The organism is Ruegeria sp. SAZD011 (assembly GCF_059612545.1).
The window spans coordinates 1-57,671 of record NZ_JBXWQU010000024.1 but is presented as its reverse complement, the minus strand read 5'-3'; the positions used below and the strand labels follow the sequence as shown (position 1 = coordinate 57,671).

The following is a 57,671-nucleotide window of genomic DNA, read 5'->3' as shown; positions in this document are numbered from 1 at the left end:
TATCGGACAAAGGGGGTCAGGATTTCTTCACCTGGTTCAGGTTGAAGCTGATGATGACCCGATTGCCGGCATCTCCGGTTTCCTTCGTCTCGTTCGGATCCACCGCATGATAGAGCCAGGCCGGGAAAATGATCATGCGCCCCGCGACAGGGGTATAGCGGACCTTGGTCCAGTTTTCGCGCGACCGCTTCTTGTTCGGCTGGAACTTGGCCTGGTTCATCAGATGCACGGTGCGCGGTTCGATGAATTCGATGCTACCACAGTTTTCCGGTGCCTGAATATAGTACACCCCACTCCACAGGCAGCCCGGATGCACATGCGCCCGGTTCACGCAACCCGGAGGGTTGATGATCGACCACATCGTTCCGATGCGGATCGTGTGGCTGTCGGCATAGCCGAGGTCCTTCGAGATCATATCGGTGGCATTGCCGATCAACCCGACCAGATCGGCATATTCCTTCGACTTGTAAAGGTCGTTATGGCTGTGCCACCCGCCAAGCGCCGGAATGTTCGAACGGCTGATGCCCTTCTTGTCTCTTTCACGCTCTGCATAAATCGACGCGAGAAGCTTCTTGTTCAGTTCTTCAGGCTCGGGCACGTCGATTTGGAAAATCATCGTTGGAAAGTAGGAACGACGGACAAAACCGAGGTCTTTTTGCGACATGGATGGTCTCTCTTGAGTGAATATTATTATCGAATGCCCGGATGCTTGCAAAATTCGCACCGCGTTGCAACGCTTAGGAAAAGGCGTATTCGGTATTAATATTTCATCAGGCACGGTTGCTGCATTGCGGCGAAGCCTGACCGACGTTGCCCCATGCCGTGGCCAGCCGCCCGCACCACACCCGGTTTGCGCGGCAAGAAGGCAAGGGTTTGCGCGGCAAGAAGGCAAGATCGCTTGTCATGATCCCGCCGTTGCGTCACCCTTTCAGCATGACACACTCTTCCCTCCCCGCCGCGCCTGACCGCCCGGCCCGACCCCGCTGGCGCCGAGCACTGCACCTCGCCGCTGCCGGGCTGTTCTGCCTCTGCGCCCTGCCGGCGGTGGCGCAGCAGCAGCCTGCGCCTTTTGGCAACACGGCGGGTACGGTGTTCGACATCATCCGCGCCGACGATCCGACGACCTTTGTCTGTCTCGACGAACTGGGCCGCGCGGAACGCCAGATATGGGACAAACGCGTCGACGGAGAACCCATTGTCCTGGCGTATCTTTTTCAGGCGCAATACGCGGATGGCGCGTCGATCGAGATCGCCATCAACCCGGAATTTGGATCGCCGGAAAACGCCAGGGAGCAGGCCGAACTCTATGCCCCGGCGCTTGGGCGCTTGCCCTCGTCGCTGCGGGCCGGGATCAAGCGGTTCAGCGTACATGACGGGCGGCGCGGGTTCCATGCGGGGACCGGTGGCATCGTCGTCTATGCGGACACGACCGCGAACCGCCTGAGCTATGACCATCTCGAAGAGTCGCTGTTTCACGAGGCGGTCCACGCCTCATGGGATCATGCGCACCGGCTGGCGCCAGCCTGGATCGCGGCCCAGCGATCGGACGGCATGTTCCTGACCGAATACGGACAGAAACGCCCCGAGCGCGAAGACCTTGCAGAAACGGCGCTTTTTGCCTTTGCCATCCTGCATCACCCGGACCGGTTTCCGCCGGTCGATACGAAAGTGACGCTTGAGGCGGTTCCCGCACGAATCGCCTATATCCGCGAATTGCTGCCACCCGGAGAACCACTGACCCGGCAGATCGGCCCGCCCCAGGGTTGCGCGGCGCAGCAGTGAGTTCCGAACCGCCACCCACCCTGGCAGGATGGCTTCAGCTACACGGGCTGAGCGCGCAAACCTGCCGGACGCTTCTGAGCCTGACACCACCGTTGTTGCCAGCGCCTGACTCGGCGCCCGATGCAGCGATCCCTGACGGTCCCGCCCTGTGGTCGCTGATCGCGGACTGTCTGGCGGCGGAATTGCCGACACTCGACAGCGACATCCGCAAGACCGCGGGGCAGACCCTGGTCAACTTTGCCCCCAACCCGGAACGCCATCCAAGACCCTTTACCCTGCACGCCCCGGTCCAAAGCCGGGTCTATGTTTCGTGCCCGCTGACCGGACAGGCGGATGACGTGCTGACGGTGGCGCATGAGTTCGGCCACGCTCTGCAACTGACCTGCTGTCCCGAAACCGCGCTGACACCTGTCCTGCGCGAGACCTGTGCCTTTCTCGCAGAGGCAATCGTCGCGAAGGCGCTGAACCAGCGCGACGTGGCCCTGTCCGGATCGGTGCGTGCGGTCTACGCGCGCCGCGCGGCCACCGATCTCGGCCCTGTCGCCCAGCGGCTGCGCGCCGCTCTCGACAGGCCTGAGACGCCATATGACGACCACTGGAACTATCCCCCGGCGCGTCAGATCGCGCGGCAGCTCATACATGGTCAAGCCCCGCCCGACCCGCGGATCCTGACAGAACTCTTCCTGGGAAAAATGCCCTTGCCAGCCCTTGTTTCGCTGCTCTGCGGCATGACACGATAGGCATGGCGACGACCTGATCGCCCCCGGTCCCGCCCGGAGTTAACCGTTGACAGGAATCCGATTCGGCGCAAACATGACTTTGAAAAACGCAGTTACGGGGTCGTGGCGCCATCTGGCATCACTTTGACCTAATTGAGCCCCGCGGGATTGTGCGGGTCGGATTACCATATTTTTAATGCGCTTATCGCGTTTGGTTTCCGAACTGCTTCCCCTGTCCCGTGTCTCTCACACCACATGTTTTTGCGGCCGCATGCCATGCGACCGTGCTCTCAAACTTTGACCCATTTTGACCGGAGACTCCGTCATGACCGCCATTATCGCACCCGTTTCGCTGAACACCGCAGACCTGACCATCGACCTGGCTGAGCTGATCGACGAGGCCCTGGCCCTGACCGGCCTGGAGGCCCCTGTCAGCTTCGCGCCCGACTACTACGACGGCGACGAGGGTAACGAGGACGACGAAACCAACGAAGGCGACGAAGGCGACGAAGACGACGAAGGCAACGAGCACGACGAAGGCAACGAGCACAACGAAGGCAACGAAGACAACGAGGGCAACGAAGGCGACGAACAGAACGAAGCCGACGGCGGCGACGAGGGCGACGAAGGCAACGAGGGCAACGAGGGCAACGAAGGCAACGAGGACGACGAAGGCAACGAGCACGACGAAGGCGACGAGGACAACGAAGCCGACGAGGGCGACGAAGACAACGAAGGCAACGAGAACGACGAAGGCGACGAAGCCGACGAAGGCGACGAGGGCAACGAAGGCGACGAAGGCAACGAGGACAACGAAGACAACGAAGGCGACGAAGGTAACGAAGGCGACGAAGGCAACGAAGGCGACGAAGACCTCGGCGACGAGGGCAACGAAGGCAACGAGGGCAACGAGGGCAACGAAGGAAACGAGGGCAACGAGGGTAACGAAGGCAACGAGGACGACGAGAACAACGAAGGCGACGAAGCCAACGAAGGTGACGAGGGCGACGAAGGCAACGAAGGCAACGAAGGCGACGAAGGCAACGAGGACGACGAAGGCAACGAGGACGACGAAGGCAACGAAGTCGACGGCGACGAAGGCGACGAAAACGACGAGCAAGACGAAAACGACGAGGGCGACGAAGGCGACGAGGCCGACGAGGGCAACGAAGGCGACGAAGACGACGAAGGCAACGAGGACAACGAAGGCAACGAGGGCGACGAGTCCGGCGACGAAGGCGACGAATACAACGAAGGCGACGAAGGCGACGAAGGCAACGAAGACAACGAAGGCAACGAAGACGACGAAGGCAACGAAGGCGACGAAGGCAACGAAGCCGGCAACGAAGGCGACGAAGACAACGAAGGCGATGAAGGCAACGAAGACAACGAAGGCGACGAAGGCGACGCCAGCGATCCCTATGACAATGAGGGCGACGAGGGCAACGAGGACGACGAAGGCGACGAGGACGACGAGAGCAATGAGGGCGACGAAGGCCCCCAGACCGACGATGAGGACGACGAAGGCAACGAAGGCGATGAAGGCAACGAAGAAATAGCCGGCCAGGAAGACGACGAGGACGACGAAGGCGACGAGGGCGACGAGGATAACGAGTGGGACGAGGATAACGAGGACGACGAAGGCGACGAGTTCGACGAAAACGACGAGGACGACGAAGGCAACGAAGGCGACGAAGGCGACGAGGACGACGAAGACAACGAAGACGACGAGAACAACGAAGGCGACGAAGCCGACGAGAACGACGAAGACAACGAATTCGACGAAGGCGACGAAGGCGACGAAAACAACGAGGGCAACGAGAGCGACGAAGACGACGAATTCGACGAGGGCGACGAAGGCGACGAAGGCGACGAAGGCGACGAAGGTAACGAGGGCGACGAGGGCCAGACCGACGGCGACGAAGACGACGAAGGCGACGAAGACGACGAAGGCGACGAAGGTGACGAAAGCGACGAAGGTGACGAAGGCAACGAAGGCGACGAAACCAATCTGAACGACGAAAACGACGAGGGTAACGAAGGCAACGAAGGCGACGAGGACGACGAGTACGACGAAGGCGACGAATACGACGAGGGTAACGAAGGCGACGAAGAGGACGAGGACGACGAGTTCGACGAAGGCGACGAGGACGACGAAGGCGACGAAAGCGACGAAAGCGACGAGCACGACGAAAACGACGAAGGCGACGAAGGCGACGAATACGACGAAGGCGACGAAGGCGACGAGGCCGAAACCGGCACCGGCGATGACGGTGACGAGGGCAACGAAGGTGACGAAGCCAATATCGACAATCGTGGCGACGAAGGCGACGAAAACGACGAAGGTGACGAATCCGACGAAGGCGACGAAGCCGACGAGCACGACGAAGGCGACGAAGCCGACGAAGGTGACGAAGCCGACGAAGGCAACGAAGACGACGAAGCCGACGAAGATGACGAAGGCGACGAAGACAACGAAGGTGACGAAGCCGACGAAGACGACGAAAACGACGAGCACGACGAATATGATGAAGGCGACGAAGCTGACGAGGAAAACGAGGGCGACGAATCTAACGAGGGTGACGAAGGCGACGAAAACGACGAGCTCGACGAAGGTGACGAAGGCAACGAAGGCGATGAAAACGATGAAAGCGACGAAGGAGATGAAGGCGGCATAAACAACGAAGGCGACGAAGGCGACGAAGACAACGAGGGCGACGAAGACGACGAGAACGACGAGAACGACGAAGGCGACGAAGACGACGAAGGCGACGAATACGACGAAGGTGACGAAGCCGACGAAGGCGACGAAAACGACGAATACGACGAGAACAACGAAGGCGACGAAAACAACGAGGACGACGAGTACGACGAAGGCGACGAAGGCGACGAAGAGAACGAAGGCTTCGAGAACGACGAGGACGACGAGTACGACGAAGGCGACGAAGACGACGAAGGCGACGAAGCCGACGAGTATGACGAAGGCGACGAAGCCGACGAAGACGACGAAGGCGACGAAGGCGACGAAGACGACGAAGGCGACGAAGAGAACGAGGTCTTCAACACCAACGACGGCGATGAAGGCGACGAGGGTGACGAAGGCAACGAAGGCGACGAAGGAGACGAAGGCAACGAAGGCAACGAGGGCGACAGCCAGGCCGATGCCAACGAAGGAGATGAGGGAGACGAAGACGACGAAGGCAACGAAGGTGACGAAGGCGACGAAGACGACGAAGGCAATGAAAACGACGAAGGCGACGAAGGCGACGAAGGCGACGAGCCTATCTAAGCCGGCCATTGCCGAACCGTCCGCAGGGGTCTCCTGCGGACGGGATCACCCTCACTCCCGGGCGATGCGTTGCATCGCCCGTTCCTTTTTCGAGAAAGACACTAGAAAAAACATGCGAACGGCTCCCTCGATAGCCGAGCGACTCGATCCGTTCGCTCGGATTGCCGGGTGATCACGCCATCGCGCACCGGGCCCTGCCGCGGGTGTTGGCTGTGGGGGACGGGGCGTCAGGGCGCCAGGGCTTCGAAGCCCGCTCTGCTTCTGATCCGACCGGAGACGCTCTGACCCAATGCCAATTGGCACAGGTCCTCTGGCGTGTCGAAACCTCCGACCCGCCTGAGGCGCGCAATTGCGGGGGCTTGGTGTCCGATGGTCGCGGCGTTTACGCCCGGTGGGGCGCCTTGGTCAGAGACCTTTTGCGGCGGTGACGATGAACTCCACCCGATAGTCGGGCGTCGCCAGCCTTGCCTCGCCGCAGGCGCGCGCCGGGGCATGGCCCTTGAGCACCCAGGCATCCCAGACCGCGTTCATCTCGTCGAAATCCGCCATATCCGCCAGCCAGATCGTCACTTGCAGAAGCCGGGTCCGGTCGCTGCCGGCCTCGTGCAAAAGCGCGTCGATCCGGTCCAGACAGTCCCGCGTCTGTTGCGCGACGCTGGCGCCCGGCGTGCCGACCTGCCCCGCCAGATAGACGGTCTCGCCATGCAGGACGATCTGGCTCATGCGGGTGCCGGTATGAAGGCGGGTGATCTCGGTCATGACAGGGTCCTTGTTTGTCAGGAAATGAAGCGTGCCGGGTCAAGTGCCGCGACGGTTTCCGGGCTCAGCTCGGGCGGATGCCCGGCGAAAAGGGCGGCGGTCAGGCGGGACAGGCCGGGCGCGGTCTGGATGCCATAGCCCCCCTGCCCGGCCAGCCAGAACAGCCCCTCGACCTCCGGGTCGAAACCCACGACCGGACTGCGGTCGGGGGCAAAGGTGCGCAGACCGGCCCAGCTTGCCTCGACCCGCCGCACCGGTTCGCACACCGCCTGTTCATAGCGGTGCAGCCCCTCGGCCAGAACCATGTCGTCGGGCCAGGCATCATGCGGCGCCACCGGGTCCTCGTCGGCGGGGCTGACCATCAGCCGGCCCGCCTCGGGCTTGGCGTACCAGTGTTCCGCGGCGCTGGCGAAAAGCGGCCAGTTGCGAATGTCATACCCGCCGGGGGGCGGCAGCAGCGCCGCGCTCCGGCGCATCGGTTGTAGCGCCAGCATGTGCGCCCCGGCCATGCGGGCCACCTCGTCGGCCCAGGCCCCGGCGGCGTTGACCAGCAGCGGTGCCTGATAGCTGCCATCCCTTGTGGTCAGGGTCCAGACGCCCGCCGCGCGGGTGATGCCGGTCACCGGGGCGGCGGTGACAACCTGCCCGCCGCGCGCCTTGAGCAGGCGCACATAGCCGCCCAGCATGCGGTCGACGTCGATGTCCTGCGCCTCCCATTCTATGATGGCACCGGCGATCCGGTCCTGCCGCAGGATCGGTACCAGCTCCACCGCCTGCGCGGGTGTCAGCGCCTCAAGCCCGCTGGCGCCGCTGGCATATTCGTCAAGCGCTGGCAACTCCTCTTCGGTGGCCACCAGCATCTCGCCCCTGGGCGACAGCAGGCTGTGCTCGCTGACCCCCTCGGGCGCGACCAGGAACGGGGCCGAGGCCGCGTTCAGTGCGCGCAGGGTGGCATTGCCGTAATTGCGGATAAAGATCGCGGCAGAGCGACCGGTGGCATGGTATCCCGGCGCGGTCTCGGCCTCGAGCACAAGCACCGACATATGCGCGGCCAGTTCCGCCGCCGCGCTGATTCCGGCGATGCCGCCGCCGATCACAAGGAGATCCGCCGTCTTCACAACGCCTCCTGAAACCCGGTCAGAACCCGGGTCAGATTGTCGCCCAGACTGTCGGAGAGATATCCGCCCTCCTGCACGAACAGCACCGGCAGCCCGGTTCGCGCCAGGGCCGCGCCGATCCGGGCAAACCCGTCGCCGGTGATGGCCAACCCCTGGAACGGATCGTCGATCGAGGCATCGAGGCCAAGCGCCACCACCAGCACCTCGGTCCCAAAGCTTGCCACCTGCCGCAACGCGACCGCCAACGTGTCCAGATAGTCATCGTCCCCTGTCCCCCGCGCCAGCGGCAGGTTCAGGTTGGCCCCCAATCCCCGACCGGCGCCGCGTTCCTGCGCATGGCCCCAGAAGAACGGATAGAACCGTGCCGGGTCGGCATGGATCGACAGGGTCAGAACGTCGTCACGGTCATAAAAGATGCCCTGGGTCCCGTTGCCGTGATGCACGTCGATATCGAGGATCGTCGGGCGCAGACCGGCGTCAAGCAACCGTTGCGCGGCGATGCCGGAATTGTTCAGGAAACAGAACCCGCCCGCCAGATCGCCAAAGGCGTGATGACCCGGCGGGCGCGACAGGACATAGGCGCCCCGTTCGCCGCCGCCGATCAGGTCGGCCCCGGCAATGGCCGACTGGGCCGACCAATAGGCCGCCTCCCAGGTGCCCTCGGCGATGGGACAGGCGGTATCGGCCTGATGATACCCCGCCTGCCCGACCGCGGATTTCGGATAACCGTCGGTCCGCGCCGCCGGGTGGATATTGGGGATCACCTCGGCCCCGGCGCCGGGAATCCGGCGCCAGCGGGCATGGATGTTCTGAAGAAAGGTCAGATATTCGGCCGAATGCAGCGCCGCGATCGGCGCCAGCCCGGCATCCTCGGGCGCCGCGAACACGCAGCCTGCCGCCTCGGCCCCGGCCTTGAGCACTTCGATGCGGCGGGGCTGTTCGGGATTGGGCAGAATGGCGCCGTTGGCCATGAAGTGTTTCGGATCGTGCAGCCATTGCCGCCTGTCGAATACCGCTTTCATTCCTCTCCTTTCAGGGCCGCACAACCGGCCTCGTCCAGTATCAGCTCGCTCTGCCCCCCGGCCGAGACGAATCCCAGATGATCATAGAACCGCCGCGCCCGGGTGCTGGTGTCATAAACGCTGAGCTTGACAAAACCCGCCCCCCAGAGATGGCGGCCATCCGCCAGCGCCGCCCCCAGCAGGCGCGAGGCGATCCGCTGGCCGCGCAGCTGCGGTGCAGTCCACAGATCCGACACATAAAGCCCGGCCCCACCCCGCGTCGTCGAGAAGAGAGGTGAATAGAGCGCAACACCCACGATCTCGCCCGCCCGCTCGGCCAGAACCGCCCGAAAGGCCGGCGCCGCGCCCCAGCCGGCGCGTTCCAGATCGGCGGGCCGCGCCCGGTGGCGGTCGCCCAGATCGTCCGACAGGCGTTGCAGCGCCCGGTTCAGAGCAGCGGCATCCGCCTGTTCCGCAATGCGAAAAACCAGGTCCATCAGAACGCCACCCTGTCCGCGCCTTTCAGCCCCAGCATCGCGCGCGCCTCGGCGGGGCTTGCCACCTCCCGGCCCAGCTCCTCGACGATCCGGCGGATCTTGTGCACCTGCTCGGCATTGGACCGGGCCAGCACCCCGCGCGAGATCATCAGACTGTCCTCGAGCCCCACGCGCACATGCCCCCCCATCGCCGCCGCCATGGTCACCAGCGGAATCTGGTGGCGCCCGGCGGCCAGGACAGAAAACAGATAGTCCTGACCGAACAGTTTGTCCGCAATCGTCTTCATGTGCATGAGGTTCTCGGGGTCGGGACCGATCCCGCCCAGCACGCCGAACACGAACTGGATGAACAGCGGCCCCCGCACCAGACCGCGATCCACGAAATGACGCAGCATATAGAGATGCCCGACGTCGTAACATTCGAACTCGAACCTTGCGCCTCGGTCAGTGCCCATCTCGGTCAGAATGCGCGCCATGTCGCGCGGCGTGTTCTTGAACACCAGATCGTCGGAATTGCGCAGGAACGGCTCTTCCCAGTCGTGTTTCCAGTCGCGAATCCGGTCCGCCGCCGGATAGAGGGCGAAATTCATCGTGCCCATGTTCAGGCTGCACATTTCGGGCGCGGCCTGTCTGGGCGCGGCCAGCCGGTCGTCCAGCGTCATCACCGCACTGCCCCCGGTCGTCAGGTTCAGCACCGCCTCGCTGGCCTGTTTGATACGCGGCAGAAAGCCCATGAAATCCGCGGCCCGCGACGAGGGTTGCCCGGTCTCGGGGTCGCGCGCGTGCAGATGCAGGATGGCCGCCCCCGCCTCTGCCGCCGCGACGGCCTGACCCGCGATCTCGTCGGCGGTGACCGGCAGATAGGGCGACATCGACGGCGTATGAATCGAGCCGGTGATGGCGCAGGTGATCAGGATCCGCGACATCTCAGCCGACCTTTCCGGCGATCTCGTCGGCGAATTGCGACAGCGATCCGTCCAGCCCCTCGATGATCTCGTCCAGATGCGCGTCGGTCACGATCAGCGGCGGACAAACCAGGATGTGATCGCCCTCGACCCCGTCGCGGGTGCGGCGGGAATAGACGATCAGCCCCTTGCCATACGCGATATCGACCAGCCGCTGATAGGCGTTCAAGCCTTTGGGAAGCGGCGTCTTGCGGTCCCGGTCGGCCATCAGTTCAAAGGCGGTCAGCAATCCCTTGCCGCGCACGTCACCGATGATCGCGTGTTTCTGCATCAGCCCGTGCAGCCGGGCCTGCAACCGCGCGCCCATCCGGGCGGCGTTGGCACAAAGATCCTGGGCCTCGATCTCTTCGACAACGGCGAGGCCCGCGGCACAGGCCAGCGGGTTGCCGGCATAGGTATAGCCATGCGCGAACCCGCCCGCGTCCAGCACCGGTTCGACCAGCCGGTCGTCGACGATCATCGCGCCCAGCGGCACATAACCCGCGCCAAGCCCCTTGGACATCACGATGATATCGGGACGGGCATTCCAATGATCCGATCCCAGGAACCGACCCGTCCGCCCGGCCCCGGTCATCACCTCGTCGGCGATCATCAGGATACCGTAGCGATCACAGATCTCGCGGATGCGCTCCATATAGCCAACGGGCGGCACCAGCGCCCCGGTCGAGGCCCCGCCCACCGGCTCGACGATAAAGGCGGCCACTGTCTCGGGGCCTTCGGCCTCGATCTTTGCGGCCAGCATGTCGGCATAGTGATGGCCGGTCTCGGCAACCTCCGGGTCGAGCCCATCCAGATAGGCGCGCGGCGCGGGGATCTTGGGCATCTGCCGCAGCATCGGCTCGAACGGCGCGCTGAGCGGCGTATATCCGGTCACCGCCAGCGCCCCAAGCGTGCTGCCGTGATACGAGGGCCGGCGCGAGATCACCTTCCACCGGCTGCCCTGCCCGGTCGCGTTCATGTATTGCCGGGCCAGTTTCAGCGCGCTTTCCACCGCCTCTGACCCGCCCGAGACAAAGAACACCTTGTTAAGCCCCTCGGGCGCCAGCCCCGCCAGTTTTGAGGCCAGTTTCTCCGAGGCCTCGGTCTCGAAATGCAGCCGGTAGCCAAAGGTGGATTTCTCCATCTGGCGCTGCATCGCGGCCAGCACGTTCGGATTGGAATGGCCGATATTGCAGACCATCGCGCCCGACGAGCCATCCAGATAGCGGTTGCCGTCCTGGTCCCACATATAGACGCCGCGCGCCTGGTCCAGCACCGGCTTGCGGCCGCGCCCCTGATAGAAAAGATGCGACATCTCACGCCCCTCGCAGCGCCGCGCAATCCTGCGGGCGGAAACCGACGGTCACCGTGCTGCCCTCGGCAAAGGGGCGCTCGTCGATCATGTTGATTGCCTGTAACTGCGTCTCGCCCAGCCGCACGAAATACCGCACGGTCTGGCCCTGATAATCGACCGTCTCGACCGTGGCCGGTGCCGTGATCAGCCCCGACAGATCCGCCCTTTCATCATAAAGCGTCAGACGTTCGGCCCTGAGCACCAGCTTGGCCGGGCCCGGTTCGACCCCAACCGCACGGGACGTTGGAACCGGAACTTTGCCGAACAGCGGCACCTCCAGCGTGACACCCGAGCCGTCGGCGCCCAGACAGCGCCCGGGCAGGATGTTGGAGGCCCCCAGAAACCGCGCCACAAATTCACTTGCAGGTGTGTTGTAGACCTCGGACGGGGTGCCAACCTGTTCGACCCTCCCCGCGCTCATCACGACGATGCGGTCCGACATCGCCAGCGCCTCGGACTGGTCATGGGTGACGAAGACCGTGGTAACCCCGATCTGATGCTGGATACGTTTCAGTTCGACCCGCATATCCTCGCGCAGATTGGCATCGAGCGCCGAGAGCGGCTCGTCAAGCAGCAGCACCTCGGGTTCGATCACGATGGCACGGGCCAGCGCGATACGCTGCTGCTGGCCGCCAGACAGCTCCTTGGGATAGCGGTTGCCGACATCGGGCAATTGCACCAGATCAAGCGCGGCCTGAACCTTGGCCGCGATGTCCGCCTTGGGCACATCGCGGTATTTCAGGCCAAACGCCACGTTGTCGGCCACGGTCTTGTGTGGGAACAGCGCATAGTTCTGGAACACGATCCCCAGATTGCGCTTGTGGATCGGCACATCGTTGATGCGCCGCCCGCCGATCAGGATCTCGCCCTCGGTCGGGTCCAGCAACCCCGCGATCATGCGCAGATTGGTTGTCTTGCCACAGCCGGAGGGACCGAGCAGCGTGACAAAGGCGCCCTCGGGTATGTCCAGATCGGTGGGATGCACCGCCGTGAATTCGCCGAAACGCTTCACGATCTTGTTGAGGGTGACGGAACTCACGGGACCATTCTCCGGATCAGGGGGGTGTTCCCCGGGATGGTTTGCCCCGGGGAACGGAATTGGCTCAATAGCCTTTCTGGACGCGACCGAAGGTCTTGGACCATTCCGCCTCGTGCCCGTTCCAATAGGCGGGATCGGCAAAGGTCAGGCCCGCCAGCGTGCCGGTCGGGTCAAAGGCCGGCAGCGTCGGGATCTTGTCGCCCAGATCGACCTTGTTCGGGTCAAGCGCGGTGGGATAGTTCTGCCCCTCGGCCACCGCGATCGAGGTTTCGGGCGCCAGCATGAAGTTCAGGAGTTCCTCGCAGGCCTCCATCGGCGAACCCTTGATCACGAACAGGCATTCCTGCCAGCCGAACCCGTTGGGCGGATCCATATAGCCGATGTCATGGCCCTGTTCCTGCAACGCATAGATGCGGCCCGACCAGCCTTCGGTCACATAGATCTCCTCCTCGGCGAGCAGGCTCATCAACTCGGCCCCCGAGGTCCAGTATTTCAGCGCCAGGTCGCGATGGGCGCGCACCGCGTCCCATGCGGCGTCTTCGTCGGTGACACCGTTCGGGTCCTGTCCGGTCTGCAACGCGGCGTACCACATGCGGGTGCGCCAGTCGCTCCAGCCGCCGATCTTGCCCTTGAGGCTGTCGTCGATGAGGATTTTCGCACCCATCTCCTGCATCCGGTCGTCGCTGATATGTTTGCGGTTATAGGCCAGGCCGGTGGTGCCATAGTCATAAGGCACACAGGACAGCTTGCCCCCGGTCACGCCGCGGAACACATCGACCAGCTTGGGGATGACGAATTCGAGGTTGGGGATATTGGCCTCGTTCAACTCCGAGGTAAGCCCCAGCCCGTGATAGCGCGCGTAATCGAACACGCCGGACAGGTGGGCGATGTTGTATTCGCCCGGCTGGCTGGCCTTGACCCGGCTCAGATATTCGTCACCGCCGCCAAATGTGCCATCGACCACCTTGATGCCGGTCTTGGCGGTATAGGGATCAAAGGCGTGTTTGCGGAACGCCTCGGACACCACGCCGCCCCAGCCATCGAACCGCACCTGCTCGGTGGCGGCATGGGCATAGCGGGCAAAGGGCGTCTGGACGCCATAGGCCAGGCCGGCGGCGCCGATCAGCCCCAGAAAGCCGCGCCGGTCGATATCGCCGTTCATATAGCGCTCGCGCAGACGCTCATAGCGGGTGGTATTGTCCATTTTCCTGGTCATGTCTCACTCCTTGTCGGTATGTCGTTGATCTGAAGCGGCTTTCAGGTGCCGCTCTTCTTGGCCAATTGCCGCGCGATGGCCGCCCCCAGCAGGGGCAGACCAACAGTCATGACAATCATCACGGTGCCAAGCGCGTTGATCTCGGGCGAGATCGAGTTGCGCAGCATGGCGAAAATCTGGGTGGGAACGGTCTCGACCCCGCCGGGCTTCCAGAACAGGGTGCCGGTGATGTCGTCGAAACTGATGGTAAAGGCAAAGAGACCACCGGCCAGCACCGCCGGCATCATCAGCGGCAGGGTGATCTGAAAGAAGGTCTGGACCGGGGTCGCGCCCAGGCTCATCGCGGCCTCTTCTACGTCGCGCTTGATCGCCATCAGCCGCGCCTGCACCACCAGGATCACGAAGGGCAGCGTAAAGATGACGTGACCGAACAGCAGCAGGCCAAAGCTCTTGTTGATGCCCAGAAAGTTGAGGAACAGCAGCAGCGCCACCGCCAGCACCACCTCGGGCACCAGGATCGGCGCGATCAGCAGGGTCGAGATCGCATTGGCGCCGGGCACCTTGTAGCGCACCAGCGCCAGGCTTGCCAGAACGCCCAGCGTGGTCGAGATCAGCGCCGTCAGCAGCCCCAGCACCACCGAGGTGCGAAAGGCGCGCAGGATGGCATCGTTGTTCCACAATTCGACGAACCAGCGCACCGACACGCCCGTCATCGGAAAACTGCCGAATTGCGAGGCGTTGAAGCTGAGCAGTACGACCACCGCCACCGGCAGGAACATGAAGATATAGACGCCGATCGACCACGCGCGGATAAGCTGCCAGCCCATCACCCCAGCCCCTTCATCAGCTGGGCCATGCCCAGGTAGCGGTTGTAGATCATCACCAGCGCCCCCAGCACCGCCAGCAGCATCAGGCTGAGCGCCGAGCCGAGCGGCCAGTTCAATTGCGTGATGATGGCCTCGAACACGAGGTTGGCGAACATCGCGTCGCGCGGTCCGCCCAGCACCAGTGGCGTGATATAGGTGCCCGCCCCCAGCACAAAACACAGCAGCCCGCCCGCCGCGAGGCCGGGCAGCGACAGCGGCAATGTCACCTGAACAAAGGACTGCCATTTCGTGGCGCCCAGCGAGTTGGCCGCATCCTCGAGATTGGTGTCGATCCCCTCGAGGCTGACATAGATGTTGAGCACCATGAAGGGCAGCAGGAAATGCACGAGCCCCAGGATCACGGTGGTCTCGTTATACAGCATCTGGATCGGTTCCCCGATCACCCCCAGCGACAGCAGCGCCGAGTTGAGCGCACCCGATACCCCCAGGATATTGATCCAGCTCATCGTGCGGATGATGTAGCTGATCCAGAAGGGCAGCATCAGCAACAACAGCAAAATCGCCTTGTTCCCGCGCGATCTGGCGATGAAATAGGCCGCCGGGTACCCCATCAACGCACAGCAGAACGTGGTGATCGCCGCAATGCGCAGGGTACTGATCAGGATATCCCGGTAAAACCGGTCGGTCAGCGCCTCTTGCCAGTTGTCGAGATAGAACCCGACCTGATCCGCGCCGGTCGCGGTGCGCAGCCAGAAGCTGTAGACCACGATGAACATCAGCGGCACCAGCAGCAGCAGGGTCACCGCCACCAGCGCGGGTGAAAGCAGGATCCAGGGCTGTCTGGCCGCGCGGGTTTCGATGGACATGGGCTTGCCTCGGATGAACACTTGCAAGCACTGTGCAAACCCGGCAACTATAGATCAAATAGATAATTGGTATTCTGACTATAGATGACTTCTATGACTCGAAAGTCGAACAGGCTCGACCCCGAACGCATCGCGCGCGAGCTTGACTGGAACCTGCTGCGTACCTTCGTTGTGCTGGCCGAGAGCCATTCGGTCACCGATGCCGCCAACCGGCTGGGCCTGCGGCAACCCTCGGTCTCGGCGGCGCTGAAAAAGCTCGAGGACCGGATCGGCCGCAAGCTGCTGGACCGGTCTCCCGGACATTTCGCGCTGACCGATGCGGGGCGACTGCTCTATCGCGAGGCGGTTGAAATCAACGGATCGGTGCTGCGCCTGTCCACCCTGATGCGCGAGTTGACCGACGAGGTGCAGGGCAATGTGCGGATCACCGTGGCCAGCCACGTGGTCTGCCCGCTGCTCGACACGGCGCTGTCCCGGTTTCACGCGGATCACCCCAGCGCCACCTTGTCGATCGAGGTCTATTCCAGCGCCGATGCCATCGCCGAGGTCGCCGCCAAACGCGCCTCGTTCGCCATCTGCCTGGTCAAGGAGCACAACCCCAAGCTGGAATACCAGAGGCTGTTTCGCGAGTTCTTTGGCTTGTTCTGCGGCCCGCCGCACCCGCTGTTCGGCAAGCGCGACCTGAGCCTTGCCGATCTGGCCGGGCACAGCTCTGTCAGTTTCGAGACCGACCGCCTTCAGGACGTTCTGAAACCAGTGACCGTGATGCGGGCCCAGGCCGAACTGGGCCAGAAGATCACCGGCGTGTCGAGCCATCTGGAAGAGGTGCGCCGGATGATCGTCGCCGGGCTGGGCATCGGCCCCCTGCCCCTGCATGTGGCCGCGCGCGACGTGCGCGACGGGCAGTTGTGGCAGGTGCCACCCTATGACGGCCTGCCTGCGATCGACGTGCACGTGGTCTGGAATCCGGCCACCGTCAAGAATCGGGCCGAGGAGCTTTTGTTGCAGCGGATCCTGACCGCCATCGAGACCACGCCGATGGATCAGCGCACCTATCGCTAGGCCCGGAACGGCGGCTTGTTGCCTATTGCCGTCACCGCCATCCGCGAAAAGACGCCCGTTGGCAAAACTGCCCGTACAAACGGAAATTTCCCCCTAGTGCCGCCTCTCGCGCCACCCCATCTAGGGCCCATCCAAGTCACGGGAGACCGCAATGAATCGCATTCTCATCCTCGTCGCTCTCGGCGCCATCGGCGCCGGGGCCTATGTCTTTTTCACACAAGGGGAACAGCAGGCCGAAGCGCCGCAAAGCACCGCAGTGACCCCGGCCGAGCCGGTCGCCGAAACGGTCGAGCAACCGGCCGCCGAACAGGCCCAGACCGCGGCCGAAACCGCGGCGGAACAGGCCCGGACCGCCGCCGAGGCCGCCGCTCAGGCGGTGGATCAGGCAGCCACTGCCGTGACCGAAACGCTCGACCAGGTGGGTGAGGCCGCCAGCCAGGCCACTGAGGACGCAACCGACACCGCCGCACAAGTGGTGGATCAGGCGACCGAAGCCGCCTCCGAGGCCGCGTCGCAAGCAGCCGAGACCGCGGGCAATGCCGTCGATACCGCTACCGAGGCCGCGACCGGCGCCGCCACCGCAGTTGGCGAACAGGTTGCCGCCGCCCAGACCGGTGCCGCCGAACTGTTCAAAAGCTGGCAGGACAACGGCCTGTTGACCCAATCGGGCTTTGATTATGACAGCATGGTCGCAGCGGTCGAGGCCAGCGAACTGAACCCGACGGTCAAGACCGGCGTTCTCAAGACCCTGTCCGGCATCAAGGCCGCACCCGAAACCATCTCGGTACAGGTGCAGGCCCTGCGCGCCCTGATGGCCAACTGAGCCCCAAGACAGCCTGACCGCGCGACGGGCGGGGCCGCAAAGGCGGCTTCGCCCGTTTTCGTTTCTGCCCGGCACCCTGCCAGGGCGCCGCACCGCATTCCCCTGTCTGCCGCCACGTCACGCAAGTGTCGGATTGATCCATACCCGCGCGTATGTATCCTGCATACCCAAGAGTATGTTTTCCGCCGCAGACAGCCAAAGGCCAAAGCCCCGTGAGCGATACCACCACCAACAGCCCCAGCCGCAGCGAGCGCTACGAGGAGTTGCTCGACGCCGCCGCCGAATGTTTCCAGAGCCGTGGTTTCGACGCCACCTCGATTGACACGGTGGCGCGGCACCTGGGCGCGACCAAGGGGCGGGTCTATCACTATTTCCCGTCCAAGATGGACCTGTTCAACGCGGTGCGCGACCGGGGCATGGATATCGTGTTCCAGGCCACCGACCCCGGCTATCAGGCCGATCTGCCGGTGCTCGACCGGCTCGAAGCGATGGCACGCGGCCATGTGCGCGCGATGCTGTTTCACCATTCCTTCATGCTGGTGCTCAAGGACGGGCTGCTGATGCGCCGCTATACCACCACGACCGAGTTCCAGAAGGAATCGCTGTCCCAGCATATCGCGCGCCGCGATGCCTATGAGGCGCGGTTCCGCGAATTGCTGGCCAAGGGTCTGGCCGAGGGCAGTCTGCGCGCCGGCCCCGACCCGGCGATCACCGTACAGACCTTCATGAGCGCGCTGAACGGGCCGGTCGCCTGGTTCCGCCCCCGCCCCGGCGATACGCCACAGAAATACGAAGCCATCGCCGAAGAGATCGTGCGCTTCGCAATGCAGGGCCTGCGGGCCCATCCCTCCTGACCCCGATCGAGGACGACAATGACAGATATCCCCACCACCATGTTCGCCGTTTTGCAGACCGGCGACGGGTATTCCGGCAAGGCCACCGGCCCGGCCATCGCGGACGCCGCCGACTGGCTGGAGCCGGGTGAGATCGCGGTGCCGCAACCCGGCCCCGGCGAGGCGCTGATCCGGATGCGCATGGCCTCGGTCAATCCCTCGGACCTGCATTTCATCAAGGGCGAATACGGCCAGCCGCGCGTCAAGGGCGCGCCGGCGGGCTTTGAAGGTTGCGGCGACGTGGTCGCGGCGGGCAAGGGCGCCGAGGGGCTGGTGGGCCAGCGCGTCGCCTTTGTCGCCGCCAGTTCGGGTGCCTGGGCCGAATATGTGCTGACCAAGGCGCAGATGTGTATTCCACTGCGCCCCGATATCAGTGACGAGGACGGATCGGCGCAGATCGTCAACCCGCTGACGGCGATGGCCATGGTCGATATCGCGCGCTCCGAGGGCGAGGCGTTCGTGGTCTCGGCGGCCACCAGCCAGCTGGGCAAGCTGATGGTGTCGCTGGGGCGCGATCTGGGTCTGAAACCCATCGCGCTGGTGCGCCGGGCCGAGGCGGTGGAGCCGCTCAAGGCATTGGGCGCGGTCGAGGTTCTGGTGACGTCCGATCCCGAACTGGTTCAGAAATTCACCGCCATCAGCCGCGCACTGAAACCGCGCGTGTTCCTGGACGCGGTGTCGGACCAGACCTCGGAACGCATCTTTACCGCCATGCCGAACGGCGCGCGCTGGGTGTCGTATGGCAAGCTCGATGCCGAATTGCCGGTACTGACCCAGATGGGTCAGCTGATCTTCATGAACAAGCGAATCGAGGGCTTCTGGCTCACCCAGTGGATGATGACCACCCCGCCCGCCGATCAGGCGCGCGTGGTGGCCGAGGTGCAGGCGCGTTTTGCCGACGGGCGCTGGAAAACCGATGTGTCGGGACACCTTCCGCTTCGTGACGTTGTGTCAGGATTGGCCAACGCTCTGAAAAAGACTGACGGAAAGGTGATGATCACGCCATAGTGAGGGCCAAGCCCCGGTCCGATGCTCGGTCCGGGGCACAGGAAAGGACGCCGGAAAACCGGCGCAGGGAGGAAAATTTGGACAACGTACAGCTGCTGATCAGCGGGCTGGCGAATGGCTGCGTCTACGGCCTGATCGCGCTTGGCTTCGTTCTGATCTACAAGGCGACCGAGGCGGTGAATTTCGCACAGGGCGATTTCATGATGCTGGGCGCCTTTGTCACCATCGGGCTGACCAATGCAGAGTATATGGGCCTGCCGTTCTGGATGGCGGTGCCGATCTCGCTGGGGATCATGGCGGGGCTGGGCTATCTGCTCGACCGGCTGGTGATCCGGCGGATGTTCGGCGAAAGCCAGACGGCGGTGGTGATCCTGACCATCGCGCTGGGTTTCGTCATCCGTTTCGTCGCCGGTCTGATCTGGGGCCACGAGCCGCAGACGCTGCAAAACCCGCTGGCGGGCAAGGAGCTGTCATTTGGCGGGCTGGTCCTGGGGCTTGAGGATGTGGCGGTGATCATCGTCACCCTGGCGCTGACCGGGTCGCTCTACCTGTTCTTCAGCCGTACCAAGCTGGGCCTGGCGATGCAGGGCGCGTCGCAGAACCAGCTGGCCGCCTATTACATGGGCATCCCGGTCAAGCGGGTGCAGGGCTTTATCTGGGCGCTGGCCGGTGCTGTGGCCGCGGTGGCGGGCATCCTCTTTGCCGCCAAGGGCTCGGTCGATCCCTCGACCGGCCTGTTGGGTATCAAGGCCTTTGCCGCCGCCGTGATCGGCGGGTTCGGCAGCCTGCCCGGCGCGCTTGCGGGCGGTCTGATCGTCGGTGTCATCGAACCCTTTGCCAGCCGCTATATCGCCGCCGGTTACAGCCAGATCGCGCCTTATGCGCTGCTTGTGGCGGTGCTGGTCTTCCGTCCCCACGGCCTGTTCAGCCAGGTCCGCGTGAAGAAGGTCTGAGATCATGCGCATCGTTTTCAAAACCGACTACATGCAGGATATCCGCCCCTGGAAGGACGGCTATCAGCTGAGCCTCTACATGATCCTGCTGGCGATCGTGATCGCCGCACCCTGGCTGCTGGACACGTTCTATCTGGGCGAGCTGACCAATGTGCTGATCTGGGCCATCGCGGGCATGGGGCTGATGGTGCTGACCGGCCATACCGGTCAGGCCAGTCTTGGCCACGCGGCCTTTCTGGCCTTTGGCTGTTATGCCAATGTGATCCTGCTCGAAGCGGGCGTGCCTTTTATCATCGCCTTTCCGCTGGCCGGGGTGATCACCGGGCTGATCGGTGCCACGGTGGCGATCCCTGCCCTGCGCCTGCACGGCATCTATCTCGCCATCTTCACGCTGGCTCTGTCGATCCTTGTCGACGACATCATCGTGCTGACCGAACCCTGGACCGGCGGCGTCGGCGGCAAATACATCGCCGGGATCGACCTCTTTGGCCTGACCATCGACCGCTGGGGCACGCCGATCCTGTTCTATTGGCTGGTGCTGGCAGTCACCGTGATCGTGACGCTGGGCTATATCAACCTGCTCCGCTCGCCGCTGGGGCGCAGCTTCATCGCGGTGCGTGACAGCGAAGTGTCGGCCCAGGCGATGGGTGTCGACATCGCGCGGACCAAGACCATCTCGTTTGGCCTCTCGTGCATGGTCACCGGTTGGGCGGGCGCTTTCATGGGCCTGTTCGCCGGCGCCTTCAATAACGAGACCTTCAGCGTCGTGATCTCGATCGAGCTGTTGATGATGATCGTGATCGGCGGGCTGGGCTCGATCCACGGCGCCTTTTTCGGCGCCATCGTGATCGGGTTCCTGCCGCAGTTCCTGTCGATCGCCAAGGAATACGTGGGCGCCGTCTTTGGCGGCAGCACCGTGGCCATTCCGGGGCTGGAATTCGGGATCTTCGGCATGATCCTGATCGCCTTCATCCTGCTCGAACCGATGGGCATCTATGGCCGCTGGCTCAAGATCCGCACCTTCTTCGAGCTGTTCCCATTCTACCGCAAGGACATGTTCAAGCGGCAGAAATCCTATCTGAAGACGGAGCGCCTGAGATGAGCCTGTTGGAGCTGGAAAACGTCACCCTGAAATTCGGCGGGCTGACGGCGGTGGACAACCTGTCCTTCTCCGTCGAAGAGGGCGAGGTCTTTGCCATCGTCGGCCCCAACGGGGCGGGCAAGTCGACGGTGTTCAACCTGATCTCGCGCTTTTACGACCCTTATGCGGGCCAGATCCGGTTCGACGGTCACAACCTGTTGGAGGTCAAGCCCTCGGGCGTGGCCGCCTATGGGGTGGCGCGCACCTTTCAGAACATCGAACTGTTCGAGCATGCCACCGTGTTGCAGAACCTGCTGGTGGGCCGCCACCGGCATCGCCGCACCAACCTGTTCTCGGAGATCCTGTTCACCTCCTCGGCGCGGCGACAAGAGATGGAGAACCGCGAGAAGGTAGAGGAGATCATCGATTTCCTCGATCTCCAGGCCTATCGCGACAAGTATATCGCCGGCCTGCCCTATGGCGTGCGCAAGGTGGTCGAGGTGGCCCGCGCGCTGGCCACCGATCCCAAGCTGTTGCTGCTGGACGAACCGGCCTCGGGCCTGTCGGTCGAGGAGACCAACGACATGCGCTGGTGGATCGACGACATCCGCCGCCAGATGGGGATTACCGTGCTGATGGTGGAACATGACATGGGGCTGGTCTCGGGCGTGAGCGACCGGGTGCTGGCCATGGCCGACGGGGCAAAACTGGCGCTGGGCACACCGGCGCAGGTGCAATCCGACCCCGCCGTGATCGAAGCCTATCTGGGGAAGGCCGCATGACCGAGCCCATTCTGAAAATCCGCAATATCGAAAGCTTTTACGGCCCGATCATGGCCATCCGTGGCGTCTCGCTCGAGGTGCGGCCAGGCCAGATCGTGTCGATCCTGGGGGCCAACGGCGCGGGCAAGACCACGCTGATGAAGACCATCTCGGGCGTGATGGATCCCGAAAAAGGCACCATCACCTTTGACGGCGAGGAAATCCAGGGGTCGGAACCGCACAAGGTGGTCCAGAAAGGCATCGTGCATGTGCCCGAGGGGCGCGAGGTGTTTCCGCTGCTGACCGTGGACGAGAACCTGAGCCTGGGCGCGTATACGGCCACCGACAAGGCACAGATCGAACGCGACCGGGAACTGGTGTTCAGCTATTTCCCGATCCTGAAAGAGCGCCGCAACCAGGAGGCGGGCACCCTGTCGGGCGGGCAACAGCAGATGCTGGCCATTGGCCGGGGCCTGATGGCCAACCCGCGCATCATGTTGCTGGACGAACCCAGCCTGGGCCTGTCGCCCCTGCTGGTGCAAGAGATCTTTGCCATCCTCAAACGGCTCAACGAAGAGCAGAACATGACCATGATGCTGGTGGAACAGAATGCCAGCGCGGCGCTGGAGCTGGCCGATCATGGCTATGTGATGGAGGTCGGGCGCATCGTCATGGACGGCTCGGCGCAGTCGCTGATGGCCTCCGAGGACATCCAGAACTTCTATCTGGGTGTGCAAGAGGAAGGCGCGCGGGAGAACCGCCGCTGGAAACGCAAGAAAACCTGGCGCTAACGAAAGAGGTGGACAAGATGGATACACGCACCCTGCCCGCCCAGACCGTGATCAACGGGGTCACGTTCAACGCCACGCCGGGCCAGCGCCCGGTGCTGGTGGACGGTACCACCACGATCTCGGCCCTGTTCCAGAAACGCTGTGCCGAGCTGGGCACCCGAACCGCGCATCGGGAAAAGGATTTCGGCATCTGGAAATCCTATTCCTGGGCCGATTACTGGCAGCATGCCAAATGGATCGGCCTTGCCTTGCGCAAGCTGGGGCTGAAACGCGGCGAGGTCGTCTCGATCCTCAGCGAGGACCGCAAGGAATGGGCCTGGTTCGACATGGGCATTCAGGCCGTCGGCGGCATCGCCTCGGGGGTCTATACGACCGACTCGGCCAGCCAGCTGAAATACCTGATCAACGACAGCGACAGCCGGTTCCTGATCGCCGAGAACGAGGAACAGCTGGACAAGTATCTACAGATCGAGGGCGAGGTTCCCGGCCTGCTCAACGTCATCATCCTCGAAGATGAGGGCCTGCATGACCTGAACCATCCCCGCTGTCTGATGATCGACAAGCTCTACGAGATCGGCCGCGAGGCGGAAAAGGAAGAGCCGGGCGCCTTCGAGGCCGAGATCGCCCTGACCCGGCCCGAGGATGTGGCGCTGCTGATCTATACCTCGGGCACCACCGGCATGCCCAAGGGCGCGATGCTGACGCACGAGAACATCATGGCCGGAATCGAGGCGGGCGCCCACAGGTTGCCGACCGAGGAGACTGACGAGCAGCTGTGTTTTCTGCCGCTCTGCCATATCCTGGAACGCGATGTGTCGATCTATTTCCCGCTCGCCTCCAAATGCACGGTGAATTTCGCCGAAAGCCCGGAGACGGTGTTTGCCAACCTGCAAGAGGTCTCGCCCGCGACCTTCACCGCGGTACCGCGGGTCTGGGAGAAGATCTATTCCCAGGTGCTGATCCTGGCGCAAGAGGCCACGCCCAGCGGGCGCGCGGCCTTTGGCATGGCGCTGCGGGCGGGAATGAAGCGCGCGCAATACCTGATTGAAAACAAACCGGTTCCCGCCGGTGTGGCCGCAAATTTCTGGCTCTGGGACAGGCTGGTACTGCGCAACCTGCGCCGCATGCTGGGCATGGACAAGATGCGCCGGGGCGGCACCGGGGCGGCGCCGATCTCGCCCGAGCTGCTGAAATGGTACTGGGCCATCGGCGTGCCGCTGGTCGAAGGCTACGGCATGACCGAAACCGCCGGGATCGCCACCATCAACACGCCCGAGGAAAACCGGATCGGCACCATCGGCAAGGTGGTTCCCGGCATCGAGGTGCGCATAGCAGAGGGCGGCGAGATCCAGGTCAAGGGCCTCAACATCTTCAAGGGCTACTGGCGCAACAACGAAAAAACCGCCGAAAGCTTTACCGACGACGGCTGGCTGCGCACCGGCGATATCGGGCGGATGGACAGTGATGGCTATGTCACCATCACCGGGCGGCTCAAGGACATTATCATCACCGCCGGGGGCAAGAACATCACCCCCGCCGAAATCGAGAGCCGGCTGAAATTCAGCCATTACATCTCGGACGCGGTGATCGTCGGCGACAAGCGCAAGTTCCTGACCTGCCTGATCATGATCGACCAGGAAAACGTCGAGAAATTCGCGCAGGATCGCAAGGTGCCGTTTTCGAACTTTGCCTCGCTCTGCGCCGCACAGGAAGTCCGCGACCTGATCGCAGCCGAGGTCGCACAGGTGAACAAGGAATTCGCGCGGGTCGAGCAGATCAAGGATTTCCGCCTGATCGACGTGTTGCTGACCGCCGAAGACGACGAGCTGACCGCGACGATGAAACTGAAACGCAGTTTTGTCGAAAAGAAACACGCACATCTCATCGAAGATATGTACAAATAACAACAGGGCCATCCAAAGGGAGGAATATGATGAAGAACATGATCAAGGGTCTGCTGGCGGCCACCGCGCTGACTGCGGCGGCGGGGCTGGCCAGCGCCGAAACCCAGGGTGTGACCGATGACGAAATCGTCATCGGCGCGGTCAACGACCTGAGCGGCATCTTCGCCGCCGTGGGCGTGCCCGCCACCAAGGGCGCCAATGTCTATTTCGACAAGATCAACGCCGCCGGCGGCGTGCATGGCCGCCAGATCCGTTATGTGGTCGAGGACCACGGCTATCAGATGCCGCGCGCGATGCAGGGCTTCAACAAGCTGCTGAACCGCGACAAGGTATTCGCGATGATGCAGAACCTCGGTACGCCGATGAACATCGCGGGCTTCAAGCTGCTCGATCCCAAGGGCATCCCGAATCTGGCCCCGCTCTCGGCCGCGCGTCAGATGCTGCAAGAGCCCGTGGGCAACAAGTTCACCTCGTTCTCGAGCTATTTCGACCAGAGCCGCGTCGGCGTGAAATATCTGGCCGCTGCGCATGGCGCCAAGAATATCTGCTCGATGTATCTGCCCACCGATTTCGGCAAGGAGATCCTCGAAGGCACCAAGGCCGGTACCGAAGAAGCAGGGCTGACCTTTGTCGCCGAAACCACCCACAAACCGGATGAAACCGATTTCGTGGGCTCGCTCTCCAAGCTCAAGGAAGCGGGCTGCGACGTGGTGACCATCGCGTTGGGTGTGCGTCAGGCGATCACCGTGGTCGGCACCGCCAAGAAGATGGGCCTGTCCGACATGCAATTCATGGGGACCTCGGCCAGCTTCCTGACCGTGGTGGCACAGGTTCCGGGCGGCGTGACCGAAGGGTTCTATGCCGCAGCCAGCTGGCAGGACCTGTGGGCGCGCGCAGACGAGCCCGCCCCGAAAGCCTTTATCGAGGAATACAAGGCCGCAACCGGTGAAGACCCGCAAGGCTTTGCCATGCTCGGCTATGCCGCAGCCCAGCAGATGGTCATGGCGCTCGAGGCCGCTGGCCCCGATCTGACCCATGAAAGCTTCATCGCCGCGATGGAAACGCTTGATTATCAGGACGATTTGGTCGGCAACCATATCAACTATGGCCCCGACGATCACCAGGGCGCGGACTCGGTCTATGTTCTCAAGGTCGAGAATGGCGGCTGGGCCAAGGTCCACGAGGAATAAGACCTGAAAATCGCGGGCGTCCGAAGGTTTCGGGCGCCCGTTTTCCGTCCAGCCCCCAGCAAGGAAGCGCCGCATGTCCGCCCCTCATACCCAGCCGCGTGTCCAGCATCGCAGCTGCAACATATGCGAGGCCATGTGCGGCCTGATCATCACACATGACGACAACGACGTTCTGTCGATCCGTCCCGATCCCGAGGATCCGCTGTCGCATGGCCATATCTGCCCCAAGGCGGTCGCCTTGCAGGATTTCCGCACCGATCCCGACCGGGTGACCAAACCCTTGCTGAAACGCGGCAGCGATTTCGAGGAAATCAGCTGGGAGGCGGCGTTTGACCATGCCGCCGAGCGTATCCGCGCCGTGCAGGCCGCCCATGACCGCGACGCGGTGGGCGTCTATCTCGGCAATCCCAACGCGCATAAATTCGGCAACCTTCTGAACCTGCCGGCACTGGTCAAGGCGATCGGCACGACCAACCGCTACAGCTCGGCCACAGCCGATCAGATCCCCCATCACGTCGCTTCGATCCACATGCTGGGCCATCCGATGCTGATGCCGATCCCCGATATCGACCGCACCGATTTCCTGCTGATCATCGGCGGCAACCCGGTGGTATCGAACGGTTCGATGATGACAGCACCGGGCTATGGCCGCCGCATCGACGCGATCAAGGCCCGCGGTGGCCGGGTCGTCGTGATCGACCCGCGCCGGACCGAGACCGCCGAGCGCGCGGGCGAGCATCACTTCATCCGCCCCGAAAGCGACGCCTGGCTGCTGATGGCGATGCTGCATGTGATCCTGTCGGACGGCCCTGCCCGCCTGCGCCACCTGGAACCACTGACGGATGGGCTGGACCGGCTGAGCGCCGCTGTCGCCCCTTTCACCCCCGAACGCGCCGCCCAGGCCACCGGGATCGGTGCCGACACCATCCGCCAGCTGGCCCGCGATTTCGCCGCCGCCCCCCGCGCCGCCTGTTACGCCCGCATGGGCGCCTCGACGCAAAGCTTTGGCACGCTCTGCCAATGGGCCACCAACGCGCTCAACATCGTGACCGGCAATTTCGACCGCGAAGGCGGCGCCATGTTCACCACCCCGGCGGTGGACTATGTCGGCATGACCTCGCGCAAGGGCAAGGCGCGCCGCTATCCCGAGCGGCGCTCGCGGGTGTCGGACCAGCCGCTCTACAATGGCGAATTTCCGGTCTCGGTGCTGGCCGAAGAGATCGAAACCCCCGGCCCCGGCCAGATCCGCGCGCTGGTGACCGTGGCGGGCAATCCGGTGCTGACCGCGCCCAATGGGCGGCGCATCGAACGCGCGCTTCAGGGGCTTGATTTCATGATGTCGCTCGACATTCATGTGAATGACACCACCAGGCACGCCGACCTGATCCTGCCCGGTACCGTGGCGCTCGAAGAGACGGTCTATGATATGGTGTTCCACACGTTTGCGGTGCGCAACACGGTGGGCTATGCGACCCCGATCTTTGCGCCGCCGCAAGGCAATCCGCCCGAATGGGAGGTCATTGCCCGACTAACCGCAAAGCTGACCGGCGCCAACCAGATCGGCCCGGCGCCCGATCAGGTGCTCGCGATGCTGCTGGCGCAGGGGTTCCATGGCGACAATGTCTCGCTCGAAACGCTGCAACAGACAGGCCGCCCGCGCGATCTGGGTCCGTTGAAGCCGAACCTGACCGACCGGCTGGAGACTCCGGAGGGACGTCTAGACCTGGCGCCCGAGGCGTTTCTGGACGACCTGCCCCGACTTCTGGCCAGCGGCGACGGCCTCAACCCCAGCCACCCCTTCACCCTGATCGGCCGGAGACAGGCACGCAGCCACAACAGCTGGACCCAGAACAGCCCGCGCCTGGTCAAGGGCCGCAACCGCTGCACGGTCGAGGTGAACCCGATTGATGCTTCCCGCCTCGGCCTTGCCGACGGCGCGCAGGCCCGCGTCACCAGCGCGGCCGGCACGGTCACCCTGCCTGTCGAAGTGACCGAGGCCATGGCGCCGGGCGTCGTCTCCATCCCTCAGGGCTGGGGCCAGCAAGGTGGCCACTTTTCGGCAGCAACGCAAAACCGGACCGTTTCGATCAACGACCTGACCGACGACCGCCGCACCGACCCGCTCAGCGGCAATGCCGCGTTCAACGGCCTGCCGGTCTCACTGCACCCGGCCTGACACGTATTTCATTTCGCCTGAAATACTCCGGGGGAGGAGACAAAATTCGTCGAATTTTGTCTCTCGGGGGCAGAGCCCCCGCGCCGTGCGCAGCACGGCGCCCGGCCCAACGGGCGGCGGGGTTTTCGCCAGAAAACCCCAACGACGGGCGGGAGCGCCCTGTTCCACGAATTGTCTCAGCCGATCTCCAGACCGTCCCGCCACACCCGGCGCAGCGCCAATTGATCGTCCAGATGCACCAGATCAGCCCGCGCGCCGGGCGCAAGCCGCCCCAGGTCCGCACGCCCGATCAGATCGGCAGGCGAACGCGTGGCCACGCCGACCGCCGCGGCCACATCCAGCCCTGCCATGGCCATTACGTTGCGTATCGCCTGCGCCAGCTCAAGATGCGCCCCGGCAAGGGTCCCATCGGCAAGTGTCAGCCGGTCGCCGCTGCGCCGGATCTCGCGCCCGTTGAGCGTGAACGCATCGATATCGGATCCCGCCGTCGCCATGGAATCACTGACCAGAAACACCCGTCCCGGACCGGCCTTGGCCCGGATCGCATTGCCCAGCGAGGCGGGATGCACGTGGATGCCATCGGCGATAATCCCCGCCGACAGCGCCCCCAGCGCCAGTGCCGCGCCCACCACGCCCGGTTCACGATTGCCCATCTGGCTTTGTGCATTGAACAGATGGGTGACACAGGCCGCCCCCGCATCTGCCGCTGCGCGGCAGTCCTCGAAACGCGCATCGGTATGACCCAGCGACACCAGCACCCCGGCCGCGGTCAACGCGCGGATCTGCTCTGGCGTCACGCTCTCGGTCGCCAGCGTGACCTTGAGCAGAGGCAGCCGCCGCGCCGCCTCCAGCAGCAGCGCCAGATCTTCCTCCTCCATCACACGGATCAGCGCCGGGTCATGGGCACCCTTGCGCGAGAGGGCCAGGTGCGGCCCTTCCAGATGCAGGCCCGCGATCCCCGGCACGCCACCGGCCACTGCCGCCTCGACCGCCGCGATGGCGGCGGTCACCACGCCCGGAGCATCGGTGATCAGCGTCGGCAGGATGGTGGTCGCCCCGATCCGGCCATGCGCCTCGGACATCCGGCGCAGAGTGTCGACAGAGGGCGCGTTGTTCAGCATTACGCCCCCGCCGCCATTGACCTGTAGATCGACGAAACCGGGGACCAGCCACCCCCCTTCGAGTCGCAGATGCCGTGCCCCGGCGGGGGTCTCTCCTTCGGATGCGATCCGCAGGATCCGGCCCGCCTCGACCAGCAGCGCTTGCCCCTCGACAACGCCTTCGGGCGTCAGGATTCGGGCTCCGGACAGGGCAAGGGTCATACCGTCTCCGTCACCTTGTTGAGATGGCGCGGCGCGTCCGGGTCGATGCCACGCTCGGCGGCAAAGGCCTCGACCATGGCATAGAAGGATACGATCAGGCTCAGCGGATCGGTCAGCGGGTGGCCGCTGCGCACATGGTCCAGCGCATGGGCGCGGCTGACCCGCCCGGTGGTGACAAACACGGTGGCGCCCTTGGCCGCGATCTGGTCGGCGATCTCGGCCAGCGGCGCCTCGGCGGCATCTGCCGCGGCAAAGCCCAGCACCGGGAACCCCTCCTCGACGATCGAGACCGGCCCGTGCAGCACCTCGGCCGAGGAATAGCTCTCGGCATGCAATTGGCAGGTCTCCTTGAACTTCAGCGCGGCCTCGTTCGAGACCGCCAGCGCGGTGCCCCGCCCCAGTGTAAAGAGCGAGGGCCGCGCGCCGATGGCCGCGCGCATCTCAGGCCAGTCGATGCGGCTGGCCGCCGCCAGTGTTTCAGGCAGGTTGCCAAGTGCGGCGCGCAGCCCCTCATCCTCGGCCCAGTCGGCCAGCAGCATCAGCCCGGCCACCGCCGAGGTGACAAAGGTCTTGGTCGCCGCCACGCTCAGCTCTGGTCCGGCATGGATGTCGATCGCATGGGCGCTGACCCCCGCAAGGGGCGAGGAAACATCATTCGTCAGCGCCACGCACAGTGCGCCGTCGCGCCCGGCATTGCGGGTCATGGCGACGATATCCGGGCTTTTGCCCGATTGCGACACTGCCAGACACAACGCCCGGTCCAGCCGCAGCCGTGCGTCATAGACCGAGGCCACCGACGGCCCGACCGAGGCCACCGGCAGGCCCAACAACAGCTCGGCAGCATAAGACAGGTAGGTGCAGACATGGTCGGACGACCCGCGTGCCACCGTGGCCACAAAGGCGGGATCGCGCATGCGCACCGCCGCCGCCACGCGGGCCACATCCGGGGCCCCTTCGTCGAGCAGCCGTTGAACGGCTTGCGGGATTTCGTCGATCTCGCGCCGCATGCGCGTGACGGGCTGGTTCATCTGTCTATCCTAACTGTTGCCCAGGCGCAGCTCGGCCACGAAATCATAGGCATCCGCGCGGTAGAGGGATCGGGTGAATTCGATGACCCGCCGGTTCGGCAGGTACGAGGTGCGGATGATGCGAAGCCCCGCCGTACCGGGTTCCACCCCCAGCAGCGCTGCGTCCTCTGCTCCCAGATTGACCGCCGAGATCCGTTGCAGCGCCCGCACCGGGCGGTTGCCGTCACGTTCAAGCACCGCATAGAGCGACGAGGAGACGACCTGCGGATCCGGCAGGATATCGGTCGGCAGCGAGGCCCGTTCGATCGCCATGGGACGCCCGTCGGCCCGGCGCAGACGGGCGACGCGCGCGACCTCCTCACCCGAGCTGAGCGCCAGCGCCATCACCTCTTCGGGGGAGGGAATGAACACGCCCCGCGTCAGCCATTCGCTGGTGACGTTCAGACCCCGCCGCTCCATATCCTCGGTGAACGAGGTCAGGTGCGACAATGATTGCTCGACCCTGGGCGCGGCATCGGCCACGAAACTGCCCGAACCCTGGCGCTGAACGATGATGCCGCGATCGACCAGCTCTTGCATCGCCCGGCGCACGGTAACACGCGACAGGCCGGTCAGGCTGGCAATCTCGCGCTCGCCCGGCAAGGGCGCGCTCTTCGCCAGCAAACCGCTGTCGATGCTCTGCTCGATCCGCTTGCGCAGCCGCACATAGAGCGGCCCCGCCGCGTCCTCGACCCACGCACCGGGGCGCAGATAGGTCTCGATGGTTTCCACGGTATCGCTGTTCATGCCGCTCCCCTCGCGCTGCGTTCCGCCAGCCGGCGGGCCAGTTCCAGCCCGCCATCCAGCGCCGTTCCCCGCGCGGGGGTGAACGCAGCGGACATGTCCGCAGGCAGGAATGGTGTATAGCGCCCGGCCAGGCCGCCAAGAGCGCAGATCGCCTCGCCCGGCTGCCAGCCAAGCGCGTGCAGGCCGCGGGACAGATAGTCGGCCCCTGCCCGCATCAGCGCCTGCCCCAGCGGATCGCTCGCCTCGGCGGCCTCGACCACCATGGGTGCCAGCGCCGCGTAATCGGCAGGCCCGGCCTCGGCCGAAAACCGCACGATGGCATTGCTGCCCGCTCCGATCCGGGCGCCCAGGGTCGCGACCAGCGGCGTGGCCGCCTCCAGACCGTCCTGCGCCCACAGGCAGCGGCGCAACAGCGCCATGCCCAGCCAGCAGCCCGAGGCCTCGTCACCCAGCGACCAGCCATAGCCGCCGATCAGGCGGATGCCATCGGCATCCTGACGCCCCAGAAAAGAGCCGGTCCCGACGCCGATCAGGCAACCGGTCCGCTCCCCCAGCGCGCCCACCACGGCAGGCAAGCGGTCATCGGCCACTTCGACATGGCGCAACGGCAGGGCGGCGGCGACCTCTTGGGCCGCAGTGTTATCGATCACGCCGGCAAGTCCTGCAAAGACTGGAATGTCGACCAGGCTATCGGTCGGCAGACCCGCCTGAACCACAAGCCGCGCCAACCCCTCGCTCAAGGTGGCCAAGGCCCCGGTACGATTGGAAAACACATTGGCGCTGCCCAGGCGCAGTTCGTGCCGAATGGCGCCCGCCTGCAAGGCAAACCGGCAGGAGGTTCCCCCGCCATCGACCGCAATCAGATATGGAAAGCCAGACTCATGCATGCAATACCTTTATAATACCTTTTAATGCCAATAAAGACCTTTGTACGATGCTTTGCATGAATTTCGCTTGATTACGGTAGAAATACGGCCTGAAACTGGAAGGAGGTAGACAAAAGGTATTAAATAGGTATTAGATATACCAACCACAGGGGAATCATATGCTGCCGCAGACCGAGACATTGCGAGACGAGGCACGGGGATTGGACACCCGCCCCGGCCCCGAGATTCTCGCCCTGCTACTTCACGGCCAGCAGAGCGCGCTCGGCGCCATCCAAACCTGTCTGCCGCAGATCGACGCGGCAGCAGCACTGGTTGCGCAGGCCCTGCAAACCGGCGGCGACATCCACTATGCAGCAGCCGGTTCGTCGGCGCTGATGGGGCTGGCAGATGGCGTTGAGTTGCCCGGCACATTCGGCATCGCGCCCGAGCGCATCCATATCCACATGGCCGGTGGCGTCCCCGTGACGGCCGCCATGCCCGGCCATACCGAGGACGATGTGCACGCGGCCGAAAAGGCTGCGCACGGGGTCAAAAACGGCGACGTTGTGATCGCGCTTTCCGCAAGTGGAACAACACCTTATCCCATCGCTTTCACCCGTATCGCAGCCGCATCCGGCGCGCGGATCGTGGCGATAGCCAACAATGCCGACACGCCCATTCTGGCGCAGGCCGATTGCGCCATCCATCTGCCCACGCCACCCGAAGTGATCGCCGGATCGACCCGGCTGGGCGCGGCAACGGCGCAAAAGGCGGTTCTGAACATGATCTCGACGCTGATGGCGATGCGGTTGGGCCATGTGCACGACGGCATGATGGTCAACCTGATCGCCGACAATGAAAAATTGCGCCAGCGCGCATTGGGCATCGTTGAACGGATCGTTCCCGGCGCCGCGCCCCGGCAGGCGCTCGACCTGGCCGGCGGTCACGTCAAGGAAGCGGTATTGATCGCCGCCGGTGCCGTTACACGGGAACAGGCAAGCGCGTTGCTGAATCGGGCCGGAGGTCATTTGCGCCCGGCATTGGCGGAACTCGAAAAAAGCACAAACCAAGGGAGAGAAAACACATGAAAACCAGAGTATTGAGCACCGTTCTTTTGGCATCGACCGCACTTGGCGGTGCGGCCTGGGCGGAAACGACCCTGACCATCGAAAGCTGGCGCAACGACGACCTGACCCTGTGGCAGGACAAGATCATTCCCGCCTTCGAGGCCAAGCACCCCGACATCAAGGTCAAGTTCACCCCCTCGGCCCCGGCGGAATACAATGCCGTGCTGAACGCCAAGCTCGATGCGGGTTCGGCCGGTGACCTGATCACCTGCCGCCCCTTCGACACCTCGCTGGGCCTTTACCAGAACGGCCACCTGGCCGATCTGAGCGATCTCGGCGGCATGGCCAATTTCTCGGATGTGGCGAAATCCGCCTGGCAGACCGATGATGGCGCCGCCACCTTCTGCGTGCCGATGGCTTCGGTCATCCATGGCTTTATCTACAACAAGGACGCCTTTGCCGAGCTGGGGCTGAACGTGCCCGAGACCGAGGCCGAGTTCTTTGACGTGCTGGAGAAGATCAAGGCGGACGGCAGCTATATCCCGATGGCGATGGGCACCAACGACCAGTGGGAAGCCGCCACCATGGGGTACAACAATATCGGCCCGAACTACTGGAAGGGCGAGGAAGGCCGCCTGGCGCTGATCAACGGCGAACAGAAGCTGACCGACGAGGCCTGGGTCGCGCCCTATCGCGCGCTGGCCAAATGGGGCGGCTATCTGGGCGACGGGTACGAGGCGCAGACCTATCCCGACAGCCAGAACCTGTTCACCCTGGGCCGCGCCGCGATCTATCCCGCCGGCAGCTGGGAGATCACCGGCTTCAACGCACAGGCCGATTTCGAGATGGGCGCCTTCAAGCCGCCGGTACAGAACGCGGGCGACAAATGCTATATCTCGGACCATACCGATATCGCCATCGGCCTGAACGCCGCCTCGCCCAATGCCGAGGCCGCGCGAACCTTCCTTGACTGGGTCGGCTCGGAAGAGTTCGCCAATATCTATGCCAACGCCCTGCCCGGCTTCTTCTCGCTGTCGAGTTTCGATGTGCCGATGCAGGACCCGCTGGCGCAGGAATTCGTCAGCTGGCGCGGCGAATGCGGCTCGACCATCCGCTCGACCTATCAGATCCTGTCGCGCGGGACACCGAACCTGGAAAACGAGACCTGGAACGCCTCGGTACAGGTGATCAAGGGCGCCGAAAGCCCCGAGGATGCGGGCAAGCGGCTGCAGGACGGTCTGGCCAGCTGGTACGACCCGCAGAAGTAACCTGAAATCGGCCGGTTCCGCCTGACGGGGCCGGCCCTGACCGGATGAGGCATACCATGGGCGCGAGCCGGATCAAATGGCATGTCGTGGTCTTTCTTGCACCTGCTGTGCTGGTCTACACCGCGATCATGATCTTCCCCCTTTTCAATACCTTGCGGCTCGCTCTTTACAGCGAGGCAGATCAGGTGCGGGCGTTTGTCGGGCTCGACAATTTCCGCCGCCTGTTTGGCGATCCGAACTGGTCGGGGGCGTTCTGGAACGCGCTGGGCAACAATTTCTGGTTCTTCTTCATCCATATGCTGGTGCAGAACCCGATCGGCATCGCGCTGGCCGCGATCCTCAGCCATCCGCGCCTGCGCTTTGCCGCCTTTTACCGCTCGGCCATCTTCATTCCGACCATCCTCAGCTTTGTCATCGTGGGGTTTGCCTGGAAACTGATCCTCAGCCCGATCTGGGGCATCGCCCCCGACATGCTGGACGCCATCGGCCTGAAATCGCTGTTCGCGCCCTGGCTGGGCAAGGAGGAATACGCGCTGACCACGTTGGCGCTGATCTCGGTGTGGCAGTTCGTGGGCATCCCGATGATGCTGATCTATGCCGCGCTGTTGTCGATCCCCGAAGAGATACTGGAGGCCGCCGAAGTCGAGGGGTTGACCGGCATGGCCGCCTTCTGGAAGATCAAGCTGCCGCTGATCCTGCCCTCGATCGGGATCATCTCGATCCTGACATTTGTGGGTAATTTCAACGCCTTCGACCTGATCTATGCAGCACAGGGTGCGCTGGCGGGACCGAATTTCGCCACCGATATCCTGGGCACCTTCATGTACCGCACCTTCTTCGGCTTTCAGCTGCAACTGGGCGATCCGCATATGGGCTCGGCGATTGCCACCGCGATGTTCGCGATCATCCTGCTGGGGGTCTGTGTCTATCTCTTTGCGATCCAGACCCGGATCCGCCGCTATCAGTTCTGAGGGGAGCAAGAGATGAACAAGGCCCGCCGCAACCCCGCCAATACCCTTGCCATGCATGGGGCGCTGATCCTCTATACCTGCATCGCGCTGTTCCCGGTTTTCGTGATCCTGATCAACAGCTTCAAGACCCGCAAGGCGATCTTTCGCGAGCCGCTGGCCCTGCCCGATGCCGACAGTTTCTCGATGATCGGCTATCAGACGGTGCTGAAACAGGGGGATTTCTTTCTCTACTTTCAGAACTCGATGATCGTGACCGTGGCCTCGCTGTTCTTTGTCCTCATGTTCGGGGCCATGGCGGCCTTTGCACTCAGCGAGTACCGGTTCCGGGGCAATACGCTGATGGGCCTCTATCTGGCGCTGGGGATCATGATCCCGATCCGCATCGGTACCGTCGCCATTCTGGAGTTGATGGTGGCCAGCGGGCTGGTCAATACGCTCTGGGCGCTGATCCTGGTCTATACCGCGCAGGGGCTGCCGCTGGCCGTGTTCATCCTCAGCGAGTTCATGCGCCAGGTCAGCGATGATCTGAAGAATGCGGGCCGGATCGACGGGCTGAGCGAATACACCATCTTCTTTCGCCTCGTGCTGCCGCTGGTGCGCCCCGCCATGGCGACGGTGGCGGTGTTCAACATGATCCCGATCTGGAACGACCTGTGGTTCCCGCTGATCCTGGCCCCGGCCGAGGAAACCAAGACCCTGACGCTGGGCAGCCAGGTCTTCATCGGTCAGTTCGTCACCGACTGGAACGCGGTCCTGTCGGCGCTCAGCATGGCGATCCTGCCGGTCATGGTCCTTTATGTCATCTTCTCGCGGCAGTTGATCCGCGGCATCACAAGTGGAGCCGTCAAATGACCCGTGTCCTGATCGCCGGTCTTGGCAATATGGGTCTCAGCCACGCGCTGGCCCATCACCACCACCCTCAGGCGCAGATCGTGGGCCTCGTGAACCGCTCGGGCGTGACCGACCATCCCGATTTGCAGGCCTATCCGGTGTTTACCGATTTCCATGCGGCGCTGGAGCAGACACGGCCCGATCTGGTGGTGATCGCCACCTATTCCGACAGCCATGCCGATTTCGCCTGCGCGGCGATGGCGGCGGGCGCGCATGTCTTTGTTGAAAAGCCGCTGGCCACCACCGTGGCCGATGCCCGCCGCGTGGTGGACTGCGCGACCAGGACCGGGCGCAAGCTGGTGGTGGGCTATATCCTGCGTCACCATCCCAGCTGGCAGCGGCTGATCGCCGAGGCGCGCGCGCTGGGCGGGCCTTATGTGTTCCGCCTGAACCTGAACCAGCAATCGGACGGCCCCACATGGGAGACCCACAAGGCGCTGATGCAGACCACCAGCCCGATCGTCGATTGCGGTGTGCATTATGTCGATGTGATGTGCCAGATCACCGATGCGCCCCCTGTGCGGGTCAACGGCATCGGTCTGCGCCTCAGCGACGAGATCGCGCCCGACATGTACAATTACGGCCAGTTCCAGGTGGTGTTCGCCGATGGCTCGGTCGGCTGGTACGAGGCGGGCTGGGGCCCGATGATGTCGGAAACCGCCTTTTTCGTAAAGGATATCATCAGCCCCAATGGCGCGGTGTCGATCACCGACGGCAACAAGGGCGCCTCGGACGATGTCGATGGTCATACCCGCGTGGGCGGGTTGCTGGTGCACCGCCCCGGCAATGATACCCTGATCGAGCTGGCGGGCGAACCCGGCCACCAGCAGCTCTGCGATACCGAACAGGCCTATATGCTGCGCGCCATCGCCGAGGATATCGACCTGACCCGACATATGAGCGATGCGGTGCAATCGCTGCGCATCTGCCTGGCCGCCGATCACAGCATTCGCACCGGCGCCCCCGTGGATTTGAGAGAGGACTGACATGACCGCCCTGACCCTGAGCAACGTGTGCAAATCCTTCGGCCCGGTCGATGTCCTCAAGAATATCGACCTCACCGTCGATGACAGCGAATTCGTCGTCTTTGTCGGCCCCTCGGGCTGTGGCAAGTCCACCCTGCTGCGGGTCATTGCGGGGCTGGAGGAAGCGACCTCGGGCAGCATCGATATCGGTGGCCAGGTGGTCAACACGGTGCCCCCGGCCAAGCGCGGCATCGCCATGGTGTTCCAGTCCTATGCGCTCTACCCGCATCTGACCGTGCACGGCAACATGGCGCTGGGTCTGAAACAGGCGGGCCATCCCAGGGACGAGATCGAGCGCAGGATTGCCGAGGCGGCGCGGATGCTGTCGCTTGAGGCCTATCTGGCGCGACGCCCGTCCGAGCTGTCGGGCGGCCAGCGGCAGCGCGTCGCCATCGGCCGCGCCATCGTGCGCAAGCCCAAGCTGTTCCTGTTCGACGAACCGCTGTCGAACCTCGACGCCGCCCTGCGCATGAACACCCGGATCGAGATCGCCAACCTGCACCGGCAACTGACTGCCTCGATGATCTATGTCACCCATGACCAGACCGAGGCGATGACGCTGGCCGACAAGATCGTCGTGCTGCGCGATGGCCGGGTCGAACAGGTGGGCAGCCCGCTTGCGCTTTACAACAACCCCGCCAACCGCTTTGTCGCCGAGTTCATCGGGTCGCCGGCCATGAATTTCGTGGCCGCTGACCGGGTGGGCGGGCCGGTGGGCGCCACGCTGGGCATCAGACCCGAACATGCCCGCATCGGCGACACCGGCCCGCTGTCGGGCCAGGTGATGCATGTCGAGAAGCTGGGCGGTGACACCAACGTGATGATCGACCTGGGCCGGGACAACCGGTTCACCGTGCGTGTCTTTGGCCAATACGACATCGACCCCGGCGCAGAGGTCAAGGTCGACTATGATAGGGGCAACACGCTGTTGTTCAGCGCCGAAGGAGAGCGCATCACGGCTTGACCCTCTGTCGCCGAAAGGTGCTGCGCCAGAGCCAGCCGCAACATCTGCTCCCGGCGACACGGCGGAACAGCTGATCGATCGCGAGACCGACCAGGGCGGCGGGTCCAGCCCCGGGGCGCCGATTTTTCTCTGGCAGTCAGATGCGCAAGGCGTCTGTCGCCACGAGAGAGACACCGGTCCACGCAGGTTGACCCGCATATCGCCGGTTCCGAAACCCGCACCTGCCGGCAAGGTTTGATTTCATGCTGTAACAGGGCCTACGTCTCATGTGCCGAACCGGTCGAGCACGTTGCGGGTGATCGCGATCACCTGCGTGTCGTTCCGGATCAGGCCTGCCACCCATTCGCAGGTCGCGGCGGTGAAGACCTCGCCCTTGCCTTTCTGCCAGTGGATGATCATGCCATTGCCCCGCGCGCAGGCGTCCAGCGTTTCGGGCGTGACCTTGCCATAAACCGCCATCGCCTTGAACGCCGCATCGGCGCTGCCGATATAGAGCGTTTCGCCCCACACCCCGGTGTCGGCCTCGATATTCGTGGCCAGACCCATGGCAAGGATGGCGACATCCGGCGCCGCCCCGTCGGTACAGGTTGGAAAGGGCAAGCCATCCTCCATCCGGTAGTCCAGCCCGTCGACCTCATACCCAAAGATACGCGAGGCGGCGCCCAGCACATCGCCATATCCCAGCCCCGCGCCGTCAAAGGCCCAATGATCGGGGCGATAGATCGTGAACCCGCCCGGTCCGTTGCCCGCGCAGCGCCCGAGGCCCGCATAGACCCCGCGCAGGGCGTTGACGCCAAATGTCAGCGCACCGGGGCGGCCCACCGGGGCCACTTCCCACGCGGCGGTGGTCAGGTGGGGAGTGGCGCTTTCGGCCATCGGGTCGCGTTCGGCCACGTATTTATAGCAGGTCTGGGTGCGACCCGCGTCGCTGATCCGCGTCTGCCACAGGAAATTGCCCGCGAACCGTGCCACGCGCCCGCCCGCATCGACGTAACCATCGACCGCATCGCGCATACGCGCACTCCAATATTCGTCATGGCCGACAAAGATCGCACAGGCATGTCCGCTCAGGCGGTCGGGGTCGGCGTCCAGATCGTGCTGCGTGCAAAAGTCCAGATCATAGCCCGCGCTTTCCGCCCAGCGGGCGAAAGGACGTTCATAGCTGGCCCACCCGGCCGAGGCATATTTCTTGGAATAGCCATAGGCATAGGCCCATTCCATGTAAGGATAACGCGTCATCTCGCCATGCCGGGGCGGATGATCCGGCAAGGTGCGGGGTGCACCTGGGGGCAGCTTGCAGAAGCCCCGTGTCCATGGGCGCTGCGTGGAAACGACAGGAGAGAACGCGTTGCCCTCGGGTCCGGTGATCCCCTCGTAGTGGTTCGATCCACCCCAGCAGTTATAGGCCAGCCACGTGCCCGTGGCGCAGACCAGCACATGACGCGCGCGCGGCAGGTGGGGCGCACGGCGGATCAGGATGAGATGGTGCTCCTCGACCCGGTCGCCATCACGCTCGGCAGTCAGCGTGATCAGATAGCCGCCGGGGCGCCAGTCATCCGGTACGGTAAAGCGGGTGCTTTCGGGCCAGTTGCATCCGGTAACGGAACAATCGGCCGGCGTGTCGTGGTGCCGGCCCGGCAGGTCATCGATGCGCAACAGCGGTTCATAGGTCGCACCGTCCCGGCCCACCTCGAATGACCAGGTTTCGGCGGTGGTCGAGACATGCAGCACAACCTCCTCTCCCGGAGCATAGGTCATGCGCGGGGTATAACCCCAGATTTCCAGCACTCGCGCGTCCCGCGCCGGGCCGATATAGTAGTGATCCAGAATATGCCGCGCGCGGGCGCGAGTGCGCGGGGTAATGGTCGGGCCAGGTCCTTCGGTTGTCATGGTGTCACTCCGGGAGGTATTTGTCGCACCATCCGTCAGCCGCGGTGCCCTCGGCAATCATGCGCGATGTCGGCTTCGGAATAACCGATCCGCAACAGGATCTGGCGCGTCTGCGCGCCTTGCTTGGGCGCATGACCGGGTATCTTGATCGCGGCACGGTTCGGGCGGACGGCATTGGGTGCCACCAGATCGACCCAGCGGCCTATCGGATGGCGGTCATGCCGGATTGCACGATAGGTGGCCTGCCGGATACCGGCGGGGCCGTCGCTTTCAAGCTGCAGGCCCGCATCTCGATTGGCCAAAAGCGAGCCCAGCGGCACCACGCTGGCCGACCCGCTGGCAAAGCGCGCCTGCCAATGGGCGACGGGATGGGCAGAAAAGCGTTGGGCCAGCGCCGCTTCCAGCCCCTCCTCGTCCTGCCCCGCCAGATCGGCCAGTTCCGGAACATGGGTCAGGGCGGCGGCGCGCCCGGTCGGGGCGGCAAAGAACAGCCAGCCATCGGCAGCAGGGAAACAGTGATAGAACGGCCCCCAGCCGAGCACCTGCCGCCCGGCGGGTTCATCAAACGGCGCGCGCCTGTCAAAGTCATACATGAACTGCGCCTGTATCATCGCGCCGCACCCGGCCAACACAGCCATCGCTCGAAATCTTCAAGCCTAAGGCGTATCGAGAATGCACGGAAAAGCATGCGGGCCAAGCCTTTCTGGTACGTCCCTCACTTCTAAACACACATTTTTGGGCATTATCAAGTTGTGCAGAGGGGGGCGGGATGGTCCCGCCCCGCACAGGAGGACGAAAGATGGAATCAAGTTCTCGCGATCATCCTCCAAATCATCACTGTGGTGGCGCTCTGCGCAAACATCGTCCACCACTGGTGATTTGGGTGGTCGCTCCCCGGAAACGGGGGGCGGCTATCCGCAAGATAGGGAGAAAATGATGAAAGCTCAAGATTTTCTAGCGTGGACGAAGGCAACGGGGCTGACCACCGCGCGCCAGGCCTATGAAGAACTCGGGGCCTCTCGCAACCTGGTGCAACAGTGGTACGCCGATGCCGAGGCGGGCAAGGATGTTACGATCAAAAGACATGTCGCGCTGGCCATGACCGCAATCGCCCAGGGCCTGAAACCCTGGGACGAATACGAAAGATAGGAGTAGACGATGTCCAGAACCCTGACACTTGTTTCGATCGCTCTGTCCGTGGTGATCATTGCGCTGATCATCGTGAACTTCTCGGTTCAGTGATCCGCTCGGATCGCGCCCACGCCAGGCGGGCGCGGACTGTTTTTTTGAGCTTGAACAGACAACAACGCCCAACTGCTGGGCGCCCTGGTCGAGTATCTGGACGAAAGGGGCTGACCATGCCCGCCGCCATTCGCCGCGCATTCGAGGCCATGCAGGCCACCAGGTTGGCGGTGGGTGCGTTGGACGTGGTGCGGGATGGCACGGTCCGAATCGTTGCCTCAGATCAGGTTCGCACCCTAACCTCTTCTAAAACGAGGAGGAGGAATGAGACGCAGCGACAGGGGCGGCGTCGTGAGGCAGACCAGGATCCGCACGGTCATCCGGCGCGGCCGGGCATATCGGTCCTTCAAAGCAAGGGCCAACCGCTCATAAGACTGCCCGATCTTCCGATGGATCACCCGGATTTCCTGCGCGCCTATGCCGAGGCGAAAAAGGCCGTACCGAAACGGGCGCCCGTGGCCGCTGGCAGCTTTGCCGCCCTGGTGCGGGCCGCGCTGAAATCGGATCACTACCTGCAATCGGAACCCGCAACCCGCGCCATGTTCCGCCGCCATTGTGACAACCTGCTTGAAGCGTTCGGCAAACTGCCCGCGCGCGGCCTGCGGTCCCGGCACATCCGCGCCAACCTGCCGACCAGCACGTTGCCGGGACATCGCCTGCGCACGTGGCGGTTCCTGTGTTCCTTTGGCGTGGCAACGGCCCTTCTGGATCGAAACGAGGCACTGGACGTGGTCATGCCCAAGGCAAAGAAAAAGGGCGGCCACCCGGCGTGGACCCAGGCAGACATCACCGCATTTCGCGCCCGCTGGCCCATGGTCAGCGCCACCCGCGCCGCGTTCGAGTTGCTGCGGTTCACCGGCGCCCGGATCAGCGACGCGGTTCTGATCGACCCCGGCATGGTGGGCGCGACGGCGTGCTGTCATATCGCCGGGTCAAGACCGGTGGCCCGGCGCATGTGCCGTGGTCCTGCCCCATGCCGGATGACGCCGCGCACCTGTCCGATGACCGGCGCATGATGATCGAGGCGCTGGATGCATTGTCGGGCCACATGACGTTTCTGGCAGCGCGCGGAAAGGCCCGTTCGGACAACCGAAGCGCGTGATGGTGTCTACGGAGACACTACGCAGAAATCGCGCCAGATCACTGAATTACAGTAGTCTCTCTGGCAGATGGCATAACCCAAGCGCCCGATAAAACGGGGAAAGAAAGGCTGTGCTGACAGAGATAGGGGTCGGTGGCGGTGCTGGGAGACCAATGCGAACCAGTCTCTACTAAACGGGCGGCACGCGAGAAGATCCCGGAAACCCCGGGCTGTCTGCTACCTTCCTGACTTTTCTTGGTTTTGATCAAGCAGAGCGATCTCGACCTGAACGTCACTCTACTCAAGAGTTTCGTGTGCCTGGCGCGAAACTCCGCCTACTTGTTTTCTCCCGCCTCCGAAGCGGAAGCTTCCAAGAGGGCGTCCAAGGCCTCGAGCACTTGCCGCAGGGTCTCGCGGGTTTGGTGAAGCCCCGCCACGACCCGAAGCTCGGAGCGTCCGGACAACGAGAGCACCGCGGCAGCCACCTCGTCCGAGTGTCGGAGAAGCTCGATCAGATGCTCCCCAGCCGGACCGTGCGACCCCGCAAACCAGTTCTTTGCTGTGCGCTCCGAAACACCTGTCCACTTCATCGCCGTCTTGATCGCCCGGTGGGAGCCACCGAGCTCTCGCTTCAGCGCGGCCGAAATCGCCGCCTGGTATTCTAATCGGTCGACCCTCCGTCCGTCTTCATCTGGAAAAGTCTTGCCCATCTTCGGAAACATTTTTCCGGCCCTCCGCGTCTAAGCTTCGGCCCAAAGGAATCACAGGCATTCCCGGCATTTAGGCGAATCCGACGAATGAAAGGCTTTGCGTTTGGGCTGGAGGGACGATCAGGACGAGAGAGCTACGGCTCGTGAGGGAGCGCCGCCCCGGCGCGCCGCGCAGTACGTCCGCATGTCGACCGAGCACCAACGCTATTCGACGGAGAACCAGTCTGACGCGATCGCGCACTATGCCGAGCAACGCGGGATCGAGATCGTTCGCACCTACTCCGACGAGGGGAAGAGCGGGTTACGCATCCAGGGGCGCGATGGGCTGAAGCAGCTCATCGAGGACATTCAGGGCGGCCGAGCCGACTATGAGGCCGTGCTTGTGTACGACATCAGCCGCTGGGGTCGGTTTCAGGACGCGGACGAGAGCGCCTACTACGAGTACATCTGCAAGCGTGCCGGCATCTCGGTCATCTACTGCGCCGAGCAGTTCGAGAATGACGGCAGCCCGGTCTCGACGATCGTCAAGGGCGTCAAGCGCGCCATGGCGGGCGAGTACAGCCGCGAGCTGTCCCAGAAGGTTTTCACGGGTCAATGCCGCTTGATCGAGCTCGGCTATCGCCAGGGCGGCCCGCCAGGGTTCGGCCTGCGGCGGATGCTGATCGACGAACGCGGCGCCGAAAAGGGCACTCTTCAGCGTGGCGAGCACAAGAGCATCCAGACGGACCGCGTCACCCTTGTCCCCGGCCCTCCCGAGGAAATCGCGACCGTCCGCGAGATCTTCCACGTCTTCGTCGAAGATCGGAAATCCGAGGCCGAGATCGCCGAGGCTCTGAATGGCCGCGGTGTCGTCACCGATCTCGGTCGCGCCTGGACCCGCGGCACCGTCCACCAGATCCTGATCAACGAGAAATACATCGGCAACAACGTCTGGAACCGCATTTCCTTCAAGCTGAAGAAGCGGCGTGTCCGGAATGATCCCGAGATCTGGGTGCGGGCGGAAGGAGCCTTCGAGGGGATCGTCGACCCGGACCTGTTTGCCGCCGCCAACGCCATCATCGGCGCGCGTTCGAGCAAGCTCACTGACGACGAAATGCTCGAGGGGCTGAAAGAGGTCTTCGCGGCTCAAGGGTACCTGTCGGGCCTCGTCATCGACGAAGCAGAGGCCCTTCCGTCGAGCAGCGCCTATCGCTCGCGCTTCGGCAGCCTGCTGCGCGCCTATCGGCTGGTGGGCTTCAACCCTGACCGCGACTATCGGTACATCGAGATCAATCGCCACCTTCGCGATCTCCATCCCGACATCGTCGCCGAGACGATTGCCGGTATCGAAGCCGCAGGCGGCAGCGTGAACCGCCATCCCCGGACCGACCTGCTCACCATCAATGGGGAGTTCACGGCGTCGCTCGTCATCGTCCGATGCAGCGAGACCAGTGCGGGCTCGCTCAGATGGAACATCCGTTTCGACACGAGCCTGAAGCCCGACATCACGATCGCCGTCCGCATGGATCGGCCCAACAGGCAGCCGCTCGACTACTATCTGCTCCCGAGTCTCGACATGACCCTCCCGCGCATCCGCCTGGCGGAGAGCAACGGGTTGTCACTCGATGCCTACCGCTTCGACACGCTGGACCGCTTGTTCGACATGGCAGTCCACGTCCCCGTGCCGGAGGTGGCGTGATGCCTGACATCCAGCCGCAGACAGCTGAGCTGATCCCGATCGACCGCATCACTGTTGTGAACCCGCGTGTCCGCAATCGGAAAGCCTTCGAGGAAATCGTCGAGAACATCGCCGAGCTCGGACTGAAGCGTCCGATCACGGTTGCCGAGCGTGAGAGCGCGGATGGCCCAAGATACGATCTCGTCTGTGGACAAGGTCGCCTTGAGGCCTTCCAGGAGCTCGGTCAGACGGAGATCCCCGCGATCGTGATCACCGCCAGCAGCGAAGACTGCCTCGTGATGAGCCTCGTCGAGAACCTCGCCCGTCGCCAGCACAGGGCTCTGGATCTCTTGCGCGACATCAAGGGGTTGAAAGAACGAGGGTATTCCGAGGCCGAGATCGCGCGGAAGACCCACCTGTCGCTGAAGTACGTCCGAGGGGTGGCGAAGCTGCTCGAGAGCCGCGAGCACAGACTGCTTCGCGCCGTCGAAAGCGGGAAGATCCCCGTCAGCGTTGCCGTAGACATCGCGGAAGCCGACGACACTGCAGTCCAGGACGTCCTGCGCCAGGCCTACGAGGACAACCTGCTACGCGGGGGTCGCCTCATGGCGGCAAAACGCCTGGTCGAGGCGCGTCAGCGCCACGGCAAGGGCCAGCCAACTGTGGACAGGGGATCGCGGCGTTCGCTTTCGGTCGAAAGCCTGCTTCGCACCTATCAGAACGACGTCGAGAAGAAGCAGGTCCTGTTGCGCAAGGCGACGGCGACCCGCAACGAGTTGATGTTCATCACGGAAGCGCTCCGCAAACTCCTGAACGATGAGAACTTCGTCACCCTGCTCAGAGCCGAGGGGCTGGCGACCATTCCGAAGAACCTCTCCGACCGCCTCGCGGCCCGCGCTGGAGCAATCTGATGGCGCGCTCGGGTCGCCCCAAACCGATCGGCCTCGCGTTCGAGAAGGACCTCATCCGTCTGCCCTTGGATCGGATCTGCCCACTCTACGCCGTCCGGACCGAAACCAAGGGCACGGTGAAGTACCGCCAGGTCGCCGCATCCATCAAGGAGGTCGGGCTCGTCGAGCCCCTTGTCGTCGTTCCTGACAGGTCCGATCCCGGAAGATACACGCTGCTCGATGGCCACGTACGCCATGCGATCCTGATGGACCTCGGGGAGCAGGATGCGCCGTGCCAGGTTTCAACGGACGATGAGGCCTTCACGTACAACAAACGCATCAGCCGGCTGGCGACCATCCAGGAACACAAGATGATCCTGAGGGCGCTGGAGCGCGGCGTTCCGGAGGAGCGGCTGGCGCGGGCGCTCAACATCAACGTCAAGTCACTGCAGGAAAAGAAACGTCTCCTGGACGGGATCTGCCCCGAGGCCGCCGAGCTTCTGAAGGACAAGCAGGTCTCGCTGACAGGCTTTCGCGTGCTCCGGAAGATGAAGCCGATGCGCCAGATCGAGGCCGCGGAGCTCATGGTCGCGATGAACAAGTACACCATCAACTACGCCCGGTCGCTCCTGGCAGCCACGCCCGCCAGCCAGCTCATCGACCCGGAGCAACCCAAGGCGGTGAAGGGCATTTCCCGACAGCAACTGGAGTTGATGGAGCGGGAGTCCGCGAACCTCGGGCGGGAACTGCGTCTCGTCGAGGACACCTACGGGACCGATCACCTGGATCTGGTCCTGGCGCGCGGCTACGTGTCGAAGCTCATCAGCAATGCGCGCATCACGCGGTATCTCGAGATGTATCATCCCGAGTTCCTGCCAGAGTTCGAAAAGATCACGGAGACGGAGGCCCTGGCCTCCTGATCCGAGTGGTCTCGGTCCATTTCGGCCGAACCACCACGGGGACCCGGACCCACAGAAGCGCGGGGACCGCAGGAGACGCCGCACTGTGGGGCGGATCGAGCGCGGCGGTGGGGATGGCGGCGAACCCGCTCGGAGCCCACCAGGTCGGGATTATCCACTCGACCATACCCGCGAGAATTCCCTCGCAACGAGCCGAAGCACTTGACCTCACGGAAAGATGCTTCGGCTCATCAATCACAGCCCGAACTCACGAACTGTTCCGAATTCAATGGCTTGGAGGAATCGTCTGACAGGTTAGACTGCTGTCGAGGTAACCCGCATGACGCGCGAGAGAGCAGACAGTTTCATATCGAGATTCCTATTCCGTGGCGCCAAGGCGCCCGAGGAGCGAGCCAATACGCCCAGCACCGAGACGGTCCATTCGCCGGCCACAGTGCCCAGCTCAAGGGCACACTTGGACTGGGCCTCGAATGGCGAACGCTCCGTCCAGGACTTAATCGAGCGGGTTCTCCATGGGTCGAACGCTCTGGTCGTCACCGGATACCAGGACTTTCTTTCGGCGATATCCATCATCCTTAGGGCGCGACCAAATATCTCGGACGAAGGACCTGAGACGATCCGAGTCCTCTTTGGCAGCAATACCGACACGCAAACCAGCATGGACGGTGCCGGACGCGCACTTTCGGACGAGGCCCGCGACTATTTTCTCGAGACGCGGGGGCTGTCACTCCGATCCCTCGACGAATTGCACGCCGTGCTGGCCTACGATGCCATTGCATCTGGCGCCATCTCGCTTCGGATTTTCGATGCTGACCTGGCGCGCGAGCGGTTTGGCCGTAGCCATGCCATGCTCCACTCAAAGCTTTATGTCAGCGAGAGTGGAGCACTGGCCGGAAGCGCGAATTTCTCCTACGGCGGGCTGAGACGAAACCTGGAGTATGTCGACGACCTTCAACCCTTTCATGATCTCGCAAAGACGCGACGGCAGGTCGCCGAGAATTTCTGGACCCTCGGCACGGACTGGACGGATCAGGCCCTTGAGATCCTGCGCGCACTGCTTCGGCCAGTGAGCGCCGAGGAGGCGCTCGCCCGCACCGTCCACGAAATGATGTCGTTTAAGCCCTGGTGCGTCGGCGGAGATGGCGCAGCCGGTCGCCCGCCGCTGCCGTTTCAGAGAGACCTTGTCTACGAGGCCTCAGGCACGGCCTATGAGCATGGCTTCGCCTTCGTCGAAGCGCCGACCGGCGCCGGGAAGACTGACATCGGCAAGCACCTGGCCACCGTCCTGCCGACGATGCACTCGAGCGTCGTCCTCAGACACGGCAACGAACGCCCAGACCAAACCCGAAACGGGGCGCTCGGGATCATTCCGGCGAGCGTCTTCCGCAACTGGGACAAGAACAAACCGGCGAACCTCAATCTCATCAAGCACAGCCACCTCTCACGCAGCAAAGGCGAGGAGGCCGAAGAACTCGAGGATATCAACAGAGGCGTTCGATCATCAGCGTCCATGATCGTAGACGAGAGCCATCGGCTGAACTCGCGCTATCTTGCGCCGTCTCGGCGATCGCTCGTCTTTGAACAGAGTCCGGCCATCTGGACATCGTGTCTGTCGGCGACCCTAATGGGGAACCAGGGGGCTTGATGGACTTCTCGCATTCCATGAACGGCGCGCCTCGATCTATGTGCCCCCCGAGATTACGGCTCGGATCAACGACAACCTCAAGCGGGGCCGCGAGCGGTCCGCGGAACTTGGGCAACTCCAAGCGCTGAAGCAGAGCTTCGAGGATCGTCAACGCTCCGGCATGGCGGATCTGTTTCTATCGGAAGCTGACCTTGAGCGACCGGTCAGGGACGCCGAAGGACGCCTGGCTTCCAAGCGTCTCGATCCCCGTGAGATCCAGGCAGACATGGCAGATGCATTGGCTCCCTACGTCGTCAGGCGGCAACGCCACTGTGTCGGGGAATCCAAAATCCGCGGCCCGGGCATCTTCGCCTACCCTGAAATCGAAAGCATCAGGATCGACGTGGACCTGACAGCCACACAGTCGGCAATCCTCGGAGAAATCAGGAAACTTGCCGAGAGCATCTCGACCGGCACGACCCTCGTCTCCGCCGATCCCAAACGCGCCGGTCACACTGAAGTCCGCTTCCACGACAAGGCGCGCATCCACATCCGCAACTTCCTCGCTGTCCTCAGATCCTCGATCACGTTTGCCCGGGAGGACTGGGAGTACCGTCGAGCCGTCGATGCGGACCCGCGTGGTCGGACGTCGATCGGTGAGAGTCTTCGACGCTCCGAAAAGGAAAGCCGTGGCGGCAAAACGGAAACGATCCACACATTGCAGCAGAGCGGCGAACTGCCCTTGGATAGGAGAACGGCCACGCCGATTTGCGATCGCATTGGAGAGCTACTCCAGAGGCCAGAGCTGGATGCGATCGACGAGCAACGCGCCGAACACATGGCGGAAATGCTCAATCAACATCGACAGGTGATCTTCCTTTCTGAGCGGATCGGCGTTCTGGAGGTCTACGCGCGCCTGCTCTCCTCTCGAAAAGGCCCAAAGCCGGACGTGATCCTCGTGGCCGCGAGCCATAAGCTCGGATCTGGAAGCGGTGTCACAGTCGCCAGGAATGGCGCTGAGGCCCAGGAATACCTCGCCCTCGATGGCAAGAAGGCAGTCGATGATCGACGGCGGGCGATGTTCATGACCTTTCAAATGGCGGAAGGCATCAATCTTCAGCGGGCGCGCGCTCTGGGCATCATTGGCGTGACGTCCGACATCAAGAGCATGCTGCAGGGTCTTGGACGGATCGACCGTATCGACAGTCCGCACGCAAAGATCACCTATACCACATTCGACCTCCCTGGCCTGGTGCTGTCCTCTGACAAGAAAGGCAGGCACCGTATCGAGTCCATCGCTCTGCTTTCCGGGGTCGGAGCTTCAGATCTCGCAGACGAGTATCTCGAGTTCTCGGCCGGCGACCTGACCGACATGATCCTGGAACAGCACAAGAAACCGCGGCCACTTCGCCGCAACAACCTCTATGATCTAGTCGAAGACATGCGGCGCGAGCTGCCAAGCGATCTCCTGCAGACTATGGAGCGCATCAAGCCTCAAAGTCTTTGGGGCGCTGAGCTTTGTATTTTGGCCGGCAAGTCACCAATGACCATCATTGCCCTTGGTGGGCGTTCACCATCGCTGGTCGAGTCGTCTTATTTGCCTCCCCGACTATTGGCCGTCCGCGAGATCGACGATCGCCACGAAATCATCCGGGATCAGCCGGAAGTGACAAGGCTGCTACGCGATGCCTACGGCGAGACCGTTAAGGCTGGAAAGCACCAAGATCGGCCGACAGATGCAGAGTTGAGTTCTGTGATCGAGGACCTCCAGCCGACATTGGAAGGCCTCGCACACTGGGATATTCGTCCCGAGCGCACGGTTTCACTCTTGGAGTCCTTGGATAGGTTTCTCGCATCCGGACCCTCCAAGAACCAAGGTTACAACCGTTTCGGAAATCTGACGCTCCCATCGCTTGAAAAGCTGGCGGAGGCCTGGGCTCAGGAGCTCGATCCCCACTGGATCGAAGCTAAGAAGGACGTCAGCCAACGTAGCGAAAGGGAAAGAGAGATCCCGGATTATCTGGGGATCGATACCATTTATGGTTTCTTTGAGCAGCAGCCTTCGAAGACGCTCTCGGAAGTGCGCGTCCGAATGGAAGAGCTGCTCGATGCGGCGGAGCAAGCGTCACAAGGTGCAAACACACAGATCTTGGACCGGATCGCCGTGATATTTCAGACGAAGCCAATGGTTAAGTAGTGATAGTATTGATTTTGGTAAGGGATAACTCTGCCGGACATACTAACTACCACGGCTCGCGTTCTGATGGCTGGGCAAGATTTTACTAGTGCTCAGTACGGGCATATTCAGTATTTTTTCCAATGAAGGTAATCTTCACTGACTCAGAATTACACGCAATCACCCAACGAAGCCGCACCATACCGCTGTCACTTCACGACACTTGCTCCACTCCTGACAATCACAGTTCCATTTTGACCTTCTCGGATTGTCACACTAGCAGACAAATTCAACAAAGAGACAGCTTGCTCCGAAGGTAGGTCATCGAACCTGTGTCGCGGTTTGCCAACAACCTGCCAAGCGCCAAAGCCTTGATCAAAATTAATGATCAGCTCCTGCTCGTCCTCAAGAGAAAGCACCATTTGCCTTTCATGGGGCAGTTCTCTCTTTGGCCTTATTTTGACCGTTGCGCCCGAGAAAATATCGGAAATAACATCTGACCTCACACCATCGTCAGGAAAGGCATCGAAAACGGAGTAGGCATTTCTGGCACTTGGTCCCACGTGAGAGGACTCTATCAGTACTTTGACGCCATTTCTTCTAGTTCCGGGTGTGGCACGAAAGACTTCAGCGAATAGCCTCAAAGCGAGTGGCGTCAGCAAGTAGCGATCTCGGTAGGTAATGGATTTAACACCTGAGCTCTGTATCTTCGCGAAAGCGAGAACATCACTTTGCCTCAAGAGCTGCCAAAAACCCGATCCAAACTCGGCCATGGGGCCATCTAGCTTGGATTTGATCTCGATGACTTTCGCGTTGCCACTCATTTGTTGAAGAAGCGATGTCGTGGAAAGGATTTGTGGGTCAGCAATACTAGGCGCGGGGCCCTTCAAGCAGGGCGATGTCTCTGCCAATCCCCAATTCTCACCTGGGATCGACGCCAGTCTATCCGTCGCAGCGACCGCGATCTCTTCATCCGAGCTTGAAATACAGGCTATGATCGGCGTACCGCCAATCGTTGGCAGCGTTTGCAAGTGCATGATGTCTGCGAAGGTCGAAAAGCGATGGAGGCAAAGCGCCTGGTTGAGATCGAACCCCCCGTCCAACAGCGCTTTCGACTGTAGAACAATACGCGCCCTAATCCCTTCTTGCGATGCCCGGACGAGCACCTGTTGAAGGGGCCAAGTATCCAGATCCCAGGCTTCGTTCTTGACATCACTGTGCAGAAATACCGTAAGTTCGGAGAGTTTCCTCGCCCGTCTTTGTCTTTCAATCCAGTCTGCAACTGGAAGTCCCACAACCGAAGTCTGAGGGCCGAATACCCGCAACTCATCGGGTAACCTGAGTTTCCGCATAAGACTCCGCATGACCTCGAGGCCTGCTCGCCTGTCGAGCTTGTCGCCGATGAAATTGATATCGGGGCGCAGGACACAGGCAGGACAGCCATTGTCGCAGTCTGCCGAGCAATCGAGAATTATTGCCGCCTGCTGAAGGACATCGGAAAGCCATTCATCCTCCGCTAGTCTCGACGAGAGGCCCGCTCCGCCGGCCGCGTGGTCGAAAATAACTGCTGTTGCACGGGGATCATCTGACGGGCCGCGCGTGCGCGAACAGGCGACGCCGATCTCTCTAGATTCGGTGCCTAGTTTTCGGGCCAGCGCCTCTCGAAGTGCCGCGGCAACAGCGAGCGCCTCCCCCGACTTCGCACCTCGCGGAAGTTGCAGTTCGAACACGTCGGTCGATGCATCATGAATGAACCTGACATTGCGCTGAACCCGCCCTGCCGCAGGATCGCCGCCTGGGCATCTTCCTCCCTGCAGGTCGGCATCTTTGACAGGCGCCAAAGGTTTATGACCCTTCATTGCAGTCGGCCAGGGATTACCCTCTTCTTCACCGGTTTCAGATTCTGCGCGTCCACATGCAAGGCAAACAGCGTATCCAAACCCGTCTAAACCTGCTCCGAAGGTCAAAAGCCTGCCCGACGAATTGGCGCGAATACGTCCGGTATCAGGATCGGGTAGCGAAACCCACGGTTCGCCCGAGGCTGAGACTTTCGGCATCTCAGACGGCACGAACCCGAGACTTTCGTAACCAGTATGTGGGCGTTGACGGCCGATGAATCCCGATGGGCGAAGACTGCGAAACCAGTTCAGATTTGACGCTCCACATTCCGGGCACGCTTCAGGAAAGCCGGTCTTGGACAAGCTGAATTCATTGCAGGTCGCACAGTGCCAATGAATGCCCAAGTCTTCGATGCCAGAGGCGTCGGTGGAGCTTCGCCAGGCTGGCAAGATGCCCTCTGACTTATGCACCAGACCATTGATGACGACTTCTGCGCCCGGGGCATACTCGCGGATCGCAATATCGAGCGTCCTACTTGCACCTCCAAGACGATCCAAGATTTCAGAGGTTGCCGTTTCGACGGGGCCGGTCTCGCCGGTGATATGGTCAAATGTGACGACATCAACCGGGAAGCCATAAGCCGGGGTGAACCCGCGTTGCGAGAGAACACTCAGCAGAAACTGACCTGCCATTTTCTTCGCCTTCAGGTTTAACGACTTTGACGCTTCCGGATCATTGGAGAGGCTTGCCCTCGTCAGAATTTCTGCATGCTCTGCGCGCCACTGATTGAGCAGTTCTTCGAAGGCGTTCGCGGCCTGTGCGGCGAGCTCTTCTACAGAGACCTGATCAAGCACAGTTCCGCGTGTTAAGTTGCCCATGGCTTCCTTGGCCACATCTTCTGAGCTCCAAGCGCCGCGCACCGCGTCGAGGAAGACGTCGGCCGGCGCATCGGGATCCACCGGATTGTCCGGATCCTCAGTCGCTCCAAAGAAGTCGCCGACGGTAGATCTTACATTGATGCCCGCCATACGATCCCTAAGGAAACCGGCCAGCAAGGCCGCATTCACGTGTCTTCCCACAACGATTGGGCTGTCCAAGCGAACCGCCGGCGCCGCGATGGGCGCCTCAAGTAGACGCTTGGGATTTTCGAAGGTGATTCGATCTAGTGGCAGATCCCTGCAGAACGTCGCAGCGAATGCCCATGGCTCTCCGCGCCGACCCGCTCGACCAACGCGCTGCCGGTAATTTGAAATTGAGGGCGGTACGTTTGAATTCACGACCAACTGAACGTTGGGAATATCGACCCCCATTTCCATCGTTGTCGAGCAGTTGAGCAGATTGATCTTCCCCTCTTTGAACTCCTCCTCAAACTCCGACAGCAATTGCCGTGGGATTTGTGCCGAGTGCTCCTGAGCGCGATAGAAGGGCGCGTAATATGATACTCGGTCATGCAAGTCGGTCCAAAGCGCACGTTCGCGCAGTGACCGAACAGTCTCGTCGCCAACTGTCCATTCTCGAAGTTGCGCGCGCACTTCAGGGGTGACGCCTCCTGCGTTGGCCTCTGGGATCCTTGGCATGACAACCGGCGTCATTTCACGCGCCGGATTGTATGGGGAAACCTGTTTGCCCGGCGCATAACCGAAGAGTCGCCGCGTCACAGGGCACAGCCACGCTGTCTCAACGCGCATTAAGGCCGCGCGCTCAAAATCAAGCCGCCAGGCTCCTGCGCCCGTATCTCGCGCAGCCGTTGACTTGATGAGCGACCAGAGCGCATCCAGGACCTCTCGTGCACGTTCAATATCCGCAGCATTCGTCCAATCACCGTTGATTGTGCCGTAAACCAGTCTTTGGAAGCGGGACCCTTGCGCAGAACGCGGTTCCGGATCTGGCCAGAAATAGGGGCTTTTCTCTGCAACTCCCAGTTCACGAGCCTCAGGACTAAAGACTGATCGCCGGCCAGGTTGCCGCGGGTTAATCCATCGGGCGAACTCGTCGCTCTCGACGTTTACGGCAAAGTTGTCCCGGAAAACGAAGTCGATTGCAGCGAGGGCCAAACCAGTCCACCCCTCCGCTGTTACCCCCACCTCTTGCAACGCTACGGGAATATTGGACCGGCAACGGTTCTCCAGATCGGGGAAGGCCAGTCGAGCTAGTCCCATCGTCTCAATGCTGTTTTGAACGCGCGGCCTGCGGAACAGCTCCCGAAACAGGAACATTTCCGCAAGTTTGGATGGGTCATCCGCCATTTGTGATCCACCGAAGCGTCTGGGACGCCAAACTTCCGCAGCGAAGTTCCTTAGTTCAGACTGATCAGAGAAACGCTTGATGAGGTTGCGCCAGGCAACTGGTTTCGACTGATCCGAAAGCTGGCCTTTGAGATCTGCAATTTCGTCGGCAAAGTCGTCTGGCTCGGGTAGCGCCAGATATTTTGCGAGCTTCTTTTCCAGTTGTGCCTTTGCCTCTGGATCCAGGTCGCCGCCCTCTTGCACCGCATGGTAGAGAAAGGCGCGGGTCAGGTTCCGCTCGGATTCCTGCTGCAGTTTTGCCGCCAGCTGGGCAACGCCTTTCCTGCTGTCCGAGAATGTAATTGCCCTGCGTCCACCCATCGGAACTCCCGATGTTTGAAGGGGCGGCGCGAGTGACTCGGCCAATTCAGGCAGCGAATTCGCCATGAGGAACGGCGGTCCGAAGCGGAAGGGCATCAGCCTCGCGTTTTGGCTGTTCGCGCAGCAACCTCGGTCCGTTGGACTATCGAACAGACGCAGTTGCACGCTCCGTTTGTTGTCCGGAGCGGCGTTGTCGAACACCTCTCCTTCCGGCACAGACACATAGCTGGCGCCAAGCTCTTGCGAGGCGGCCAGCCAAACGCGATCCGTCATGGTTTCTTCGGCCTCATCCTGTTCAGGCTCAACGTCGACGGCATAGTCATCGTTTTCCGTCTGACGAAACGGAATGAGCCGTAGATCACCACCGCTCTGCTCAATACCTGCAATCAAATGCGGGGTACCGCAGTCTGAACAGGCGACCGCCTCAAACACCGGCGCACCGCAGGTACAGTGATCCTTTTGAAAGAGATGGATAGCCCCAAAGTCCCAGTTGGCCTCTTGCTGAGTGAGTTCCGCATCCTTGTCTGGGCAACTCGGGTCAATGCAGGCCCATATTCCACCTTGTGCGCGGTGAAACAGATGCGAGCGCCACGGGAGCAGCTTCTCACCTTCAGGGTTTTCTGCTTTGGCAGCCGAGAACAAGACGGACTGTGCTACTTCTGTTTGATCGAGGCCCAGTGTCCCTTTAATTTCGCTGAAGGTTTGGCCTCCCAATAGCATCTTCTTCTTCAGATCGTGAATTCTCGGATGCGGTGCCAGCATGTTCCAAAGTTCAGATGGCGGGGCCATCTGAAGAGCAGCTGGATCAAATGGCACATCCGCACCTGGGCTGGGCAACTCCGCATCGATCGCCTCTCCCTCAATCACGCGCGTTCGATCCTCAGGTATCCCTGCAAGATCAGAGACAAAGCTGGCGAGCTTTTCTTTGGTGTCCTCGCCCTCGCTGATGGTCGCAGACGTGGCCATCAATCTCACGTCCTCTGGTTTCACGCCAAATGCTGCGCGAACTCGCCGAAGAAGCAGCGCCATTTCCGCAGCCTGAGAGCCAACGTAGCTGTGCGCTTCATCGAGAACGATCCAACGCAAGAGGCCCTGGGACTGCTTCAGGATCGGCTGATCCGCAAAGCGCATCAGCATGTATTCGAGCATCGTGACATTGGTCACGAGAATGGACGGTGGCGTTGACCGGATGTTTTTTCTGTCCCCAATCTCCGCCGGCGCAAGCTTGGCCTGGTCAACTTTCCTTGCCGTCTCTGGCGTCAGTCCGTTGTAGAGGGCGAAAGTTACTCGATCCTTCAGCGGTGCTGTCCACGCGGCAAGCCGCTCTCGCTGGCTCTCGATGAGCGCGTTCAGCGGATAGACGACGATGGCCCGAATGCCCTTCAACCTCCCGGGGACATCTTCGCGCAAGAGGTCATCGATCATAGGCACCATGAAACACTCAGTCTTGCCCGAGCCAGTGCCGGAACTGACCAGGCAAGACAGACCCTCTTTCGCCGCTTTCCAGGCCTGCAACTGGTGCTGATAGGGGCTCCACTCCCGCTTAATTCGTTCCGCTGAGGCCCCATCCAAGGCATCAACAAGACGCGCGTCGAGCAGGTTGCCAGACAGGTCATCGAAAGTCTGCTCCGCCGGCTTCCAGGCGCGGGAAATCTCAAATATTGGATCGGCAATCAGAGAATCCACCTGTCCCGGTTTCTCAGATAGACGTCGTAGGAGAGCCGCATTTAATCCCTTTGAAGCAATCCGCCGCATAGCGACCATCGCTGTGGCTTCGCGGTTCGAGAGTGACTCGAGTATTTGGTTCAGGTTAGGATCTGTCATGAGCCAGCGGTTTCCTTAAAGTACGCCATTGCCAGTGGCAGAGCTGTGTCGAAATAATCGGGATCGATAAGTCGCAAGTTAATCAGCGACAGAATTTCTGGTGTTTTAAGAGGCTGTCTCAAACCAAGGGATGCCTCAGCTACCACAATCGGAGCATCAATCAATTTCTGCGCATGTTGATTGAAGCTTAACCCTTCTATTTGGGCTGACGTGCGAATATTAGCGAGACCAGATGGAAGCCAATCGAAACGCCGCACCGCCTCGTGTGCAACTTCAATAAGCCGTGTCCGCGCATTGCCTCTGATAGACGCGCCCAGTCTTGCAGCGAGTTCCGGATCAGCAATCAAGCGAATTCGATCTGTTTGAACCAGTGCCATCGCCAGGTGGCCCGAAAGGTCCGGACGAAGCCATGCAATCTCTTTCACGCGGCGAGAAAGGGCACGGTCGACCTCCTCTTCGAGCTCACCTTCGTCGAAGACAGTTCCCAGCTGAGTTCGTCTAAACTCACAGAAATGATCCATCGCAACTTGAAAACATTCCAGTAGTGTCGCTGGCCAGTAAATTGGAGCTGCCGTTTCAAGGCCAAGGACAAGGGGCAGGTCCGAGGAGCCGACCCTGAAGGCGAGCGACAGGGCGGCTTCCGGAACTTTTGGCAGCGCTTGCATTTGATCGAGAACGCCCGCGTCTCCTGCGTCCGTGGCATATTGCATCAGTTGCCAGTTGCGCCGCCAATTTGGGTTGTCGGGCTGATCCACCAAGGCTCGCCACTCGTCGACGTAGGCAGCAATGCGGTCCTCTCTTCGCCCTAGGTTTCGCTCTTCGGGCACCCAAACTGCAGCACGTTGAATTATGCCATCGAGACGGGAAAAGAGAAGCCAGGGGCCGAGGTCGGTTTCTAGGCTCCAGACCCATTGATTTTGGTCATCTGCCGTGATTCAGGGCTCGCAAGGAGACCTGAATGATGAGCAACC

General features: G+C 62.5%; 47 protein-coding genes. 27 read left to right on the top strand and 20 right to left on the bottom strand.

Features of this window, described 5'->3' with window-relative positions:
- Positions 1–16: 16 nt before the first annotated feature.
- Positions 17–664 carry a 2OG-Fe(II) oxygenase family protein gene (locus AC2FLM_RS12940; RefSeq protein ID WP_275671832.1) on the bottom strand — a complete coding sequence of 216 codons (648 nt, stop codon included), beginning with the start codon at positions 662–664 and terminating at the stop codon, positions 17–19.
- 269 nt (positions 665–933) lie between these two features.
- On the opposite strand from AC2FLM_RS12940, the gene AC2FLM_RS12935 reads away from it, so the two are divergent.
- From AC2FLM_RS12935 to AC2FLM_RS12925, 3 genes are all read left to right on the top strand, one after another.
- Positions 934–1,782 carry a hypothetical protein gene (locus AC2FLM_RS12935; RefSeq protein ID WP_496858421.1) on the top strand — a complete coding sequence of 283 codons (849 nt, stop codon included), beginning with the start codon at positions 934–936 and terminating at the stop codon, positions 1,780–1,782.
- Complete coding sequence (locus tag AC2FLM_RS12930; RefSeq protein WP_496858419.1) at positions 1,779–2,522, top strand: hypothetical protein; 744 nt, start codon at positions 1,779–1,781, stop codon at positions 2,520–2,522. The genes AC2FLM_RS12935 and AC2FLM_RS12930 overlap by 4 nt, the downstream gene beginning before the upstream one ends.
- A 304-nt stretch (positions 2,523–2,826) precedes the next feature.
- Complete coding sequence (locus tag AC2FLM_RS12925; RefSeq protein ID WP_496858417.1) at positions 2,827–5,790, top strand: hypothetical protein; 2,964 nt, start codon at positions 2,827–2,829, stop codon at positions 5,788–5,790.
- A 405-nt stretch (positions 5,791–6,195) separates the two neighbouring features.
- Here the strand turns inward: AC2FLM_RS12925 and AC2FLM_RS12920 are convergent, their stop codons facing one another.
- From AC2FLM_RS12920 to AC2FLM_RS12875, 10 genes are all read right to left on the bottom strand, one after another.
- Positions 6,196–6,549: a RidA family protein gene (locus tag AC2FLM_RS12920; protein ID WP_496858415.1), complete on the bottom strand. Its 354-nt coding sequence runs from the start codon at positions 6,547–6,549 to the stop codon at positions 6,196–6,198.
- Positions 6,550–6,566: 17 nt separating this feature from the next.
- Positions 6,567–7,667: an NAD(P)/FAD-dependent oxidoreductase gene (locus tag AC2FLM_RS12915; protein WP_496858413.1), complete on the bottom strand. Its 1,101-nt coding sequence runs from the start codon at positions 7,665–7,667 to the stop codon at positions 6,567–6,569.
- A complete protein-coding gene (locus AC2FLM_RS12910) occupies positions 7,664–8,689 on the bottom strand; it encodes a histone deacetylase family protein (RefSeq protein WP_496858411.1) in 1,026 nt (341 codons plus the stop codon). The genes AC2FLM_RS12915 and AC2FLM_RS12910 overlap by 4 nt, the downstream gene beginning before the upstream one ends.
- The gene (locus AC2FLM_RS12905; protein WP_234183443.1) at positions 8,686–9,165 is read right to left on the bottom strand and encodes a GNAT family N-acetyltransferase; all 480 of its coding nucleotides are present in this window, start codon (positions 9,163–9,165) and stop codon (positions 8,686–8,688) included. The genes AC2FLM_RS12910 and AC2FLM_RS12905 overlap by 4 nt, the downstream gene beginning before the upstream one ends.
- Entirely contained in the window at positions 9,165–10,091 is a 927-nt protein-coding gene (kce, locus tag AC2FLM_RS12900) for a 3,5-dioxohexanoate:acetyl-CoA acetone transferase (RefSeq protein ID WP_496858409.1), read from the bottom strand. Before kce ends, AC2FLM_RS12905 begins: the two co-directional genes overlap by 1 nt.
- Position 10,092: 1 nt before the next feature.
- Positions 10,093–11,424, bottom strand: a complete 1,332-nt coding sequence (locus tag AC2FLM_RS12895; RefSeq protein ID WP_496858407.1) for an aminotransferase family protein — start codon at positions 11,422–11,424, stop codon at positions 10,093–10,095.
- Position 11,425: 1 nt separating this feature from the next.
- Positions 11,426–12,502: an ABC transporter ATP-binding protein gene (locus tag AC2FLM_RS12890; RefSeq protein WP_496858405.1), complete on the bottom strand. Its 1,077-nt coding sequence runs from the start codon at positions 12,500–12,502 to the stop codon at positions 11,426–11,428.
- Positions 12,503–12,566: 64 nt separating this feature from the next.
- Positions 12,567–13,706 carry an ABC transporter substrate-binding protein gene (locus AC2FLM_RS12885; RefSeq protein WP_345790333.1) on the bottom strand — a complete coding sequence of 380 codons (1,140 nt, stop codon included), beginning with the start codon at positions 13,704–13,706 and terminating at the stop codon, positions 12,567–12,569.
- Between the two features lie 53 nt (positions 13,707–13,759).
- Positions 13,760–14,545, bottom strand: coding sequence for an ABC transporter permease (locus AC2FLM_RS12880; RefSeq protein ID WP_496858403.1), 786 nt, complete (start codon positions 14,543–14,545; stop codon positions 13,760–13,762).
- Positions 14,545–15,411, bottom strand: coding sequence for an ABC transporter permease (locus AC2FLM_RS12875; protein WP_234218093.1), 867 nt, complete (start codon positions 15,409–15,411; stop codon positions 14,545–14,547). Before AC2FLM_RS12875 ends, AC2FLM_RS12880 begins: the two co-directional genes overlap by 1 nt.
- Before the next feature lie 93 nt (positions 15,412–15,504).
- On the opposite strand from AC2FLM_RS12875, the gene AC2FLM_RS12870 reads away from it, so the two are divergent.
- From AC2FLM_RS12870 to AC2FLM_RS12820, 11 genes are all read left to right on the top strand, one after another.
- Complete coding sequence (locus AC2FLM_RS12870) at positions 15,505–16,473, top strand: LysR family transcriptional regulator (protein ID WP_496858400.1); 969 nt, start codon at positions 15,505–15,507, stop codon at positions 16,471–16,473.
- Between the two features lie 151 nt (positions 16,474–16,624).
- Positions 16,625–17,296: a hypothetical protein gene (locus AC2FLM_RS12865; protein ID WP_496858398.1), complete on the top strand. Its 672-nt coding sequence runs from the start codon at positions 16,625–16,627 to the stop codon at positions 17,294–17,296.
- Positions 17,297–17,508: 212 nt separating this feature from the next.
- Positions 17,509–18,150: a TetR/AcrR family transcriptional regulator gene (locus AC2FLM_RS12860; RefSeq protein ID WP_234218095.1), complete on the top strand. Its 642-nt coding sequence runs from the start codon at positions 17,509–17,511 to the stop codon at positions 18,148–18,150.
- 18 nt (positions 18,151–18,168) lie between these two features.
- Positions 18,169–19,197, top strand: coding sequence for a zinc-binding dehydrogenase (locus tag AC2FLM_RS12855; RefSeq protein WP_496858396.1), 1,029 nt, complete (start codon positions 18,169–18,171; stop codon positions 19,195–19,197).
- A 77-nt stretch (positions 19,198–19,274) separates the two neighbouring features.
- Positions 19,275–20,150 carry a branched-chain amino acid ABC transporter permease gene (locus AC2FLM_RS12850; protein ID WP_234136655.1) on the top strand — a complete coding sequence of 292 codons (876 nt, stop codon included), beginning with the start codon at positions 19,275–19,277 and terminating at the stop codon, positions 20,148–20,150.
- Between the two features lie 4 nt (positions 20,151–20,154).
- Complete coding sequence (locus AC2FLM_RS12845; protein WP_496858394.1) at positions 20,155–21,252, top strand: branched-chain amino acid ABC transporter permease; 1,098 nt, start codon at positions 20,155–20,157, stop codon at positions 21,250–21,252.
- Positions 21,249–22,013 (top strand): ABC transporter ATP-binding protein, encoded by a 765-nt coding sequence (locus AC2FLM_RS12840; protein ID WP_234218099.1) that lies wholly within the window; start codon positions 21,249–21,251, stop codon positions 22,011–22,013. Before AC2FLM_RS12845 ends, AC2FLM_RS12840 begins: the two co-directional genes overlap by 4 nt.
- Positions 22,010–22,783, top strand: coding sequence for an ABC transporter ATP-binding protein (locus tag AC2FLM_RS12835; protein WP_234136652.1), 774 nt, complete (start codon positions 22,010–22,012; stop codon positions 22,781–22,783). Before AC2FLM_RS12840 ends, AC2FLM_RS12835 begins: the two co-directional genes overlap by 4 nt.
- A 17-nt stretch (positions 22,784–22,800) precedes the next feature.
- Positions 22,801–24,687, top strand: a complete 1,887-nt coding sequence (locus tag AC2FLM_RS12830; RefSeq protein WP_496858392.1) for an AMP-dependent synthetase/ligase — start codon at positions 22,801–22,803, stop codon at positions 24,685–24,687.
- Between the two features lie 29 nt (positions 24,688–24,716).
- Complete coding sequence (locus AC2FLM_RS12825; RefSeq protein WP_234183433.1) at positions 24,717–25,877, top strand: ABC transporter substrate-binding protein; 1,161 nt, start codon at positions 24,717–24,719, stop codon at positions 25,875–25,877.
- Positions 25,878–25,950: 73 nt separating this feature from the next.
- Positions 25,951–28,053 carry a molybdopterin oxidoreductase family protein gene (locus AC2FLM_RS12820; RefSeq protein ID WP_496858389.1) on the top strand — a complete coding sequence of 701 codons (2,103 nt, stop codon included), beginning with the start codon at positions 25,951–25,953 and terminating at the stop codon, positions 28,051–28,053.
- 176 nt (positions 28,054–28,229) lie between these two features.
- On the opposite strand, the gene nagA is transcribed toward AC2FLM_RS12820, so the two are convergent.
- The 4 genes from nagA to AC2FLM_RS12800 are packed head-to-tail and all read right to left on the bottom strand — an operon-like array spanning position 28,230 to position 32,076.
- The gene (gene nagA / locus AC2FLM_RS12815; protein ID WP_496858387.1) at positions 28,230–29,375 is read right to left on the bottom strand and encodes an N-acetylglucosamine-6-phosphate deacetylase; all 1,146 of its coding nucleotides are present in this window, start codon (positions 29,373–29,375) and stop codon (positions 28,230–28,232) included.
- Positions 29,372–30,403 (bottom strand): SIS domain-containing protein, encoded by a 1,032-nt coding sequence (locus AC2FLM_RS12810; RefSeq protein ID WP_496858386.1) that lies wholly within the window; start codon positions 30,401–30,403, stop codon positions 29,372–29,374. Before AC2FLM_RS12810 ends, nagA begins: the two co-directional genes overlap by 4 nt.
- A 9-nt stretch (positions 30,404–30,412) precedes the next feature.
- Positions 30,413–31,189, bottom strand: a complete 777-nt coding sequence (locus tag AC2FLM_RS12805) for a GntR family transcriptional regulator (RefSeq protein WP_496858384.1) — start codon at positions 31,187–31,189, stop codon at positions 30,413–30,415.
- Positions 31,186–32,076 carry a BadF/BadG/BcrA/BcrD ATPase family protein gene (locus AC2FLM_RS12800; RefSeq protein WP_234175780.1) on the bottom strand — a complete coding sequence of 297 codons (891 nt, stop codon included), beginning with the start codon at positions 32,074–32,076 and terminating at the stop codon, positions 31,186–31,188. The genes AC2FLM_RS12805 and AC2FLM_RS12800 overlap by 4 nt, the downstream gene beginning before the upstream one ends.
- 158 nt (positions 32,077–32,234) lie before the next feature.
- On the opposite strand from AC2FLM_RS12800, the gene AC2FLM_RS12795 reads away from it, so the two are divergent.
- Genes AC2FLM_RS12795 through AC2FLM_RS12770 form a run of 6 tightly spaced genes read left to right on the top strand, consistent with a single transcriptional unit; the run spans position 32,235 to position 38,241 of the window.
- Complete coding sequence (locus AC2FLM_RS12795; RefSeq protein WP_496858381.1) at positions 32,235–33,143, top strand: N-acetylmuramic acid 6-phosphate etherase; 909 nt, start codon at positions 32,235–32,237, stop codon at positions 33,141–33,143.
- Entirely contained in the window at positions 33,140–34,390 is a 1,251-nt protein-coding gene (locus AC2FLM_RS12790; protein WP_496858379.1) for an ABC transporter substrate-binding protein, read from the top strand. Before AC2FLM_RS12795 ends, AC2FLM_RS12790 begins: the two co-directional genes overlap by 4 nt.
- Positions 34,391–34,446: 56 nt before the next feature.
- Positions 34,447–35,361: a carbohydrate ABC transporter permease gene (locus AC2FLM_RS12785; RefSeq protein ID WP_234137020.1), complete on the top strand. Its 915-nt coding sequence runs from the start codon at positions 34,447–34,449 to the stop codon at positions 35,359–35,361.
- Between the two features lie 12 nt (positions 35,362–35,373).
- Positions 35,374–36,213, top strand: a complete 840-nt coding sequence (locus AC2FLM_RS12780) for a carbohydrate ABC transporter permease (protein WP_234175783.1) — start codon at positions 35,374–35,376, stop codon at positions 36,211–36,213.
- Entirely contained in the window at positions 36,210–37,238 is a 1,029-nt protein-coding gene (locus tag AC2FLM_RS12775; RefSeq protein ID WP_234170460.1) for a Gfo/Idh/MocA family protein, read from the top strand. Before AC2FLM_RS12780 ends, AC2FLM_RS12775 begins: the two co-directional genes overlap by 4 nt.
- Position 37,239: 1 nt before the next feature.
- On the top strand, positions 37,240–38,241 hold the full coding sequence (locus AC2FLM_RS12770) for an ABC transporter ATP-binding protein (RefSeq protein ID WP_496858376.1): 1,002 nt from the start codon (positions 37,240–37,242) through the stop codon (positions 38,239–38,241).
- A 264-nt stretch (positions 38,242–38,505) separates the two neighbouring features.
- On the opposite strand, the gene AC2FLM_RS12765 is transcribed toward AC2FLM_RS12770, so the two are convergent.
- Positions 38,506–40,131, bottom strand: a complete 1,626-nt coding sequence (locus tag AC2FLM_RS12765) for a N,N-dimethylformamidase beta subunit family domain-containing protein (RefSeq protein WP_496858374.1) — start codon at positions 40,129–40,131, stop codon at positions 38,506–38,508.
- A 35-nt stretch (positions 40,132–40,166) separates the two neighbouring features.
- Entirely contained in the window at positions 40,167–40,769 is a 603-nt protein-coding gene (locus AC2FLM_RS12760; RefSeq protein ID WP_496858372.1) for a CoA transferase, read from the bottom strand.
- Positions 40,770–41,067: 298 nt separating this feature from the next.
- Between AC2FLM_RS12760 and AC2FLM_RS12755 the strand changes: the two genes are divergently transcribed.
- Complete coding sequence (locus tag AC2FLM_RS12755; protein ID WP_234218113.1) at positions 41,068–41,280, top strand: hypothetical protein; 213 nt, start codon at positions 41,068–41,070, stop codon at positions 41,278–41,280.
- Positions 41,281–41,762: 482 nt separating this feature from the next.
- The gene (locus AC2FLM_RS12750) at positions 41,763–42,389 is read left to right on the top strand and encodes a hypothetical protein (protein ID WP_496858370.1); all 627 of its coding nucleotides are present in this window, start codon (positions 41,763–41,765) and stop codon (positions 42,387–42,389) included.
- Positions 42,390–42,789: 400 nt separating this feature from the next.
- On the opposite strand, the gene AC2FLM_RS12745 is transcribed toward AC2FLM_RS12750, so the two are convergent.
- Entirely contained in the window at positions 42,790–43,176 is a 387-nt protein-coding gene (locus AC2FLM_RS12745; protein WP_496858368.1) for a hypothetical protein, read from the bottom strand.
- An 85-nt stretch (positions 43,177–43,261) separates the two neighbouring features.
- On the opposite strand from AC2FLM_RS12745, the gene AC2FLM_RS12740 reads away from it, so the two are divergent.
- The 5 genes from AC2FLM_RS12740 (at position 43,262) to AC2FLM_RS12720 (ending at position 50,452) form a co-directional block, all read left to right on the top strand.
- Positions 43,262–44,842 (top strand): recombinase family protein, encoded by a 1,581-nt coding sequence (locus tag AC2FLM_RS12740; RefSeq protein ID WP_496858366.1) that lies wholly within the window; start codon positions 43,262–43,264, stop codon positions 44,840–44,842.
- Positions 44,842–45,732 carry a plasmid partitioning protein RepB C-terminal domain-containing protein gene (locus AC2FLM_RS12735; protein WP_496858364.1) on the top strand — a complete coding sequence of 297 codons (891 nt, stop codon included), beginning with the start codon at positions 44,842–44,844 and terminating at the stop codon, positions 45,730–45,732. The genes AC2FLM_RS12740 and AC2FLM_RS12735 overlap by 1 nt, the downstream gene beginning before the upstream one ends.
- Positions 45,732–46,631 carry a plasmid partitioning protein RepB C-terminal domain-containing protein gene (locus tag AC2FLM_RS12730; protein ID WP_496858362.1) on the top strand — a complete coding sequence of 300 codons (900 nt, stop codon included), beginning with the start codon at positions 45,732–45,734 and terminating at the stop codon, positions 46,629–46,631. The genes AC2FLM_RS12735 and AC2FLM_RS12730 overlap by 1 nt, the downstream gene beginning before the upstream one ends.
- 454 nt (positions 46,632–47,085) lie before the next feature.
- On the top strand, positions 47,086–48,276 hold the full coding sequence (locus tag AC2FLM_RS12725; protein ID WP_496858360.1) for a phospholipase D family protein: 1,191 nt from the start codon (positions 47,086–47,088) through the stop codon (positions 48,274–48,276).
- Positions 48,277–48,436: 160 nt separating this feature from the next.
- Positions 48,437–50,452, top strand: coding sequence for a hypothetical protein (locus AC2FLM_RS12720; protein ID WP_496858358.1), 2,016 nt, complete (start codon positions 48,437–48,439; stop codon positions 50,450–50,452).
- A gap of 188 nt (positions 50,453–50,640) precedes the next feature.
- On the opposite strand, the gene AC2FLM_RS12715 is transcribed toward AC2FLM_RS12720, so the two are convergent.
- Positions 50,641–56,700 carry a DEAD/DEAH box helicase gene (locus tag AC2FLM_RS12715; protein ID WP_496858356.1) on the bottom strand — a complete coding sequence of 2,020 codons (6,060 nt, stop codon included), beginning with the start codon at positions 56,698–56,700 and terminating at the stop codon, positions 50,641–50,643.
- On the bottom strand, positions 56,697–57,455 hold the full coding sequence (locus tag AC2FLM_RS12710; RefSeq protein ID WP_496858354.1) for a hypothetical protein: 759 nt from the start codon (positions 57,453–57,455) through the stop codon (positions 56,697–56,699). The genes AC2FLM_RS12715 and AC2FLM_RS12710 overlap by 4 nt, the downstream gene beginning before the upstream one ends.
- Positions 57,456–57,671 lie beyond the last annotated feature (216 nt).

What these genes read in the sequence shown, in the direction of transcription:
- AC2FLM_RS12940 (WP_275671832.1), bottom strand. Translation starts at nt 664, where the DNA reads ATGTCGCAAAAAGACCTCGGTTTTGTCCGTCGTTCCTACTTTCCAACG.
- AC2FLM_RS12935 (WP_496858421.1), top strand. Translation starts at nt 934, where the DNA reads ATGACACACTCTTCCCTCCCCGCCGCGCCTGACCGCCCGGCCCGACCC.
- AC2FLM_RS12925 (WP_496858417.1), top strand. Translation starts at nt 2,827, where the DNA reads ATGACCGCCATTATCGCACCCGTTTCGCTGAACACCGCAGACCTGACC.
- AC2FLM_RS12920 (WP_496858415.1), bottom strand. Translation starts at nt 6,549, where the DNA reads ATGACCGAGATCACCCGCCTTCATACCGGCACCCGCATGAGCCAGATC.
- AC2FLM_RS12910 (WP_496858411.1), bottom strand. Translation starts at nt 8,689, where the DNA reads ATGAAAGCGGTATTCGACAGGCGGCAATGGCTGCACGATCCGAAACAC.
- AC2FLM_RS12905 (WP_234183443.1), bottom strand. Translation starts at nt 9,165, where the DNA reads ATGGACCTGGTTTTTCGCATTGCGGAACAGGCGGATGCCGCTGCTCTG.
- kce (WP_496858409.1), bottom strand. Translation starts at nt 10,091, where the DNA reads ATGTCGCGGATCCTGATCACCTGCGCCATCACCGGCTCGATTCATACG.
- AC2FLM_RS12895 (WP_496858407.1), bottom strand. Translation starts at nt 11,424, where the DNA reads ATGTCGCATCTTTTCTATCAGGGGCGCGGCCGCAAGCCGGTGCTGGAC.
- AC2FLM_RS12885 (WP_345790333.1), bottom strand. Translation starts at nt 13,706, where the DNA reads ATGGACAATACCACCCGCTATGAGCGTCTGCGCGAGCGCTATATGAAC.
- AC2FLM_RS12880 (WP_496858403.1), bottom strand. Translation starts at nt 14,545, where the DNA reads ATGGGCTGGCAGCTTATCCGCGCGTGGTCGATCGGCGTCTATATCTTC.
- AC2FLM_RS12875 (WP_234218093.1), bottom strand. Translation starts at nt 15,411, where the DNA reads ATGTCCATCGAAACCCGCGCGGCCAGACAGCCCTGGATCCTGCTTTCA.
- AC2FLM_RS12870 (WP_496858400.1), top strand. Translation starts at nt 15,505, where the DNA reads ATGACTCGAAAGTCGAACAGGCTCGACCCCGAACGCATCGCGCGCGAG.
- AC2FLM_RS12865 (WP_496858398.1), top strand. Translation starts at nt 16,625, where the DNA reads ATGAATCGCATTCTCATCCTCGTCGCTCTCGGCGCCATCGGCGCCGGG.
- AC2FLM_RS12855 (WP_496858396.1), top strand. Translation starts at nt 18,169, where the DNA reads ATGACAGATATCCCCACCACCATGTTCGCCGTTTTGCAGACCGGCGAC.
- AC2FLM_RS12845 (WP_496858394.1), top strand. Translation starts at nt 20,155, where the DNA reads ATGCGCATCGTTTTCAAAACCGACTACATGCAGGATATCCGCCCCTGG.
- AC2FLM_RS12840 (WP_234218099.1), top strand. Translation starts at nt 21,249, where the DNA reads ATGAGCCTGTTGGAGCTGGAAAACGTCACCCTGAAATTCGGCGGGCTG.
- AC2FLM_RS12835 (WP_234136652.1), top strand. Translation starts at nt 22,010, where the DNA reads ATGACCGAGCCCATTCTGAAAATCCGCAATATCGAAAGCTTTTACGGC.
- AC2FLM_RS12830 (WP_496858392.1), top strand. Translation starts at nt 22,801, where the DNA reads ATGGATACACGCACCCTGCCCGCCCAGACCGTGATCAACGGGGTCACG.
- AC2FLM_RS12825 (WP_234183433.1), top strand. Translation starts at nt 24,717, where the DNA reads ATGAAGAACATGATCAAGGGTCTGCTGGCGGCCACCGCGCTGACTGCG.
- AC2FLM_RS12820 (WP_496858389.1), top strand. Translation starts at nt 25,951, where the DNA reads ATGTCCGCCCCTCATACCCAGCCGCGTGTCCAGCATCGCAGCTGCAAC.
- nagA (WP_496858387.1), bottom strand. Translation starts at nt 29,375, where the DNA reads ATGACCCTTGCCCTGTCCGGAGCCCGAATCCTGACGCCCGAAGGCGTT.
- AC2FLM_RS12810 (WP_496858386.1), bottom strand. Translation starts at nt 30,403, where the DNA reads ATGAACCAGCCCGTCACGCGCATGCGGCGCGAGATCGACGAAATCCCG.
- AC2FLM_RS12805 (WP_496858384.1), bottom strand. Translation starts at nt 31,189, where the DNA reads ATGAACAGCGATACCGTGGAAACCATCGAGACCTATCTGCGCCCCGGT.
- AC2FLM_RS12800 (WP_234175780.1), bottom strand. Translation starts at nt 32,076, where the DNA reads ATGCATGAGTCTGGCTTTCCATATCTGATTGCGGTCGATGGCGGGGGA.
- AC2FLM_RS12795 (WP_496858381.1), top strand. Translation starts at nt 32,235, where the DNA reads ATGCTGCCGCAGACCGAGACATTGCGAGACGAGGCACGGGGATTGGAC.
- AC2FLM_RS12790 (WP_496858379.1), top strand. Translation starts at nt 33,140, where the DNA reads ATGAAAACCAGAGTATTGAGCACCGTTCTTTTGGCATCGACCGCACTT.
- AC2FLM_RS12785 (WP_234137020.1), top strand. Translation starts at nt 34,447, where the DNA reads ATGGGCGCGAGCCGGATCAAATGGCATGTCGTGGTCTTTCTTGCACCT.
- AC2FLM_RS12780 (WP_234175783.1), top strand. Translation starts at nt 35,374, where the DNA reads ATGAACAAGGCCCGCCGCAACCCCGCCAATACCCTTGCCATGCATGGG.
- AC2FLM_RS12775 (WP_234170460.1), top strand. Translation starts at nt 36,210, where the DNA reads ATGACCCGTGTCCTGATCGCCGGTCTTGGCAATATGGGTCTCAGCCAC.
- AC2FLM_RS12770 (WP_496858376.1), top strand. Translation starts at nt 37,240, where the DNA reads ATGACCGCCCTGACCCTGAGCAACGTGTGCAAATCCTTCGGCCCGGTC.
- AC2FLM_RS12765 (WP_496858374.1), bottom strand. Translation starts at nt 40,131, where the DNA reads ATGACAACCGAAGGACCTGGCCCGACCATTACCCCGCGCACTCGCGCC.
- AC2FLM_RS12760 (WP_496858372.1), bottom strand. Translation starts at nt 40,769, where the DNA reads ATGGCTGTGTTGGCCGGGTGCGGCGCGATGATACAGGCGCAGTTCATG.
- AC2FLM_RS12755 (WP_234218113.1), top strand. Translation starts at nt 41,068, where the DNA reads ATGAAAGCTCAAGATTTTCTAGCGTGGACGAAGGCAACGGGGCTGACC.
- AC2FLM_RS12750 (WP_496858370.1), top strand. Translation starts at nt 41,763, where the DNA reads ATGGATCACCCGGATTTCCTGCGCGCCTATGCCGAGGCGAAAAAGGCC.
- AC2FLM_RS12745 (WP_496858368.1), bottom strand. Translation starts at nt 43,176, where the DNA reads ATGTTTCCGAAGATGGGCAAGACTTTTCCAGATGAAGACGGACGGAGG.
- AC2FLM_RS12735 (WP_496858364.1), top strand. Translation starts at nt 44,842, where the DNA reads ATGCCTGACATCCAGCCGCAGACAGCTGAGCTGATCCCGATCGACCGC.
- AC2FLM_RS12730 (WP_496858362.1), top strand. Translation starts at nt 45,732, where the DNA reads ATGGCGCGCTCGGGTCGCCCCAAACCGATCGGCCTCGCGTTCGAGAAG.
- AC2FLM_RS12720 (WP_496858358.1), top strand. Translation starts at nt 48,437, where the DNA reads ATGGCGGATCTGTTTCTATCGGAAGCTGACCTTGAGCGACCGGTCAGG.
- AC2FLM_RS12715 (WP_496858356.1), bottom strand. Translation starts at nt 56,700, where the DNA reads ATGACAGATCCTAACCTGAACCAAATACTCGAGTCACTCTCGAACCGC.